36 protein-coding genes and 3 pseudogenes (1 of these 39 running past the window's edge) are annotated in these 49,709 nt (G+C 49.6%); 8 read left to right on the plus strand and 31 right to left on the minus strand.

Annotated features, from left to right (window positions below):
- The 20 genes from G462_RS0110395 to lpcA form a co-directional block, all read right to left on the minus strand.
- On the minus strand, positions 1–58 hold the beginning of the coding sequence (locus G462_RS0110395; protein WP_026958942.1) for a hypothetical protein. Its footprint begins 716 nt before the window's first position; only the first 58 of its 774 coding nucleotides appear in the window; it begins with the start codon at positions 56–58; its stop codon lies off the left edge, out of view.
- A 31-nt stretch (positions 59–89) separates the two neighbouring features.
- Positions 90–1,256 carry a nucleotide sugar dehydrogenase gene (locus G462_RS0110400; protein WP_026958943.1) on the minus strand — a complete coding sequence of 389 codons (1,167 nt, stop codon included), beginning with the start codon at positions 1,254–1,256 and terminating at the stop codon, positions 90–92.
- Positions 1,257–1,311: 55 nt separating this feature from the next.
- Complete coding sequence (locus G462_RS0110405) at positions 1,312–1,812, minus strand: GDP-mannose mannosyl hydrolase (protein WP_026958944.1); 501 nt, start codon at positions 1,810–1,812, stop codon at positions 1,312–1,314.
- Positions 1,809–2,768, minus strand: coding sequence for a GDP-L-fucose synthase (gene fcl, locus G462_RS0110410; protein WP_026958945.1), 960 nt, complete (start codon positions 2,766–2,768; stop codon positions 1,809–1,811). Before fcl ends, G462_RS0110405 begins: the two co-directional genes overlap by 4 nt.
- An 8-nt stretch (positions 2,769–2,776) precedes the next feature.
- On the minus strand, positions 2,777–3,904 hold the full coding sequence (gene gmd / locus G462_RS0110415) for a GDP-mannose 4,6-dehydratase (RefSeq protein WP_026958946.1): 1,128 nt from the start codon (positions 3,902–3,904) through the stop codon (positions 2,777–2,779).
- Positions 3,894–5,150: a glycosyltransferase WbuB gene (locus tag G462_RS0110420; protein ID WP_026958947.1), complete on the minus strand. Its 1,257-nt coding sequence runs from the start codon at positions 5,148–5,150 to the stop codon at positions 3,894–3,896. Before G462_RS0110420 ends, gmd begins: the two co-directional genes overlap by 11 nt.
- A gap of 215 nt (positions 5,151–5,365) precedes the next feature.
- Complete coding sequence (locus G462_RS22440) at positions 5,366–6,127, minus strand: glycosyltransferase family 2 protein (RefSeq protein ID WP_169720162.1); 762 nt, start codon at positions 6,125–6,127, stop codon at positions 5,366–5,368.
- Positions 6,072–6,629: an LbetaH domain-containing protein gene (locus G462_RS22445; RefSeq protein WP_035477465.1), complete on the minus strand. Its 558-nt coding sequence runs from the start codon at positions 6,627–6,629 to the stop codon at positions 6,072–6,074. The genes G462_RS22440 and G462_RS22445 overlap by 56 nt, the downstream gene beginning before the upstream one ends.
- Positions 6,630–6,631: 2 nt before the next feature.
- Positions 6,632–7,768 carry a glycosyltransferase gene (locus G462_RS0110435; RefSeq protein ID WP_026958948.1) on the minus strand — a complete coding sequence of 379 codons (1,137 nt, stop codon included), beginning with the start codon at positions 7,766–7,768 and terminating at the stop codon, positions 6,632–6,634.
- Between the two features lie 19 nt (positions 7,769–7,787).
- A complete protein-coding gene (locus tag G462_RS0110440; protein ID WP_169720163.1) occupies positions 7,788–9,224 on the minus strand; it encodes an oligosaccharide repeat unit polymerase in 1,437 nt (478 codons plus the stop codon).
- On the minus strand, positions 9,217–10,455 hold the full coding sequence (locus tag G462_RS0110445; protein WP_026958950.1) for a glycosyltransferase family 4 protein: 1,239 nt from the start codon (positions 10,453–10,455) through the stop codon (positions 9,217–9,219). The genes G462_RS0110440 and G462_RS0110445 overlap by 8 nt, the downstream gene beginning before the upstream one ends.
- A gap of 15 nt (positions 10,456–10,470) precedes the next feature.
- Positions 10,471–11,247: a sulfotransferase domain-containing protein gene (locus G462_RS0110450; protein ID WP_026958951.1), complete on the minus strand. Its 777-nt coding sequence runs from the start codon at positions 11,245–11,247 to the stop codon at positions 10,471–10,473.
- 3 nt (positions 11,248–11,250) lie between these two features.
- Positions 11,251–12,546, minus strand: coding sequence for a lipopolysaccharide biosynthesis protein (locus G462_RS0110455; protein ID WP_026958952.1), 1,296 nt, complete (start codon positions 12,544–12,546; stop codon positions 11,251–11,253).
- Positions 12,547–12,575: 29 nt separating this feature from the next.
- Positions 12,576–14,840, minus strand: coding sequence for a GumC family protein (locus tag G462_RS0110460; protein ID WP_051326674.1), 2,265 nt, complete (start codon positions 14,838–14,840; stop codon positions 12,576–12,578).
- 26 nt (positions 14,841–14,866) lie between these two features.
- Positions 14,867–15,397 (minus strand): polysaccharide biosynthesis/export family protein, encoded by a 531-nt coding sequence (locus G462_RS0110465; RefSeq protein WP_026958954.1) that lies wholly within the window; start codon positions 15,395–15,397, stop codon positions 14,867–14,869.
- Between the two features lies 1 nt (position 15,398).
- On the minus strand, positions 15,399–16,604 hold the full coding sequence (locus G462_RS22450) for an outer membrane beta-barrel protein (protein WP_051326675.1): 1,206 nt from the start codon (positions 16,602–16,604) through the stop codon (positions 15,399–15,401).
- Between the two features lie 20 nt (positions 16,605–16,624).
- A complete protein-coding gene (locus G462_RS0110475; protein ID WP_026958955.1) occupies positions 16,625–18,037 on the minus strand; it encodes an undecaprenyl-phosphate glucose phosphotransferase in 1,413 nt (470 codons plus the stop codon).
- 109 nt (positions 18,038–18,146) lie between these two features.
- Entirely contained in the window at positions 18,147–18,743 is a 597-nt protein-coding gene (locus G462_RS0110480; RefSeq protein WP_026958956.1) for a hypothetical protein, read from the minus strand.
- A 559-nt stretch (positions 18,744–19,302) separates the two neighbouring features.
- Positions 19,303–20,070, minus strand: a complete 768-nt coding sequence (locus G462_RS0110485) for a class II glutamine amidotransferase (RefSeq protein ID WP_026958957.1) — start codon at positions 20,068–20,070, stop codon at positions 19,303–19,305.
- Between the two features lie 19 nt (positions 20,071–20,089).
- Positions 20,090–20,665 carry a D-sedoheptulose 7-phosphate isomerase gene (lpcA, locus tag G462_RS0110490; protein ID WP_026958958.1) on the minus strand — a complete coding sequence of 192 codons (576 nt, stop codon included), beginning with the start codon at positions 20,663–20,665 and terminating at the stop codon, positions 20,090–20,092.
- A 222-nt stretch (positions 20,666–20,887) separates the two neighbouring features.
- Here lpcA and fadE point away from each other — a divergent pair, with 222 nt between their 5' ends.
- The 3 genes from fadE (at position 20,888) to fusA (ending at position 27,260) form a co-directional block, all read left to right on the plus strand.
- Positions 20,888–23,350, plus strand: coding sequence for an acyl-CoA dehydrogenase FadE (fadE, locus tag G462_RS0110495; protein ID WP_026958959.1), 2,463 nt, complete (start codon positions 20,888–20,890; stop codon positions 23,348–23,350).
- Between the two features lie 186 nt (positions 23,351–23,536).
- The gene (locus tag G462_RS22455) at positions 23,537–25,021 is read left to right on the plus strand and encodes a DUF3369 domain-containing protein (RefSeq protein WP_035477470.1); all 1,485 of its coding nucleotides are present in this window, start codon (positions 23,537–23,539) and stop codon (positions 25,019–25,021) included.
- Between the two features lie 154 nt (positions 25,022–25,175).
- On the plus strand, positions 25,176–27,260 hold the full coding sequence (gene fusA, locus G462_RS0110505) for an elongation factor G (RefSeq protein ID WP_026958960.1): 2,085 nt from the start codon (positions 25,176–25,178) through the stop codon (positions 27,258–27,260).
- 66 nt (positions 27,261–27,326) lie between these two features.
- Here the strand turns inward: fusA and G462_RS23940 are convergent, their stop codons facing one another.
- Both G462_RS23940 and G462_RS22460 read right to left on the minus strand, forming a co-directional pair.
- Positions 27,327–28,199, minus strand: a complete 873-nt coding sequence (locus G462_RS23940) for an aminoglycoside 6-adenylyltransferase (RefSeq protein ID WP_026958961.1) — start codon at positions 28,197–28,199, stop codon at positions 27,327–27,329.
- A 104-nt stretch (positions 28,200–28,303) separates the two neighbouring features.
- Positions 28,304–29,497, minus strand: a pseudogene (locus G462_RS22460) (ISL3 family transposase).
- Between the two features lie 114 nt (positions 29,498–29,611).
- On the opposite strand from G462_RS22460, the pseudogene G462_RS22465 reads away from it, so the two are divergent.
- Positions 29,612–30,820, plus strand: a pseudogene (locus tag G462_RS22465) (IS256 family transposase).
- Positions 30,821–31,106: 286 nt separating this feature from the next.
- Here G462_RS22465 and G462_RS22470 read toward each other — a convergent pair.
- The 7 genes from G462_RS22470 to G462_RS0110560 form a co-directional block, all read right to left on the minus strand.
- A complete protein-coding gene (locus tag G462_RS22470) occupies positions 31,107–32,264 on the minus strand; it encodes an IS4 family transposase (protein WP_211234212.1) in 1,158 nt (385 codons plus the stop codon).
- Positions 32,265–32,381: 117 nt separating this feature from the next.
- Positions 32,382–36,458 carry a pullulanase-type alpha-1,6-glucosidase gene (pulA, locus tag G462_RS0110530; protein WP_026958962.1) on the minus strand — a complete coding sequence of 1,359 codons (4,077 nt, stop codon included), beginning with the start codon at positions 36,456–36,458 and terminating at the stop codon, positions 32,382–32,384.
- A gap of 349 nt (positions 36,459–36,807) precedes the next feature.
- Complete coding sequence (gene dapB / locus G462_RS0110540) at positions 36,808–37,620, minus strand: 4-hydroxy-tetrahydrodipicolinate reductase (RefSeq protein WP_026958964.1); 813 nt, start codon at positions 37,618–37,620, stop codon at positions 36,808–36,810.
- A 115-nt stretch (positions 37,621–37,735) separates the two neighbouring features.
- The gene (locus G462_RS0110545; protein ID WP_026958965.1) at positions 37,736–38,584 is read right to left on the minus strand and encodes an ABC transporter ATP-binding protein; all 849 of its coding nucleotides are present in this window, start codon (positions 38,582–38,584) and stop codon (positions 37,736–37,738) included.
- A 13-nt stretch (positions 38,585–38,597) separates the two neighbouring features.
- Complete coding sequence (locus G462_RS0110550) at positions 38,598–39,620, minus strand: ABC transporter permease (RefSeq protein ID WP_026958966.1); 1,023 nt, start codon at positions 39,618–39,620, stop codon at positions 38,598–38,600.
- A 77-nt stretch (positions 39,621–39,697) separates the two neighbouring features.
- Entirely contained in the window at positions 39,698–41,017 is a 1,320-nt protein-coding gene (locus G462_RS0110555; RefSeq protein ID WP_245579552.1) for a CmpA/NrtA family ABC transporter substrate-binding protein, read from the minus strand.
- Between the two features lie 413 nt (positions 41,018–41,430).
- Positions 41,431–42,795, minus strand: coding sequence for an MATE family efflux transporter (locus tag G462_RS0110560; protein ID WP_026958968.1), 1,365 nt, complete (start codon positions 42,793–42,795; stop codon positions 41,431–41,433).
- A 99-nt stretch (positions 42,796–42,894) separates the two neighbouring features.
- Here G462_RS0110560 and G462_RS22475 point away from each other — a divergent pair, with 99 nt between their 5' ends.
- Positions 42,895–43,743 carry a helix-turn-helix transcriptional regulator gene (locus G462_RS22475; RefSeq protein WP_035477472.1) on the plus strand — a complete coding sequence of 283 codons (849 nt, stop codon included), beginning with the start codon at positions 42,895–42,897 and terminating at the stop codon, positions 43,741–43,743.
- Positions 43,744–43,815: 72 nt separating this feature from the next.
- Here G462_RS22475 and G462_RS0110570 read toward each other — a convergent pair whose 3' ends face one another.
- Positions 43,816–45,648, minus strand: a complete 1,833-nt coding sequence (locus tag G462_RS0110570) for an ABC transporter ATP-binding protein (RefSeq protein WP_026958969.1) — start codon at positions 45,646–45,648, stop codon at positions 43,816–43,818.
- 244 nt (positions 45,649–45,892) lie between these two features.
- Here G462_RS0110570 and G462_RS0110575 point away from each other — a divergent pair, with 244 nt between their 5' ends.
- Complete coding sequence (locus G462_RS0110575) at positions 45,893–46,270, plus strand: hypothetical protein (protein ID WP_026958970.1); 378 nt, start codon at positions 45,893–45,895, stop codon at positions 46,268–46,270.
- Between the two features lie 98 nt (positions 46,271–46,368).
- Here the strand turns inward: G462_RS0110575 and G462_RS0110580 are convergent, their stop codons facing one another.
- Positions 46,369–47,961 (minus strand): ABC-F family ATPase, encoded by a 1,593-nt coding sequence (locus G462_RS0110580; RefSeq protein WP_026958971.1) that lies wholly within the window; start codon positions 47,959–47,961, stop codon positions 46,369–46,371.
- Positions 47,962–48,275: 314 nt separating this feature from the next.
- On the opposite strand from G462_RS0110580, the gene G462_RS0110585 reads away from it, so the two are divergent.
- Together G462_RS0110585 and G462_RS0110590 are read left to right on the plus strand one after the other, a co-directional pair.
- Positions 48,276–49,367, plus strand: a complete 1,092-nt coding sequence (locus tag G462_RS0110585; RefSeq protein ID WP_026958972.1) for a hypothetical protein — start codon at positions 48,276–48,278, stop codon at positions 49,365–49,367.
- Positions 49,368–49,414: 47 nt separating this feature from the next.
- Positions 49,415–49,709: pseudogene (locus G462_RS0110590) on the plus strand (transposase); the annotation flags it as partial.

A 49,709-nucleotide genomic window follows, 5' to 3' on the forward strand; every position in this document is an offset into this window, starting at 1 on the left:
TGTCAGCTGAGCGGCTAGGTTGCGCCTCTGCGTGGGCTTGTTCAAAAGTAGCGTCCATTGCTTGACCTCCGTTTGGGGTTACCGGTTATTTAGTCGCGACTGTACAAGTCGCGGGTATATACCTTGTGTTCCACATCACTCAGCTCAGTTTCCATTCGATTGGAGACAATCACATCACAACTCGCCTTAAACTCGTCTAGGTCACGGATAACTGGTGAGTTGAAAAAATGCGACTCCTTAAGCACCGGCTCGTATACCACCACTTCAATGCCCTTGGCTTTAATTCTCTTCATCACCCCCTGTACCGACGACGCCCGAAAATTGTCGGAGCCCGCTTTCATCACCAAGCGGTAGATACCTACTCGCTTAGGTTCGCGGCGGATAATCGACTCGGCGACAAAATCTTTACGCGTATGGTTAGCATCGACAATGGCGCGGATTAAGTTGTTGGGCACACTATCGTAGTTAGCCAACAGTTGCCGGGTATCTTTAGGTAGACAGTAGCCACCATAACCAAAGGATGGATTGTTGTAGTGATTGCCGATCCGAGGGTCCAAACCCACACCCTCAATGATTTGCTTACTGTCTAAGCCATGCGCTTCGGCATAACTATCGAGCTCATTGAAGTAGGCAACGCGCATCGCCAAATAGGTGTTTGAAAACAGCTTAACCGCCTCAGCTTCGGTGGAGTTGGTGAAAAGAACGGCAATGTCGCTTTTCTCTGCGCCTTGTTGCAGGAGTTCAGCAAAACATTGTGCCCGTTCACTTTGCTCGCCCACAATAATGCGCGAAGGGTAAAGGTTGTCGTACAGTGCTCGTCCTTCGCGCAGAAACTCAGGCGAGAACATGATTTTGTCGTGACCAGTTTGCTGTTTGATTTGCTCGGTAAAGCCAACCGGAATGGTTGACTTGATGACTATGCTAGCCTTTGGGTTTAGCGCGATAACATCGCGAATAACAGACTCAACACTAGTGGTATTAAAATAGTTAGTTTCTGGGTCATAGTCAGTAGGGGTTGCAACAATGACAAACTCTGCATTGGCATAGGCTTCAAGCTTGTCGAGAGTGGCAATAAAATCAAGCGCCTTGTTGGCCACAAAGTCTTCCATTTCCTGGTCCACAATCGGCAGCTGCTTTCGGTTAATCTGCTCTACCTGCGCGGGGCTAATATCCAGCGCCACCACTTGATGGTGTTGTGCCAACAAAAAGGCATTCGAGAGGCCTACGTAGCCTGTTCCTACTACTGCTATTTTCATCAGTCTCTCCCTGAATCTGATGTACTTAAACTGTCTGTTCAAAGCCCGTGAGCTGTTACATGTCTGCGTTGGCGACTTCACCGCTTGGGTGTAAATACCACTGAGTATGCTGATGCACATCATCGCAGGCTAAGGCCTCATCAATGTCAAACCAGCAATAGTCACCATGCTGTTCAGCGGGTAGATCGGCGAGTGGCAAATCGAGCACATAGCGGTAAGCTAGCACTACATAATGGGTAGAAAACTGGTTTGCTGACTCCCCCTCATCAAAAAACACGTTATCGTGATAAAAATGCTCAAAGGTGCCTAAGAACTTACCCTCACTTAACTGCAAAGCAACGCCCAGCTCATCCCGAGTTAAACGCTGTAGGGCACTCGCCATAGTTTCATCTTTAACAATTCGTCCACCCGGAACAAACCAACAGCCTTGTGCGGGACGATTCAATCTACGCCCCAGCAATACTTGCCCTTGAGGGTTTTGCACCACCAAATCGATAGAGACCAGCGGGGTACTCGCTATCACCGCAGAAAACGTGGCTTTAGGTAAGTAGCTCATCCCCTAAAGGCCTCTTGATTTGCCAAAAACCATTGATAACTACTGCGCAGGCCGTCTTCCAAATCTATTTGATAGCGCCAGCCCAGATCGGCCAAGCGACTTACGTCCATGAGTTTGCGTGGGGTGCCATCAGGTTTAGTGGCATCAAAGCGAATTGCACCTTCAAAACCCACCACCTTTGCCACGGTTTCTACCAACTCGCGAATGGTGCAGTCGACCCCGGTGCCAACATTAATGTGGCTTAGCATGAGATCGGTACTCGCTTGATAGCTCGCGTTGTCTAGCTCCATGACGTGCACGCTGGCAGCGGCCATATCGTCTACATGGAGAAACTCACGCATTGGTTTGCCCGTACCCCACGCTACGACCTCAGCATCGCCGCTTAGCTTGGCCTCGTGAAAACGACGGATCAGCGCCGGAATCACATGGCTGTTTTCCGGGTGAAAATTATCATTAGGGCCATATAAGTTGGTGGGCATAACACTGCGATAATCACGCCCGTACTGGCGGTTATAACTTTCACACAATTTGATACCGGCAATTTTGGCAATGGCATAGGGCTCATTAGTCGGCTCTAGCTCACCGGTAAGTAAGGCGCTCTCGGCCATAGGTTGGGCAGCGAGTTTGGGGTATATACACGACGAGCCCAAAAACAGTAACTTACTCACTCCCGCTAAGTGCGCAGCGTGGATAATATTGCACTCGATCATCAGGTTCTGATAGATGAAGTCGGCGGGGTAGGAATTATTAGCCACAATGCCACCCACCTTCGCTGCCGCTAAATACACCTGATCGATCGCCTGCTCAGCAAAGAACGCCTGTACGGCTTGCTGGTCTAGCAAGTTCAACTCATCGCGGCTGCGCACCACCAGCTCTACATTGCCTCTTGCCTGTAGCTGGCGAACGATCGCAGAACCAACCATCCCACGATGGCCGGCAACAAAGACTCGCATCATGGCTTCTCCTAGTTTTCTACCGCCATACTGACATCAAATCCATGGGTTTTGAGCAAGGCATGGCGTTTGGCTTTATCTAAATCTCCGGCAACCATTTCACTACACATTTGCTCAACGGTAATCTCTGGGACCCAACCTAATTTAGCCTTGGCTTTAGCGGGATCACCCAATAAGGTTTCCACCTCTGCAGGTCGGAAGTAACGCGGGTCTACTTTTACAATGACATCGCCCACCTTTAGTGCTGGTGCATCGTTGCCATTAATCGCTGCAACAGTAGCAACCTCGTCGACGCCTTCGCCGGAGAAGGCTAACTCAATGCCTAACTCTTTAGCAGATAGCGTGACAAACTCACGTACCGAGATCTGCTTGCCTGTGGCGATAACGAAATCTTCGGCTTGATCTTGTTGCAGCATCATCCATTGCATCCGCACATAATCTTTGGCGTGGCCCCAATCACGCAGCGCATCCATATTCCCCAAATACAGGCAAGGCTCCAGCCCCTGGGCAATATTGGCCAAGCCTCGGGTAATTTTACGGGTAACAAAGGTTTCGCCACGGCGAGGAGACTCATGGTTAAACAAAATGCCATTACAGGCATACATGCCATAGGCTTCGCGATAGTTCACCGTAATCCAATAGGCATACATTTTGGCTACTGCATAGGGCGAGCGGGGGTGGAAGGGGGTAGTCTCTGTTTGTGGGATCTCTTGTACTAACCCATAGAGCTCCGAGGTGGAGGCTTGATAGAAACGCGTTTTCTTCTCTAGCCCCAAAAAGCGAATGGCTTCCAATAAGCGGAGCGTACCCATGGCATCGACATCGGCAGTATATTCAGGCGCTTCAAACGATACAGCCACATGGGATTGTGCACCAAGGTTGTACACCTCGTCTGGCACCACTTCACGCAAGATGCGAGTTAGGTTGGAGGTATCGGTGAGGTCGCCATAATGTAAGAAGAAACGTGGATTTTCTGCCTGCAAACGATCTTCATAGATATGATCAACCCGTTCTGTGTTAAACAGCGACGAACGGCGCTTAATACCATGAACTTCGTAGCCCTTCTCCAGCAAAAACTCTGCTAAGTAAGAACCATCTTGACCGGTGATACCGGTAATCAGTGCGACTTTATTGGTCATAGCTGTACTCCGTTACGTCGTTCTTTACTAAAGCCGAAAGATCATCAGCAAACCGCGCAATCACCTTAGCTTTGTTCAAGTTTTCTACCGCGTATTCCCGCGCGATAGTGTTGGTAGAAGTGGTGTCAGTAGCAAGGACCTGCTTTAAACCTTTTATAAACGCGTCAGTATTTTCAGGCTCAACGCAGGTATAAATGCCTGGATATTTTGTGGCGATTTTTCCTAGCTCCGTATCGGCTTCGGCTGTCACCAAAGCATGCCCGCCGGCTGAGAGAATATTAGTAAGCTTTGAGGGCAGAACCGCGTCGGCTGCGCCTTTCCTTTGCACCACCAAATGCACATCGGCCATGGCTAATATCTGTGGGACATCTTCCCAAGGCTGCAAAGGCATAAACTGCAGGTTAGATAAGCCCCGCTCATCAGCCAATTGCTCTAGTGTGTTGCGGTAGGCGCCTGAGCCAATAATCACAAACTTCACCTCTGAGTGTCCCGCTAGCGCCTCGGCGGCATCGAGTACCACCTCCAAGCCCTGCTTTTGGCCAATGTTGCCCGAGTAGAGCACCAACTTATCGGCCTCGTTAAAGCCCCACTCTTTACGCTTAGCCTTGCCACACACCTCAGGGGTAACAAAATCGGTGTCAGCCCAGTTAGGGAAGAACAATAACCGTTGCTTCGCTACACCTTTGGCGGCAGCGTTATCTAACATGCTATAGGAGATAGACGATACACAATCAAAGCGCTTGATTAGCCATGCCTCATAACCCTTAGCCAAACGAGCTAATAGCCCATGAGATGCCATGCCCAAGCCAAACATGGCATCGACCTCAAAGTCTTGAATATGCATCACCGACTTTGCGCCAGTTAGCTTGGCAAACAACAAGGCAGCAGGGGCACAAAAAAGGGTGGGTTGAACGCTTACTACTACGTCGGGTTTAGAACGCAATAGGCTAAATAAAGGAACCAATGAGCTGATAGCAAACGAGGCTAAATGCAACAATCGCTTGAGCGTACTGGGACTACGAGGCACATACAGCGGAGCTCGTTTTATCACCACACCATCAGCTACATTGGTGGACCAACGGTTTTTAAAGCCTTTATGTATTTGCCACTCAGGGTAGTAAGGCGGCGCAGTCACTACGTTAACGTGATGGTTTAATGCGACTAACTTACAAGCCATTTCACCGGAGTATTTGCCAATGCCGGTTAGCTCGGGAGCATAATTAATACCATATAGGACGATATTCAATCCTCTGCCCCCTGATTTGATAGCTGATAACCTGTTAATAACTCTAACTGTTTAACCTTGTCTTTGGGCAAGTCGTACTGCCCTAACACTTGTTCTGCTTCCATACACTTCAGATCAACCAGCGCTCGATACCAAAACCCTTGCATGAAATGGTAAGCAAAGCCCCTCGCACCATCCAAAAAACCTAACTGTATGAAGTAACGGTAAAGAAAATACTACAAAGGTCTTAAAAAATAAGGCAGTCGTTGATAAACCCGTTCTTTCAATAAGCGTTTTAGGCGGATCTTAAGCCCTGTATTCGGAGTCATTGTGGAATCGCTAGCGGAGTGTATTTTTCTTAACATTATGTCGATCATTTCACGAGTCGCATATTTATTGTGCTTATCAATAAACCAACTCACCGAATTAAGATTATCGTCATAAAATCCGCCCTTAAGTTCTACAGAATAACCGCTATCAAGTACAATATGCTCGTCCATCCACTTTTGCTCAATGTGCGCGGTTCCCTTACGAAACAAACGCAACATTGGCAGCGGGTAACGACCGCCAAAGCGCACCCATTTCCCTAGAAAAACATGTCGACGATTAAGAATAGCGCCATTACAATCCCCATCTGCGCTAGCCACAAAGTCAAGAATACTTCTCGTTAATTCGCCATCAATATACTCATCCGCATCAAGCCTCATAACCCATTCAGTCTGAATGTTACAGTTGTCCATAGCCCATTGGAACTGTTGGGCTTGGTTTACAAAAGCATTCTGATAAAAATCACCACCAAGGTTTGTTGACAGTTCTTTTGTCTTATCGGAAGAGTAAGAGTCGACTATAACGACTCTATCAACTATAGGAGCAATTGATTTGATACACCTTGATACGTGAACCTGTTCGTTATAGGTTAAAATCACAGCCGTTATTTTATTCCTAGAGGGCATTGCCACGATCCCTGGATTTAATTGGCTTGGCTGGATTTCCTCCATAAACAAGCCATGCATCTAAGTTTTTAAACACGGCTGAACGGGCGCCAACTACGGCACCTTCCCCTATATTTACACCGGGCCCTACAAATGCTTCAGCACAAATCCATGCTTCCTTTCCAATAACGACAGGCGACAACACCAACGGATGTAAAGAATCATTATAATTGTGCGTGCTCGCACAAAGGCTCACATTTTGACTTACTATCGCCCTCTCTCTAATTGTAATAAAGCCTTGATTATAAACACGAACCCCGGGGCCAATGGTAGCATTCGCTTCAACTTCTAGATTGGCAGGCAACCAGATATCTGCACTTGGGTAAATCCTCGCTAACTTATGCACACTGGCACCCATAACATTAAGAACCCAACACCTATAACGGAAAAGAGGAACTGGGCTAAACTTGAAAAAACAAAATTTCACGGACAACCAAAGAAAACGATAAAGCCTATCCTTTAGCGTAAAGACTGAATCATGTTGCGTTTTTTTCTCTAAAACCAGCATTTTTATCCCTCTAGTCTAGAGACAAAGTTAGGGCGTTCAGAATCACCATTCAACCATGAGTACAGCTTCAACAGTCTTTCTTTGACAATGCCCTTTTCGAACTCGCTAGAGATCAACTCCCTTGCCTTTAAATGCATTTCAATCTTTTCATCATAAGGTAATGAAAGATAATAAAGGATTCCGTTAGCTATAGAATCCTTAGTCGTCCCTATCTCAATGCTACATTTACCCTCGAAACCCTCATCAAGATTGCACGATTTAGTCATCAGAGTTGGCAACCCATAGCTCCAAGACTCTAGTATGGCCATGGGTAACCCCTCGCTAAAGGAAGGTAAAATAAAAAGATGGGAAGAAACGAAAGCTTCCTCTTTCTTGCGCCCGGTTACCTCGCCATGAAAGTTAACATTTGCACAAGACTCCACTACGTCTAAAAAGCTTTCGTAATATTCTCCCTTACCCCAGCCATATATATCCAACACTAACTTCGCTCCCGTTTCTGCCACCTGAGAAACTGCCTCAACAAGAGTTATCACATTTTTCTTTTTGTCGATCCTTCCGATATAAAGCAGTTTAAAAACCTGGCCTTCTATAACAGCAGTCGAAGTTGCTACAGGTAATTCAACCCCATTTGGTATTAACGCCACATCCCCTTGATAGCCAAACCTTTTCACATCCAAAATTTCTTTCCGAGTCAAAACCTGAAGCACATCTGCTTGTTGTATGTTTTCATTCTGAAATAACCAACGTAAAACTCTTTTTTGCCACGCTTTATTTTCAACAATCCATTTCTCTAACATACCATGAGGTGACACAACCAACTTGGCTCCTGTCAGCCTTTTTGCACTGGTTCCTACTACCGACAGGTAGTTCCATATGCCATGCTGATGTATTATTTCTGGGTGCCAGGCCTTTAACTGCTTCAGCATTTTCGGAAAGTAGGAAAACCTTCCCCTGAGAAACCCGGGAGAAAACGACAAGTTCACCTTTGAAACATCTACCACTTCGTTAAAGTTAGTTTCTTTAACTGAAAAAATAACACAGTCGACTTCACCACTAATACAACGAGCATGCTCTAGAACAACAACAGAAACTCCACCACCTGAACTAGTAACTGCATTAGCTATTATAGAAATTTTCATTTCGAGTAGACACCATTATTCAAGAACCCCTAACAAAACCGCTTCCAACATACCGTTTCAACTTGTATGCAACAAAAAATTTTATTACAAAAAAAGAAAGCCAAACGGCAAAAAAGTAATATGACCAAGATGTTAGCGCAAACACAGCCCTCGTTGCCATAAGCAAAAGTAGTGTTAAAACAAGGTACAGCACCGCATAATAAGGATTTCGTTTTGCATTAGAAAGATTATCGTCTAAAGAAGAAGCCACAAAAGCGTGCAACACAGAACCTATCAATATAGCAAAAACTCCTCCCACCCAATACAAATCACCAACGATAGATTCTGAAGTCCACGGTAACCTTTCCGGCCAAACATGTTCCATCTCATACTTAGGTTTTCCAGGCCATATAAACCTGGGTATCCAGTTCAAAAAAGCAACAGAAAGAAATGTCTTCAAATCAGTATAAGGAAACTTCTCAGGGACAAAATAAATAATATTGGTCAGCCAATAGAAGTTATCATCATGATGGAAGCCTACCGTTTCTCTACCTGTCTGGGACATTAAATCTGTTCCCATGTTTCCCCAACCGCTTACTCTTGCAAGAACCATCTGATCAAAGACAAACAACATGAAAACAATAAGCGTAGGGAAAACAAAAAAAGCGGCCACTTTACGCTTATCCAACAAAACCAAAACAGCCAACACTTGGCAAAATGAAAACAAAACCGGAGCCCTTGCTCCTTTTAAGGTATAAACCAAAATAACGAAGCAAATAAGCAATGCAAAAAACAACTTGGAAAAAATATTTCGAGACCAAGATGCTCGCAGCGTCAATAAACTAGGCAAAGCAAAAAAGCCTAACTCGCAAATCGTGTCAATCAAGCTTGCTATGTTTCCTCTCCCCTCTACAACATTTCTCAGAACTGTTGTAGAACGGCCTTTTGAAAGCTCAACAAAGACGTTCCAAAAGTCTAGATCAGTAAGATAAAGCCAACGTCCCCACTGAAGAACAACAAAAAACACTATCAAATAGGTTACAGGTTTTATTGGAATTGTAGAAGTTACCTTTACGTCGGACTCAGGAGCGGCTATCGACATCACTCGATGCAGCACTCCAAATCTCAAGTATCTATTAGCAAAGAAATATGCAACCTCAAACATCAGCACGTAAATATAAATCATTTTCAACGCAGAGAACAACATACTCCCCGAAAACTCATCAAGTCCATTTTGAACTAGAAGCGAATCTTGTAAGAGCAGAAAAACTAGCGATAACATTATTAAAGGCCTAGATTTAAGAAATGCTTTATCAGCCCCCCTAGCTAACTCTATGAAAAATACAGCAGAGATATAAGCTATCAGCAAAAAGGAAAACAAAGAAACAAGAAAATAGTTAGCAACACCTAGAGACTCTACAAGCCACATTAGCAAAAAGCATGCGGACAAAATCAAATACGCGATAACACTAGTCAAGCTGACCTCTTTTTTCATCAATAGACTTGTCAATTACATTCTTTATCGCTTTTGAATAGTTAGAGACGGAACACTTCTCACATGCGTCTATCGCATTTTGTGAGATCATCCCATACTCTGTCTCGTTAGCCATTAAGTTTGAGATAAATGCCTTAGCGCTATCGATATCTCTGTAATCACATATGTAGCCATCAAGTCCATGAGTCACTATGCTCCCTGAATTAGGAGAAGCAATCACTGGCACCCCCCTCGCCATTGCCTCGATAAGTGCTGATGGACACCCTTCGCAAGTGCTAGGAAAGTATACTGCATCAATACTATCTATGTAGCTAACCACCTTTTCACCGGGTACACTTCCTAGTAAATCCACATAACCTCTGAATTCTCGTTGGGCTATCTCACTGATGGCAACTGGTCCTAACATACTAAACTCACAGACGTCAGACATTTCCTTAGCTAGACTCAAGAAATAAGGAGCCCCTTTTCTTAGGGACACAGCACCTATAAAACCAACCCTAAAGACTCTATTTTTATTTAGTGTTCTCGCTCGACTACCAATCAATAAATCCTGACTAATAGGATAAGGTATAACCGTTACTTTTGAGCTATCCAGACCACTTTCTAACAGCTTTTCTTTTACAAAACTTGAAGCGCACGTGATGTGATCAAATAAAGGCCAAGATTCTTTTTCCACGCGGTCTATTATCTCCAAGTCCTTATTACCACAAGAGTCTTCCCAACCCGGCCATAGCTTTTGCTGTAACAAAGACTCTGAAATCTCAAACCATGCCGGCGCTATGATTTGATCTCCTATCAACACGTTTTTATCAGAAGCCTTTCTTAGCAACTTAGGGTGCACGTTTCTAATAAACACATGAAACACCGAATCTCGCGTCAAACTAGAACCAATTTTATCGCTGATTCTTTCGTTAACCCATGGGTATAGACTTTTATTGGAAAACTCAGTGTTATAAAGAGGTCTAAAAAGCGTATCCCTGACATAGCTAATTATTTTAACTTCATCTGTAAAAACCTCATACCTTTGCAACAATCTATCGCCCAACGCAGTATTAAAAACTCTAACAAGTCGAGCCAAAAAACTGTCTATACGCCCTGGGCTAGAAAACCACTCCACATGAATCTCTTTTAAATAGCCTATTTTGTCCAAGGCTTTTGGTATTTGATAACGAAGTCTGGAATGCCCTTGAATGAATATCACGCTACATTTCATCGAAGCCCCTCACTTTTACTGCAACTCATCAAACACACTGTTTAACTCCTTCAGCTTATTCATCTGTAACGTAGTGAAATCATGGTTAAATCCAGCCCCAACAAAAGGAATGTCGTTCACCTTATGGGCACTAATCTTGCGCGACTTTTCTTCCATGCCAACCATGTTAGACTTTGTGAACTTAAGTATAACCCGATCTACTTTTTCGTTTGAGACATTCAAATCCAAGAACGAGACTATCTCACCTAGCTTTTTCCTAGTGTCTATAACAAGGTCTTCATAAGAGACAAACAAAACATCGAATTTCTCTTTGTTTTGTCGATAAGATCTAACGTGCTGATCCCACCGCCCATAACCGTCAACCTGACCTTCAATGAAGGAGTCAAAAAAAGCCATGAAATCATTCTTGACTCTCCCCTCCCTGACATTGTGATTAAAGTAAGAAGCCACTACTTTTCTCACATCCCTGTAAACATATACGACCTTGCAATTTTTTTTAGGTAAAACATCACCATTTTCGTGAGTCTTAACAAGCATTCTTTTAAACTTTTTTCTAACTCTAAGTTGAGAAAGAAACTCTTCACTGCCAGGAGCAAAAACATCTACATTGTCGAAATCCACATTCAAGCCATACATCAACTCAACTAACATCAACTTTAGCCATGTGTTTCCAGATTTGGGGTAAGACGCCAAAATCACATCTTGTTCATTCACCAACTTCATATTCACAAAATTTCGAGCACTTCTTAAGAATTTGCTTTTTTGCAGTTTGTTCTTTATCAGTCTCAGCATTACTCACACCCTCTGGCAACTAACAACATACACTTTATTAATTTCCATCAAAAGAAACACACATACCCACCCGCCAAACACAGACGACCATATAGGAAAGGAATACACTCCCATTAAACCAGCACAAACAGCACTGACTACAACAGAAATAAAAGTCGTTGCAAAAAAAACAAACGAGTACCTCGTGTGTTTATTCACAGAAAGCAGAAACACTTCTAATATTTGCCAAACAGCCATAACCGCCGAATATATCAGCAAGAACCCAAACAATCGTTTATCAAACTCAAGGGAATCACCAACCCACAACTTAAATACCGACTCACCACAAAGCAATCCTAATAAGAAGTACAACAAGACAGCAAAGGGCATCACTCTTAAAACCTTGTTCAGCAACTCCCTAACTTTTAGCAAATCACCATTAGAGTTAAGTCTATTCACTTCGGACCACAGAGACCTTCCCAATATACTTACCAACTGCCCTCCACACCTAGTTAACAATCTAAGCGAGTTAAATACAGCAACTATTTGAGAACCAAACAACGCTCCAACAACAATCAGACTCCCTTGCAAGTAAATTGCATTTGAAATTGGCAGCAGCATAAATGCAATTGAACCAACCATGCTACTTCGAATATAAAACCAGCTAAAAGTCGTCTTCTTAGGGATTACGTGTCGAACGCTCCCCCTTATCAAAGCAAAAAGCACGAAGGCAACTAAAAGTAATGAAAACATCATTAAAAATGAAGACAGGACTGCCTTACCTCCAAGAACCGCTGAAATCAAAAGACTGAAAGTAAAGAAAAACCTGGCTACGGTTTGATAAATGATAGTTATATGATATCTACCAACACACCTAAAGCTAGAGGACGCGAAATTTATGATAAGGTTAAGGTACACTGCAACATACAAAAGTAAAAAGCTATAGAACGCCTCCGAATTAGATATATGGGAAAACGGATAATCGATAAAACTTGCAATAATCTTGGCAGATAAGGCGAGCAAGACAGCCACAAAAGCAAACACAAATGATATAAAAACAATGGTAGAGAAAAATACTTCTTTACACTTTTTGTACTCACGCCTTCTATAATGATTTTCGAGATCATTACTAGCAACGTTCACCAACCCTAAATCACTAAACATGAAAAAGGACGGTAGCGCAAACAAAACCAACCATTCACCATAATAAGGAGCCCCCCAATAACTAAGAAGAAGAGGGACAGAAACCAATTGAAGAATCATTGCAAGAGCGTTGCTCCCAGCCAGAGCAAGCATTGACTTAAAAACTCTACCAAACATTCTACGCAAAATCTCTGATGGCCTAACAATCAACCGTAAGTGTAAGAGTAATAACTGGAACTGGTTTTTCTCACTTTATTTAAAACCACACCCTCCATTAACACCCCATGATTTACTAAAAGAGAAACAGACTCTGAAACCTCGTTCTTTTTTGTCTTTCTAGAATTAATGACGAGTATTGAAGAGCCAACAACACCTCCTACGATCAATGCATCACTAACCGCTGACAACGGTGGCGTATCAAATAGTACTTTATCGTAATCCGCTAACAACCTATCTACTAGGGATTTAAATTCCACGCTTGACAAAAGCTCTTGTGGGTTAGGCGCTATCATCCCCGCGGTTAGTATGTCCAAGCCAGAATGCTTGTGGGTATGTATGCAATCTCTTAAGTCAGCCCCCATCATAAGATAATTCGTCAACCCGATACTCGAACGGCCTATACCAAACCGTTCACCTACTGAAGGCTTTCTCAAGTCACAATCCACTAGTATCGTTTTTTCCATTTTAGCTATAGAGAGTGACAGGCCTATCGCCATTGTTGTTTTACCCTCACCAGGAACTGATGAAGTTATAGAAACGAGCTTTCTGCTTAGCGGAGCCATCTTAAACAATATCGAAGTACGTATACCTCGTATTGCCTCATTTACTTCATTCCCCTTTTCACCAGTGACCAGGTTATCAGATACAACCCCATCACTCAGGCTAGTTCTTTTCAACAGTGGAACAACTCCTATAGGATCCAATCTCAAAAGTTCTCTCACGTCATTACTGGTATCTACAGTGTCCCTAATAGAGTCTTGCAACAGTGAAATCACACAGGTAATAAGTAATGCTAATGAGGCGACACCAATTACAATTACTTTTCTACGAGGGCTTGTTGAACTCAAAGGTACACTCGCTCTGTCTGTAAACCTGGCTACCGCGGTCTGGAAGTCATTGGTAGCTGCAGTCTCCTTCTGGCGATTAAGGAACAAGTCATAAAGCTTACGGTTACTATCTACTTCACGCTTTAATGCATCGTAGGTAGCCCGTTTAACCGCAATCCCCTGGAACTGACCCTTTTTGCTATCCAGCTCGGCTTGCAGGGCGTTCTCTTGTTTGCGGGCGCTACGCAGTTCCTTCTCGATGCCGGATGCCAGGTCACTCAGTAGTTCTGTGGCGCGCTGTTGTACTGTGGCCAACTGGGCACGAGCCTGAATCATCCGGTCGTGCTTGGGGCCGTAGCGCTTGCTAAGCTCGGATACCAAACGTTCCGCCTCGATCTCGGCCAAACGTACGTCGCGCAACTGGGGATGGTTAGAGATGGCGGGAACCGATGAGAGCTGGGCCAGCCCGGCGTTACGGTTATCCTGCAGCACAAAGTACAGCGATTCTGCAGCTACCCGGCGGTCGCGGGCATCACTCAGCCTGCGGCTTAGATCGCTTAGCTCGGTGGAGGCCAGGCTATCGATGCCCTCTACATCTACCAGCCCTTCCTGCTGCAAAAACGCAGTTAGGCGATCTTCAGAGGCAGTCACTGCTGCGCGCAGCTTGCCCAGGCGATCCTCCAGCCATGAAGTAGCCTCCTGGCTAGCCAGTAAGCGAGCTTCTCGGTTGTTCTCGATATAGGCCTCGCCCACAGCATTGGCCAGAGTCGCGGCAAGGTGACGGTCTTCCGAATCGAAGCTAATTTTCACCAGCTGGGTTTTTCGCACCGGACTGATAGTTAAACGGTCACTAAATGTACCCATCACATGTTGTTTGCGCGCTTCCTGTAGTTCTGCCTCGGTTGCCGGCTCTTGCTCCGGTAGCCAGCTTTGTAGCAGCGGTGAGTCGCTGGCGAATGTACGCAAGCTGCCTATGGGGTTTTTCACTTGATCCAGCCAAGTGGGCTCACGTTCGCCGTTAAACTCTGGTAACTCCTCAAGGCCGTAGCGGGCAATTACTTTCTCGGCAATGCTGCGCGATTTAAGCAGCTCAAACTGGGTTAGGTAGTATTCCTGTTTAGAGGTATCTACGCCGATGACCTGCTCGATGGATACCGCGCTACGCTGCTCGGCCTCGATCAGCAATACCGCAGTAGCGCGGTATACCGGGATAATCGAAAACGCCACCAAGGTCGCCAGCAGCGCGGCTAAAAAGGTAAAGCCCAGGATCATAGGCCAGCGTTTACCAATAGCACTAAGGTACTGGCGCAAGTCGATTAGCTCTTCCTGCGGCATAGCTGGCTGGGAAACTGCAGCAGCTGAATTGGTCAAAGAGGGGTTGCCACCGTCTACGGCATGTAAATTGACATTGGCTGAATTATTCACATTTAGTTCCTTTAAGACGCGGGCAATTAGAAGAAGCTGGCTTTAACTACAATGATGTCGCCAGGTTCCACCCTGGCACCCAGTGCCACTTTGGTTTCACCACTACTTCCATTGGCGGGGGTAATCGCAATATTGCTCTTGGAGGCGCGCTGGGTAAAGCCACCCGCTAAGGCGACGGCTTTCTCAATGGTTAGTCCCGGTTGATAGGCATAACCGCCGGGGTTTTGCACTTCGCCGTTAATAAAGATCTGTCGGTAGGAAACGATATTCACCGCGACTTTGGGATGGATAAGGTAGTCGCCGCGCAGGCCGTTCTCGATGGCGTCTTTGAGTTTTTGCGTGGTATTGCCGGTTACGGTTAACCGGCCTAGGTAGGGGTAATCGATTTTGCCGCTGTTGTTGATTAGCACTTCCATGCTGAGGTCTTCTTCACCGTATACATGGATGTTTATTACGTCGCCAGGGCCTAAACGGTATGAGTCGCCACTATCGGCCTGACTTAGTGGCGCTAACAACAAGCTTGCCAAGCTTAGCGCCAGTGTTACGAGGTATTTCATATTACAGCGTTCCCGTTAGAGTAAAGTAGTACACGTTTTGGTCGTAGCCGATGCCGCTAACGCTCGAGCTTTTCTCTTGCCACTCCCAGCCAGCACGAAACTCCAACCAACGGCGGAAGTCGTAGGCAAAGCTCAGCTCAAAGCGATCTGTCTCGTCGTCGCGGTCTATGCCTGTATAGGATTCGTCGGTGTAGGCGTACGCAGCACGAGAGGAGAAGCGTTCTAACCAGTAATGCTCCCACTCTAAGCGGTAAAGGGCTTCTTCGATGTAGTCGCCCAGTTGGTCAGGGTCTTTGGCAGCATTACTGGTGGTAAAGGTAAATTGCGAGTAATCGACAGGTAGGTAGGTAAGTGCCACTTCCCAACTAAAGCCGTCGAAGTCTTCGCGGCTGCTAGCATCATATTTTTTGGTCTCGTAACCCAGTTTGGCCTCACCGCTAGTTTTACCGGTGATATCCCAAAGCGCGCCCACGTAGTAAAACGTGTCATCGTTATCGCGTGTCGCTTCGCCGTCGGCGGTGACATCGTATTCACGCTCCAGGCGTTTGATCTCGAAAAAGGCTTCAGTCGCCGATGACACGCGATAAAACAGCTTGGCACCATAGCGCAGCTCGTCCCAGTTTCTGAACTGGGTGGTCTCTTCTAGCTCGGTGTACTCTTTGTCACCCCAGCCTAGAGATAGGTCGAACCGGCCTTGGGCGCCTTGCGCCCCAAACGAATAGACAGCTGCCAAGTCGTTGGTGCGGTAATACAGTAACTCTTCGAGCAAGCCGCCCAAGCCTTCCGAGATACCGCTACCGCGCCCTTCATGCTGATGTGCAAACTTGTAGTCGAAAGTAAGTCGGTGGCGGGTGGCTAAATCTAACTTGGCGTTTAGCCCTGCCAGGTGGTCAACGTAGTCGTCGATGCTGCTATCAAAATACTCGCCCACCTTCAGGTTGTAGTAGGCACTGTATTGGTTAAGGCCCCGTTCGGCCATTAGTGCAATGCCCGGCTCAAATACGAATATGCCCGAGGATTCGGTATCGGTATCAGTAAGTCCTAGGTTGTCATCGTAGCGGTAGCCCAGCCCGAGAGTAGGCACCACCGCTAAGCCCGAACCAGTAACATAGGGCTGGGGCTCTACCTTGGCATTGGCTGTTGAGCAAATGCCCAAAGCGGTCACCACTCCTAACAACGTTGGTAGACTTTTAGCGTGAATAGCCATTGCAACAACTCCCTTTTGTTTTAGTAGGCTTGGTCGCCAGTGAATCCCTTAAATACGGTTAGATAAACAATCTTGAGGTCCATCCATAAACTCCAGTTCTGGATGTACTCAAGGTCGTAGGCAACGCGACGTTCCATCTTATCCAAGGTGTCGGTCTCTCCCCGGCAGCCATTGATTTGCGCCCAACCGGTGATACCCGGCTTAACCTTGTGACGCAGCATGTAGCGGTCGACTAGCTGACGGAACTGCTCGTTATGCGCCACCGCATGAGGGCGCGGACCGACGATGGACATGGTGCCCATCAACACGTTAAAGAACTGTGGCAGCTCATCTAGTGAGGTACGACGTATAAAGCTACCGAAAGGGGTAATGCGCGGGTCATCGCGGGTGGCTTGAACCACCTTGCCGCCATTTTCCATGACTCGCATAGAACGGAATTTCCACACCCGAATGCGCTTACCATCAAGGCCGTAGCGATCTTGCTTAAACAACACCGGGCCGGGTGAGCTAAGCTTCACGCCCAATGCCACCGCTAACAAGATGGGGCTGATAAGTAAGATAATTGCACTGGCCAGCAGCACGTCTTGAATCCGTTTGACCCAAACACTGGCAGAGTTGCGAAAAGGAGTATCAAACACACTAATGGTTTGGATTTCGCCCAAACTCGCCCAGCGTGAGTGAATTAAATTGTAAGTAAAAAAGTCGGGCACAATGAAGGTGGTGCAGGTGGTGTCGGAGAGTAGCTTAAGGTAGCTGGTGATTCGGTCTTTGGCATGCATGGGTAAAGCAATATAGACATGGTTTAGCTCGCCGTTTTTTGCCATATCTAGCGCTTTGCTGACCGGCTGAACCTCGCCAAATTCTCCCAGCTCCTTATTGAGCCGGGTGCTCGCCCTGTCATCAAAGAAGCCCGCAAAGGTTAAGCCCAAATCGGGGTTAGAAATCAGCTCTCGGTGCAGGCGTAGCGCGTTTTCAGACACGCCAATAATTACAGCACGGCGGGTGTTATAACCGGAGCGACGCGCCAACGCGAGCAGTTCGCGAAATACCAAGCGCCAGGCAACCAGTACCAGCGGGGTGAGCAGTAGCCACCAGCCAACCACTAAGCGAGAATATACATCGGATATTTTAAGGAAGTAGTTAATCGCCAACACCAAGGCAACGGTGACCAACCATACGCTAAGCGTTGTGCTCGCCTGCTCTTTGACTGATGCAACCCGCCACGAACGATATAAACTAAACGACTCGGCAACCAACAGATAGGCCATGCCAAAGCCAATGGCCAGGAACTGGAAGCTTTGCTCAAACTCACCGGTGCGCCACCACACCAAACATGCTAGAACAGCAAAAATAGCGCTTAGATCAGCAATCCGATAGATCACTGCCAATTCGAACTCGTGGCTGCGCACCAGCCCCTTGCTAAAATCACTCATTGCGCGTCCTTACGATTTATTATGTAGCGATCCTGCTACATAAACTGCGTTAGTTAATCGAAAGCGTATTCCCTGCGACCTTGCATCATTGCATAGGCTCAATTGCGAGTTAAAAACTCAAATTGTTACTTCTCTTGTTAGATCTTTCAAGTGCTATAAACAGCAATATTAATAACATGATAAGTGTGACAGTTTTCGGTTCATCAACTGAAAAAACAGCTGCACCCAAGTACTGCTGCTCGGCCCATGCAAACAAGGTCCAGTCACCACCGATGAATAGAGCTTGATCCTCTTTAAGAGCGCTATCAGTCCATATGCTTAACATCTCGGTGCCAATTGCTTGCTGTTCCAAAACGTCATCCCAACTGTATGCGATGTAGTTAAAATACTGCTCTTCACCGCGACTCCACCAGGAAAAGGTAATGTCTAACAGGCCGTTATTGAAGGGGCCTAAGCCGTCATCAGTAAGCGGGTCAAACTCTTGCATATTGAAGCTAACGGCAGCACGCACATCATCGCCGGGCTTCACTACAGTTAACGGTTCGGGCGCATCAAAAATATTGGGGTCTTGATGGGGGGTGGGGAAATTTCCGGTGTATACCACCAGTCCTTCATCAACCTCAGGGTTTTGAGTAATGGCAAGAATAGATGCCTGACTCATCGCCGAGAACAGCATAATTAGCATGGCAAACACTGAACATTTCATTACCCAACTTCCTTATCGAATGCAAACACTGAATTGATTCACACCTAGATTAGCAATTTAGATGCCATTAGTAATGAATGGACCTTAGGTGCCCGCAAACTACTGATATTAAAATAAATTACTGCATTCTAAATTCAAAATAAGATCATGTAAATATTTTTTGGTGTAAATTTATCTGACACATTAAATATAGTTATATTAAATATCACCAATACCCCAGCGCTACAGTGTAAGTATCTACTATTCAAATAAATTAATTGCATTGCTTAGAGTAAATATTCAACCAAGATAGGTGGGAATAATATATTCAACTTGATGGATAGTTTCAGCAAATGCTATGCAATGTACTCGGCTCCTCTAGTATCAGGTCATGCAGCCCTTTGCTGGCCGAATCTATACCTAGTTTGAACACGCTAAGGAAGGTCGTTACTCAGGTGAGTGCACTAGTACAGGATCGTAAAAAAATTTGACACCTGTCACACAATGCTGGTGAACACATAACTATTGAATCACTAGGGGGATAGGTAAAGCTCCGGATATCCGGAGCTACATCAGATTGTTACGTGACAAGTCCACCATGCTTAAACAGCACGTAATCGCCGGGCTCTATCTTGTGCCACTGCTCGTTAGAGGTGAGCGGTTGAGTGGCGATCATGGTTACCACATCGTTGGGGGTGGTCTCTTTCTTAAAGTCGATGGTGACATCGGCATCCATCAGCTTCGCTTCGCCAAACGGCGCGCGACGGGTGATCCAGTGCAAGTTGGTAGAGCAAAACGCCATCACATACTCACCGTTACTCAGCAGCATGTTGAACACGCCCAACTCACGCAGTTGCCGCCCCAGGCTTGCAATAAACTTAAACGCCGCCGCCATGTTACCCGGCTTGCGTGGATACTTCTGCCGCAGCTGTTCGAGTATCCAGCAAAACGCCAGTTCGCTGTCGGTATCCCCCACCGGGCGATACCAGCCAGTATCGAGCTTCTTGTAGCCGCTTAGCTGCCCGTTGTGGGCATAGGTCCAGTTCTGTCCCCACAACTCACGGGTAAAGGGGTGGGTGTTCTCCAAAGATACTTGGCCGCGGTTGGCTTGGCGAATATGGCCAATCACCGCTTCACTTTTGATGGGAAAGGCCTTAACCAGCTCCGCCACCTTGGACTCACAACTAGGTTGTGGATCTTTAAAGCTGCGACAGCCGCGCCCTTCGTAAAAGGTAATCCCCCAGCCATCGACATGCGGGCCGGTTACCCCACCACGCTGCACCAGGCCGGTGAACGAGAAACAGATATCGGTAGGCACATTGGCGCTCATACCTAACAGCTCGCACATCGTTGTTCTCCGTCTCCCGCTAGGCTTCCATGTGTTTTTCGATAAGCTGGATCATGATGTGGATGCACTTGATATGCACTTCCTGGATGCGATCAGCAAAACCAAAATGGGGAACTCGGATCTCAACATCAGCCAGACCAGCCATCTGGCCACCGTCTTTGCCGCTGAGCACGATTACCTTCATGCCTTTCTGTTTCGCCACTTCGATAGCTTTTAAGATGTTACCTGAGTTACCGCTGGTGCTAATCCCCAGCAGTACGTCACCGGTTTGGCCTAAGCCTTCGATATAGCGGGAAAACACGTAGTCGTAGCCAAAGTCATTGCTCACGCAGCTAAGATGGCTAGGGTCAGAAATGGCAATCGCTGGCATCGCCGGGCGGTTTTCACGGTAACGTCCGGTCAGCTCTTCGGCGAAGTGCATCGCATCACAGTGGGAGCCACCGTTACCGCAAGCAATCACTTTTCCACCTTGTTTAAAGCGCTCAGCCAGCAGCTTGGCTGCGTTATCAACGGCCTCAATATTCGCGTTGTCGGCCAAGAAGTTATTCAGAACTTCTGCCGCTTCTTGTAGCTCGGCCACAATCAATTCTTTCATCGTTATTCTCACTTTCCTCTATGCGCTAACACTATAACCAAATTTACTTTGCGGCACATCAGCGAACGCTTCAGCGCTTTTAAGTATGTCAGGCCTTACAAGATCGATGTTGCATTTTTGTAACCCACACTTGACCTGCCGTTACATATCACTTACAAATACACCTCAGAGGTCAGACCTCTTACTAGTTGAGCTCTTAACGAGTTGATAAGGAGAATCATCATGCTGAGTACCCTAACGGCATTGTTTATCCCTACGCTCTTGGTAGCGATCGCTGCCCTAGCGTACTTTCGGTCCTCACTGCTAGCCTTTAGCTTGGTCACCACCGGACTGTTATTGGCATACTCATTGGTTGAGCCGCTGAGCCAGATTACTTGGGCGGTTTACGTTGCAATCGTTGCCTTGGTTAATATCGTGCCGCTGCGCAAAAAGCTGCTTTCAACACCGATGTACAAGGCCTTCAAGGGCGTAATGCCAGAGATGTCACAAACTGAGCGCGAGGCTATCGACGCCGGTACTACCTGGTGGGAAGGCGAGCTGTTCCGTGGCGCCCCTGATTGGAAGCAACTGCACAGCTATCCCAAACCTCGCCTAAGCGCCGAAGAGCAGGCCTTCCTCGATGGCCCGGTTGAACAAGTATTAAAGATGACCAAGGACTGGGAGATCACCCACGAGCTGGCTGACCTGCCGCCTGAGGTTTGGCAATACCTCAAAGACAACAAGTTCTTCGCCATGATCATCAAGAAGCAATACGGTGGTCTGGAGTTCTCGGCCTATGCCCAATCGCTGGTGCTACAAAAGTTAGCGGGTGTATCAGCAGTGCTCTCCTCTACGGTGGGCGTACCCAACTCGCTGGGCCCGGGTGAGCTGTTGCAACACTACGGCACCAAAGAGCAGCAAGACTATTACCTGCCACGCCTGGCCAACGGCCAAGAGATCCCCTGCTTTGCCCTAACCAGCCCAGAGGCGGGCTCCGATGCCGGCTCTATTCCCGATTTTGGTATCGTCTGCAAAGGCGAGTGGGAGGGTAAAGAAGTACTTGGCATGCGCCTGACCTGGAACAAGCGCTACATCACCCTAGCGCCAGTCGCCACGATATTAGGCCTGGCCTTTAAACTGCGTGACCCCGATGGCCTGCTAGGCGATAAAGAAGACTTGGGCATCACCTGCGCCTTGATCCCCACCGACTTGGAAGGTGTAGACGTTGGTCGTCGCCACTTCCCGCTCAACGTACCATTCATGAACGGCCCGACCCGCGGTAACGACCTGTTCGTACCCATGGACTTCATCATCGGCGGCGAGAAGATGGCCGGTGAAGGCTGGCGTATGCTGGTTGAATGTCTGTCGGTGGGCCGTGGTATTACCCTGCCCTCTTCTGCAACTGGCGGTATCAAGTCAGCGGCGCTGGCAACCGGTGCCTATGCGCGTATTCGTCGCCAGTTCAAACTGCCCATCGGCAAGATGGAAGGTATTGAAGAGCCTCTGGCACGTCTGGCGGGTAACGCCTACCTGATGGATGCAGCGAGCAGCCTAACGGTGACCGGTATCGACCAAGGCGAAAAGCCCTCGGTGATTTCTGCGATTGTGAAGTACCACCTCACCCACCGCGGCCAGCGCGCCTCGATTGACGCGATGGATATCGTTGGCGGTAAAGGGATCTGCTTAGGACCGAAGAACTTCCTCGGCCGTTCCTACCAAGGTGCGCCAATTGCGATTACCGTGGAAGGTGCCAACATTCTCACCCGCAGCATGATTATCTATGGCCAAGGGGCAATCCGCTGCCATCCTTATGTACTGAAAGAGATGGAAGCGGCCTACCACCCCGACTTTGAGCAAGGCCTGGAAGATTTTGACCGCGCGGTGTTCAGCCATATCGGCTTTGCCATCAGCAACTTCGTGCGCAGCTTCTGGTTTGGTATCAGTCGCCATCGCCTGATTAAGGCGCCGCATCAGGACAAAACCGCCAAGTACTACCGTCAGCTGACCCGCTTCTCCAGCAACTTGGCACTGCTGTCAGATATCTCGATGGCGACCCTGGGCGGTAACCTGAAGCGCAAAGAGCGTGTATCGGCGCGCTTGGGCGACTTGCTCAGCCAGCTTTACCTAAGCTCAGCGGTGCTCAAACGCTTTGACGATGAAGGCCGCCAGAAAGCGGATATGCCGCTGGTTGACTGGGCGATTCAAGACTCGATGTACCAGCTGCAAAGCGCATTGGACGAGCTACTGCGCAACTTCCCAGTGCCGGTTGTGGGCAAGCTGATGCGATTGGTGATATTCCCACTGGGTAAACCACTGCATGCGCCAAGCGATAGCCTCGACCACAAACTGGCGCGCATCCTCCAAAGCCCCAGCGAAACCCGCGACCGTATTGGCCAAGGCCGCTTTGACAGCCGAATAGAAGGCAACGTGTTTGGCGAGCTGGAGCAGACCCTCGACGATATCCTTGCCTGCGAGCCAGTATTCGACAAGATCTGCAAGGCGCTGGGCGAGAAGCGTCCATTTATCTACCTCGATAAACTGGCCGATGAAGCGCTGGCACGCGGCATCATCGAGCATGGCGAAGCCGAGCTGATGAAGCTCGCCGAGGCTGGCCGATTGAACGCAATCAACGTAGATGACTTTGACCACCAAGAGCTGGCGCATAGCAAGCAAAACGGCGCGGACGAGATGATCACCGCAGCCTAACCACCATAAACACCCTTTCCTTTTTTATGCGGGCTTCGGCCCGCTTTTTTATCAACATTGCTTTTTGAGGACGGCTCTTCTTAACTAACTACGATGAGTGCTTAACGGGATTCCTATGGACGACGACTTTATCTTGTTTGACGACAAGCCGGACAATACAACGCAAACCGCCCCCCCTGGAAACTGATGATTGTCGATGACGAGCCGGAGGTTCATGACATTACTCAGATGACGCTGCAGCGTTTTAGCTTTGACAACCGACAAATAGAGTTCATCCACGCCTACTCAGCCCAGCAGGCCCGTGAGTTACTTCCCCAGCATTGCGATGTCGCCCTGATCTTGCTCGATGTGGTGATGGAGACCGACGATGCGGGCCTCACCTTGGTCGAACATATCCGCAACCAGCTAAACAACCACTGCGTGCGCATCGTGCTAAGAACCGGTCAGCCCGGACAGGCACCGGAAGATAAAGTGGTCGAAGACTACGACATCAATGATTACAAAGATAAAACCGAGCTTACCTCGCAAAAGCTGCGTACCCTTATCCGTGCCAGCCTGCGCTCCTATCGCGATATCTGTGCCCTAGAGACCCACAAGCGCGGCTTAGAAAAGGTGGTAGAGAGCTCCAAGGGGATCTTTGAGCTCAGCGCACTGCACACCTTTGTCGAAGGCGCGCTGGATCAGCTATCGGCCATCATGCACCTCGACGATGGCTGCATCTATGCCTTAGAGAAACAGGCCTATGCCCACCATAGCTCGCACTTTCAGTTGCTCGCGCATCACGGGGAGGACAGCCAACATCAGCTCAATAAGATTCTGCCTTTGTCTCAGCTGCCGTCGCAGCAAGCCGCACTGTTTGACCAAGCCATTAACCAAAAGGGCAACATCTTTAAAGACAATGCGGTGGTGATCTATTGTCAGAACAAAGCCAGAGATCTGTTCTTCTATATAGTGCGCAATACACCGATTAATGAATCCGACCAACACTTTATTAAGCTGCTAAGCGACAATATCACCATCGCGCTGGAGAATATCCGGCTCAACGAGGTGATCGTCGAACATCAGCGCGAAACCATGTATCGCATCGGTGAAATTGTTGAGACCCGCTCCAAGGAGTCAGGCAAGCACGTCAAACGGGTTGCCCTCTACACCGCCAAGCTGGCAGAGCTTGCTGGTCTAGACGAGAAAACCATCGAACGGCTAAAGATGGCTTCCCCGCTACATGATGTGGGCAAGGTCGCCACTCCAGATGCGATCTTGCACAAGCCTGCCAAACTGGATGACCGCGAGTGGTCGATTATGCGCTCCCATGCCGAACAAGGAGAGATGATGTTGGCCGACTCGAGTATCCCTAGCCTATTACTGGCCTCTGAAATTGCTGGCAGCCACCACGAGCGTTGGGACGGCAAAGGCTACCCGCGAGGCTTAAAAGGCGAGGAGATCCCCATCAGTGGTCGCTTGACCGCCCTGGCCGATGTGTTCGATGCCCTCGGCAGTAGTCGCTGCTACAAGCTGCAATGGGCCGACGAGGAGATCGTCGAGTACATCTCAGAGCAAAGTGGGAAGCAGTTTGACCCTCACCTATCCTCACTGCTGCTAAGTAACTTGGATCAGTTTTACAGCATTCGCGAGCAATATCAGGATGAGATCAGCGCAAGTTCTCCCGAGTAAGCACCAATAAACTGCAAATAAAGCGCGATTTTACGGCTACTTAGCCATGCCTTAGAGACAATCTTTCGGCAGGTTTGATTGAAGGCTTCTAAAATGGTCTTGAAATGCTGTATACTTCGCGCAATTTTCCGCCCTGACATATAGAGAACGACTAATGGCAGATCTATCTCATTACAGAAACATCGGTATCTTCGCACACGTAGATGCTGGTAAAACCACCTCTACCGAGCGTATCCTTAAGCTCACCGGTAAAATTCACAAGACCGGCGAAGTACACGATGGCGCTGCAACCACTGACTTCATGGAGCAGGAAGCTGAGCGTGGTATTACCATTCAATCAGCAGCGACTACCTGTTTCTGGAAAGACCACCGCCTGAACATCATTGATACTCCTGGACACGTTGACTTCACCGTTGAAGTATACCGTTCTCTTAAAGTACTTGATGGTGGTATCGGTGTATTCTGTGGCTCTGGTGGTGTAGAACCTCAATCAGAGACCAACTGGCGTTACGCTAACGAATCTGAAGTTGCACGTTTGATCTTCGTGAACAAACTGGACCGTATGGGTGCTGACTTCTACCGCGTTGTTGACCAAGTTAAGAACGTACTGGCTGCTAACCCACTGGTTATGACCCTGCCTATCGGTATCGAAGACGACTTCACTGGTGTTGTAGATGTACTAAGCCAAAAAGCTTACATCTGGGACGATTCTGGCCTGCCAGAAAACTACGAAGTAACCGACATCCCAGAAGACATGGTTGAGAAAGCTGCTGAGTACCGCGAGCAACTGATCGAGTCTGCTGTTGAGATGGACGACGAGCTGATGATGGCTTACATGGAAGGTGAAGAGCCTTCTTTGGAAGACATCAAGCGTTGTATCCGTGAAGGTACTCGCACCATGGCCTTCTTCCCAACCTTCTGTGGTTCTGCATTTAAGAACAAAGGTATCCAGCTGGTACTAGACGCAGTAGTTGACTACCTGCCAAGCCCAACCGAAGTTGACGCTCAGCCTCTGACTGACGAAGAAACTGGTGAACCTACTGGCGAAGTTGCTACCGTATCTGCAGATGAGCCACTACGTGCTCTGGCGTTCAAAATTATGGACGACCGCTTCGGTGCCCTAACCTTTATCCGTATCTACTCAGGTAAGATGGAAAAAGGTATGACCATTCTGAACAGCGCAACCGGCAAGACTGAGCGTATCGGTCGTATGGTTGAGATGCACGCTGACGAGCGTAACGAGATTTCTTCTGCGCAAGCGGGTGACATCATCGCTGTTGTTGGTATGAAGAACGTACAAACTGGTCACACCCTGTGTGATCCTAAGCACCCTTGTACTCTTGAGCCAATGATCTTCCCAGAGCCAGTAATCTCTATCGCTGTAGCGCCTAAAGATAAAGGTTCTACCGAGAAGATGGGTATCGCTATCGGTAAGATGGTTGCAGAAGATCCTTCGTTCCAGGTTGAAACCGACGAAGATTCAGGTGAAACCATCCTTAAAGGTATGGGCGAACTGCACCTGGACATTAAAGTAGACATCCTGAAGCGTACCTACGGCGTTGAGCTAGTAGTAGGTCAACCTCAGGTTGCTTACCGCGAAACCATTACTCAAGAACTTGAAGACAGCTACACCCACAAGAAGCAGTCTGGTGGTTCTGGTCAGTTCGGTAAGATCGACTACCGCATCCGTCCTGGTGAGCCGGGTTCAGGCTTTACCTTCAGCTCTTCAGTAGTTGGTGGTAACGTACCTAAAGAATTCTGGCCTGCAGTTGAGAAAGGCTTCAAAGTAATGATGGAAGAAGGCCCACTGGCTGGCTTCCCAGTACTTGACCTTGAAGTAGAACTGTTCGACGGTGCTTTCCACGCAGTTGACTCGTCAGCTATCGCGTTCGAAATCGCTGCGAAAGGCGCATACCGTCAGTCTCTGCCAAAAGCTGGCCCACAACTTCTTGAGCCAATCATGAAAGTTGACGTGTTCACCCCAGAAGACAACGTGGGTGACGTAATCGGTGACTTGAACCGTCGTCGCGGCATGATTAAAGACCAAGAAGCTGGCGCTACCGGCGTACGCATTAAAGGTGAAGTACCACTGGCTGAAATGTTCGGCTACATTGGTCACCTGCGTACCATTACTTCTGGCCGTGGTCAGTTCTCTATGGAGTTCGCCCACTACATGCCTTGCCCACAAAACGTGGCTGAAGAAGTAATCGCTGCGGAAAAAGAGAAAAACGCTAAGTAAGCAACTCTTTTAAGCTGATTCAAAAAACCCCGGCACGCCGGGGTTTTTTTATGCCAGTAAGCCGCGCTAAGGGCTTTCGTTAAGTAGTTCACCGAGTTGCTTTCGGCAGTGCTCTAACGACGGTTTAAGCGCCGCCTCCGCTTCCCCCTCCCGCTCCAACACCTTAATACACAGCGCCAGTACCGCCAGTAAGGCAGCTTGCAAGCTCGCCTTATCAGCCCTTGCCCAGCTCAAGCTAAGCAGCTCCAGGTAAGGCTCTGGAAGCCACTGCTCGATAAACCGGCCATTGTGCCAAGTATCTATCACTTCTTGGTTCTGGGCCTGCAAATGCGCTACCCACTCCATCAGCCGCAACAAACGATGCTGCATATGACTATTGCAACATGCCAACGCCATCCAACGCTCACCTCGCTGCCACTTCTTAGCAGTCCACAGCACATGGTAGGCAATGTCCTGAATCAGCTCTGTGACTTCTTCAGCATGGTCTTTAGGTGCAGGTAAAGGCAAGGCTGCCACCTCAGCAAAGATACTGGCAAAGTTCTCTTTATCAAGCAGACACAGATAGCCACGCTTAAACACCGCGATCATCTCAGGGCTAAGCTGAGCACTATCGCGCGCCCTGACAAAATCGGCAGGCAACAGCGGAAAGTCCACATCCAAACAGGGCTGATACAACACCCTTAGCTCAGGTACCGCATCCACCGGGCTAAATTCACTAAAGCACAACACCACCTCACCCAATGCTTCAGTCCAGTTTCGCTCCTGCATTAAACAGGCAGGGTCTTCAACTACCAGCAAGATATCGATATCAGACCATCTATCGACGGGTAGCATCTCTCGGGCCTGAGAGCCCACCACGAAGGCAGCCCGGATGTCTTCTCTGGTATTCGCAAAGGATACAAGCCTATCGACCAAGGCCTGATATTGAGGGTGAATCATCGGCACGTTCCTCTTAGTGACCTCTCAATGCTGCCAGAGCAGCGGGAAAAAGCTTTGCTTAGATTGCGGCTGTATCAAGCAAGTAAAACAGGCATAAAAAAGGTTCATCGCGGATCTCCGGGGAATGCCGCTTTTATCTTCAAAAAGAAATACTCGGTATCTCGATAGCCGTAGGCCATTCGCTTCATCAGTTTGATCTTGTTGTTCATCCCCTCTAGTCGACAAGTGTGGAGGGGATGGGTCGCTGATGCGACGATGCCGGGGAGGTATGGCTCTAACTTGTTGGCAAAGCGCATTAATGGCTCGACTCCACTTTCTTGCACCTGTTGCCACCATACATTCCATAAGCCTCGCGCTGTTTCTTCGTCTTTGCAGTACCAAAGCTCTTTGAGTTGTTCTTTGAGCAGATAAACCACCATCAATGAGCGATTGGCATCGAGCAGTTCATCCAGGTAGCTTTGTTGCTTGTCGCTCATGTTGGTTCTGTTTTTCAGCAGCACCCAACGACTGCGCTTTACTCGCTGCCGAGCCTTCTTATCGCCCTTGAGTTCATTGGCACAGTCAACGCGCACACGGTCGATTACCTCTCGTCCATACTTGGCGATGACATGGAATAGGTCGTACACGACTTGGGCATTTGGGCAGTATTCCTGCACCTCCAAGTCGAACGCTGTATTCATGTCCATAGCTACAGCTTCGATGTTCTCACAGTGCTCACCCAACATGTCGAAAAAGGGTCGGATTGCTGCCCGGCTTCGGCCCTCGCCAATCCAGAGCACCTGGTGCGTATCGGCATCGGCGATGACCGTTGCATAGCGATGCCCCTTAAACAGCGCGAATTCATCCATCACTAAGCGTCGTACCTGCCCTCATTTAGGCTCAAGGACTTCCCGTCTGAGTCGAGCTTTATCCAACTCTTTGACGGTGTGCCAATGCAGTCCGACCAACTGAGCTAAGTGCTTAATCGGCAGAAGCGGGCACAACGATTGAACGAAATTAGCGAGGCGCTCAGTGATACGGGAAAAGGGCTTTAACCATGAAATATGTTCAGTGCGCGTACCGCACTGATGGCAGAGCAGACGTCGTACAGGAACCATTAGGGTGACCGGGTAATCCAGGATGGTGCGTTCAGATATACGCCGGATGGAGGTGTCGTGAATGCGCTGAGCTTCGGCTCCACATTGACACAGCGGACGAGAGGTTGGGGTTAGGTGGATCGTGAGGGAGCGGTCGTGTTGCTCAATATGGGATGGCTTAAAGCCTTCCCACAGCTCGATTGGAAAGGTAAGATTCGACATCGAAAACGGCTGGTTGGTTACGGGGTTTGTTTGGCGACATCACTTTAACGAGACTGTAGATAAAACTGTGTAACTGCCTATCATTGCAGCCAGTAATGGCTAAGGATAGGCAACATGAATAAAGAACAACTCGAAGCCTTCGCTCGCGAAGCCGCCAAAGCGATCAAATCTGAGGGCGACCTCAACGACTTTCGACAGATGCTCACCAAGGTTACTGTCGAGGCAGCCCTTAATGCTGAGCTGGATGACCACCTAGGTTATGACAAGCACCAGCCTTCGGAGTCGAGTAATAGCCGCAATGGCTATACCAGCAAGACCTTGCGTACCGAAGATGGCTCCGTGGATATCAACACCCCACGCGACCGTGATGGCAGCTTTGCGCCCCAACTGGTCAAGAAACAGCAGACCCGCTTCACATCTATGGATGACAAGATCCTCAGCCTGTATGCCAAAGGCATGACCACCCGCGAAATCGTCTCTACCTTCAAAGAGATGTACGATGCAGATGTATCAGCTAGCCTGATTTCCAAAGTCACCAATGCGGTAATCGAGCAGGTTGTTGAATGGCAATCCCGCCCGTTAGACGCAATTTACCCCATTGTTTATCTGGACTGTATCGTCATCAAAATTAGGCAAGATAAGCGGGTTATCAACAAAGCGGTTTATCTGGCTCTGGGGATCAATCTCGATGGTTAGAAAGAATTGCTGGGCATGTGGCTATCTGAAAACGAAGGGGCTAAGTTCTGGCTTAATGTGCTTACCGAGCTTCAAAATCGCGGTATAAACGATATTCTGATTGCCTGTGTGGATGGCTTAAAAGGCTTTCCAGACGCCATCAATGCGGTCTTCCCTGAAACACAAATTCAGTTGTGTATCGTCCACATGGTACGCAATTCGATGAAGTACGTGCCTTGGAAAGACTACAAGGCGGTGACGGCGGATCTCAAACAGATTTATCGCTCATCCACAGAAGAGGAAGCCCTGGTGGCACTCGACCAGTTCAGCGGGCGCTGGGACGATAAATACCCACAAATCAGCCGCAGCTGGCGTGCCCATTGGAACAACCTCAATACACTGTTCAGTTACCCTGATGACATACGCAAAGCGATCTACACCACTAATGCCATTGAATCCCTCAATAGCGTGATCCGCAAAGCCATCAAGAAGCGCAAGCTGTTTCCCTCAGATGACTCAGCCATGAAAGTTATCTATTTAGCTATTATGGACGCTTCAAAGAAATGGACGATGCCGATAAGGAATTGGAAAGCGGCCATGAACCGATTTATGATTGAGTTCGAAGACCGCTTGAAAGATTTCGTTTAACTCCGGCAGTTACACAGAGTTATTTACAGGGTCACTTTAACCTATCCAGTCGTTTTCGTATCTATTACCCGCTAATCTGCGAAGAACCATAAAAAAAGCCACTCCGAGGAGTAATGCCGCTCGTTTAAGGACGAGTGGCATTTTTGTTGGGGTACTTTGCTGCTTTTTTCAAGACAGCCCTTGGATAAGCCGGTCTTTTACGCTTTTTCGGTAAGATAAGCCTTTTGCCATTATCTCTCAGGTTTTTGAGGTTCTTCGGTATGGCCCCCGGGCTTCGCCCATCACTTCATATGAACTCGTCCATTATCATGAACAGTGCATTAATGAAGCTAATCCTCAGAGGCTCAACCTTGTGCTGCTCCGCCATAAGCGCCATTTCTAACCTGACAATGTTGTAGCTAGTAAGAATCCCCCACACCTCCTGGTAGACACCTTCCTCTTTCTTGCTTCTCAGGGTGGGCTTATTTTGAAGCTGATACTGCTTGAGTTCCCCATATCCTCGCTCAATCTCCCAGCGCTGCCAATATACGCCAACTAAGTCCTCAAACGGATAGGATTTAGGACACAGGCAGGAAGTGATAAAGCCTTTGATTTCACCTTTGGGTGATGGAATAAGGATGAGCCGGGCTTGCCAAGTATCACCCAGATAAGGCGCTTGTTTTTTGGCTTGCGGGGACACCGGTAACGTGATGATGTGGTCATAGTCTGAGAAGGTTTCCACTACCTCGTAGCGCATTTTTGATTTAATGGGTGTCAACCAGTGTGTGTTTTCCCCTGCTCCCTGCCAACTGCTAAACAGCTCTGCGGAGAAGAAGCCTCTATCGAATAATGTCAGGGAGTTCTCAGGGGCTGAGCCGACAAGTTGCTGAGCATAAGAAATCTCACTGTGAGAGACCGGGCCGAATGCTGCATCAGACAAGATATGACTGCGTGTAGACATAAGAGTGACGGCTAAGACAGAGGGAAATGACGCTGATTTTTGTGCAAAACCAAATGCTTGGTTCTCTTGTGTGTTGTGAGTTTTGAAATGGGTGCCATCAACACTAAGTAGTTTCAATCCGCAGGCATAGTCAAACTCGTGGAGCTTCTCCCAATGAGCGGCGGTGGTTTTAAAGAGGTAGCGCATTGGGTCAGCCCCCAGGCGCTCTTTACCGGCAATGATACTACTTGTTGCTAACGGGGCGGTTTGACCATCAGCATCAGGAAATGCCAGTTCGAGTTTGTCACACACATCCTGAATGGAGCGGTTTCGCTGCAAGCCTATCCCAAGTACCAGCCATACCGCTTGCTCGGCGGGAAACCGCCGGTTTCTGAGCGAGGCCCGCCCGGTTTGCTGGACTGCTTCGCTGACCCATTCACAGGGAATATGTTTAGCGAACGCATCGATGTGACGTTCTTGGCAGAACTCTGCGGTAACGTGTAACTCTTTGGAAAATTCAGACATAAAAAATCGGCCGCAACACAGGTTGCGACCGATTATGAAGCCCTTAAAAGATCGTTCAACTAACTTAAACGATCGGCATTACTCCGAGGAGTGGCTTAGATTTATCAAGTTAGTCGATTATTGCGAACACTCTTGAACGATGAAATCGCCAACCAAACCGCTTTCCAGGCTTGGGTCGATGGTCATCTTGAATGACCAAGTACCAGAGCCCAACGAAATCGTGTTGTTAGACTGGCCACCATCGCCGCGAGTCACCTGGTATGGAAGCTCTGCTTCGATGCCCATTGGGCTGCCATCGCTGTTGGCTACGAAGAATTGGCTACCCCAGTTGTCGCTACCATCGGCAATCTTGAACTGAATGCTACCACTGTAATCGAACACTGCTTGGTAGATTTCCATACCATCAGCATCATCGCCTTTGTAGAGCATTTGATAGGTGTCATTTGGCCCCCAATCGCTCAAGTCACCTCGTACATAGTGAGGGTCCAGAGAACCGCCGGTTGCTGGAGGTAGGTTCTCACATGATGCCGCACCCTCTTCGAAGGTCACGCTTACAACAGGGTTGTCGGTGTTGCTCGCGTCGAATACGAAGTGGTAAATACCGGCTTCTGTGAAGTTCGCTGCAAAGTTGCTGGTGCCGCCCACTTCAGAATTACAAGTGGTTACGCCGCTTTCCAAGGTCAACTCCGCATCGCCATCACAGCCTTCAAACTTGGTTTCCCAACCTTCGGTCGCAACGACTACACCATACTCAGCAAACAGACCATTACCGTCGTAGTTAAAGGTGACCTTGTACTTGCCATTCGAGTCGAAAGTCAGTGGTAGTTGGTTATCCCACATGCCTTGAACACCGCGCAAGTAGAACGGGGTGTTACCAAATGGCGGGATCTCCGAGAGGTCTTTGTTGCTCATATCCACTGGCAAACCAGCACTGCGAGCACCGTCGCGAGGCATAACAAATACCGCACTGGTCAAGGCAGGAACACTGAAGGTCTCGCTAGCGAAGCTGGCACCTTGTACCACGCTGTCAGCAGAGATCTGCTGTACTTCATGCAGCTCAAAGCCAGTTGCACCTTCAATCTCGAAGTCTTGGGTTTGCGCAGTTGCGTTGATAACCACCACGATGGCATCGACGTTTTCATCCAGATCTTCACCGGCACCAGTACCGTTGTCGATAGACATTACGATAAGGTTGGCAACCTGATCTTGGCCCACGTTGCGGAAGTCAACGCGTGCTTTAACCTCAGCTTCGGTTTGCAAGCGGAACAGCTTGCTGCTGTTACGAATAGCCAGCATCTCGATGAACTGCTCTTTGGTCAGCTCGATATCTCGGGTCGCAGGCTCGTTGGTTGCATCAGCAATGATCCGCTTGATCAGATCCCAGTTTTCACCGTCTTTATCTTCACGAGGCAGACCAACGTTCCAGTTGTTGTCGCTGTAGTCGAAGCGTACTCGGTTGAACCAGTCACCTGAGTCATAAGAATCACGCTGCATTGACTTAGAACGCAGGATCTCAGAGCCCATGTGGATAAATGGAATGCCTTGACCATACATCACGGTAGACAGTGCCACGCTTTGCATACGTGCACGATCAGCCGGTGAGGTGTTCGCCGCGGCTTTATACGCATTGTTGTCCCAAAGGGTCTGGTTATCGTGCTTAGACACGTACGAGATATTCTCTGAAGGATTCAGCGTGTAACCCGCAGGCGCGCCATTGTAATCCACGTCTTGACCACGTTTGGTTCTGCCCAGTGAATCCAGCAAGATGAACTCACGCAAGTTACCGGCCATACCTACACGGATAAGGTCTTGGCCATGCAGCAGACCTGCGTTGAACTTGTCTAAGTCGTCACCGGCCAAGTCTTCGTTAAGCTCGTTCAAGGTCGAAGCGTTGGCAAAGCCCTGAGTCTGACGAATGCCGTCTTGGCTATCAAACGGGCTACCACCGCGAACCGCGTCACGCAAACGGTCAGAGAAGGTGCCGATCTCGGTGCCAGCCATCTCCCACTGGGTCGCTTGGGTAAAGCGCGCGTTGTTGGATACTTCACCAAAGTCCCAGCCTTCGCCGTAGAACAAGGTGTCCTCATCGATGTCACGAACTGCAACCAGTGCGTCAACCATCAGGTCTTTAGGTTGGTGACCCATCAAGTCGAAACGGTAGCCGTCGACATTGTAGTGCTCAGACCAGGTAACCAGAGAGTCGATCATGAGTTTACCCATCATCAGATTCTCGGTTGCGGTGTTGTCACAACAGGTCGAGGTTTCTACACCACCGGTGTTTACGTTTAGGCGGTGGTAGTATCCGGGGACAATCTTATCCAGTACTGATTTGTCGTTCACACCTGATGCATTGGTGTGGTTGTAGACCACGTCCATTACCAGCTTCAGGCCCATATCATGAGTGGCTTGCACCATTTCACGGAATTCCAGGATACGGGTAGTACCGTGTGCATTGGTGGCATAGCTACCTTCTGGCACGGTGTAGTGGAACGGATCGTAACCCCAGTTGAAGCTATCTAGATCGCGGATGTCGTTCATCAGCGCTTGGGCATCGCCAGTGCTAGGATCGTAGCCGTAGAGGATGTCTTCGATAACGTCGCCATCACTGGCTGAGCCACAAATGCTCGCGCTAGGCTTGATACCACACAGCTTACCGACGGTATCGGTAATATCGACCTGCATATCCGGGTCTTCGTTTACCGTGGCGATATCGAAGGCAGGCAGGATGTGTAAGGTGGTTAGACCCGCATCCTTAAGCTCTTGCAGGTGAGTCACCGACTCACGCTCACTTTCGGTCAGCGCTAGATACTTACCGTTGTAGGAGACCGAACCCAGGCTATCGCTGACACTGAAATCGCGCAGGTGCGATTCATACAGAACATGGTCAACATCATGCTCCAGAGTTGGGCGGTTTTCACCCCAACCTGCTGGGTAAAGTGCAGGGTCTTCTAAGTCAACCACTTGCGAGTGCGTTGAGTTCTCCGACAGACTCAGTGAGTAAGGGTCAGTCACCATCACCGTTTCAACACGCTTGGTGGTGGGGTGATAAACCGTCACTTCGTACTTGTAGAACTTGCCAACCACGCCGTCTTGAGTCACCGACCAGATGCCGTTAGCATCTTCTTCCATTTGCAGAGATGGCGCAGTACTGTATGCACTCAGGTCATCGTCGTACAGGAATACACGCACGTTCTGCGCGGTAGGTGCCCACAGCTTGAAGGTCACTTCGCTGCCGTTAAGAACAGCGCCCAGCTCTTCGTTGATCGCACCGCCTTTGCCTTCGCCATCGGCTTCAACATAGGCAACGTCAATCACACCCGGTTTTTGAACCTGAGTGGCTGCAATCACTTCGCCATCGGCGTTGTAGGCGAATACTACGATCTGGCTCTTAAGGATTTGCTTAAGTACCGCATCATCAACCTCAATGCTGGCCGCCGGCATATCTTTTAAGTGGGGGAAGCGGGCTTTAGCCGCATCAGAGATAGCACCTTCGCTCAAGCTAACAACGGTACCACCAGTGACTTCTTTGGTTTCAGAGTTCAGCGCAATGCCGTTTTCAGGGTCGTAGCGCAGCTCATAACTGGCGGCGTTGGCTACATCCATCCAGGCGATGGTGCCCTTGTCCAGCCAGTGGGCTTTTTGGCCATCGATGGCCACTGGGCGCTCTTCAATCGGGAAGTAGTAAAGCTCGCTGCTGCCATGGAAGCCAAACAAGCCTTTACTTTCATCCATTTCATCAAGCAAGAAGCTCATGTCGCCGCCGCCAAACGGACGGTCGTCGCCTTTGTGCATGATGAAGTTAATACAGTTGTGTGGCGGTGCCGGCTCGTACTTGATGACGTAGTAAGCACCGTAGGTTTCACTGAAGCCGGTCGCTTGTGCAGGTTCATCCCATGCCGTGCCACCATCGGGCAAGCCCATCGCAGCCAGATCGGTGCTTTCACAGCCATTACCGTTCCACAGGTGCAGACCGTAGCCTTCATAGGCATCGGTATCTACTGCACGAGAGTGAGCTTCATCGCGCTTGTAGTAGATAACAACTTCGTTTTCAGCAGCCTCATAGAGTCCTTCGATGGTGTCACCACCGCCACCACCGCTGCCACCACTGCCACCACTGCCACCACAGGCAGCAATCAGCGCAGAAGCTAGCACCGGAGCGGTAAGCTTGAACAGCTTACTAATTTGCATTTCCATTATTAGCCTTTCCTTTCATTAATGAATCAGAGACGTGTGATCCGCTCTTACTTTCCATTCCTGCCTGATTTTTATGTGCAGGATGCTCAATAACTTAGGGAATCTGGGACTTGCTAACCGTGATCAACGTAGTTGTTTGTCAGGCAAAGATATTTGTGCTGTTACTTTTCGATTACTTTGTGAAGGCATTCAAGAATAATATCCTTGAAAGCATTTTCAAAAGCTTCCATGAAAGGCTTTTCAAAGTCGCTTGCAGAATTTTATGCTGGATGTTGCAAGTAGAGGGCTTAAAATGAAAAAAGCACGCTACATGCGTGCTTGTCGGGTAAAAAGAGAGTAAAAACAGCGGCTAGTCGTTAAGGCCAAGTACGTCGCGCATGTTAAACAAACCGTGCGGTTTGTCTTGCAGCCACACCGCTGCGCGCACCGCGCCATTGGCAAAGGTCATGCGGCTGGAGGCCTTGTGGGTGATCTCTACACGCTCACCGATGTCGGCAAACATCGCGGTGTGCTCGCCCACTAAATCACCGGCGCGGATAGTAGCAAAGCCGATGGTTTCACGGTCACGCTCACCGGTAATGCCCTCACGGCCATATACCGCGACTTTGGACAGGTCGCGCCCCAGGGTATCGGCAATCACCTCACCCATGCCGAGCGCGGTGCCTGATGGCGCATCTACTTTATGGCGGTGGTGGCCTTCGATGATCTCGATGTCGGTGTAATCACCCATCACCTTGGCGGCGGTTTCTAGCAGTTTGAATACCAAGTTCACCCCTACGCTCATGTTCGGTGCAAACATGATGGCAATGTCTTCGGCTGCATCAGCCAGCTGGGCTTTTTGCTCTTCGGTGAAGCCGGTAGTACCAATGACCATCTTCACTTGATTGGCACGCGCCCATTTCACATGGGCCAGGGTGACCTGCGGGCTGGTAAAATCGATGATCACATCGATATCACCTTGAATGCTGTCCACACTGTCGGCCACCTGCACATCCAGCTTGCCCAAGCCAGCCAGCTCGCCCACGTCGGTGCCAATAAGGCTTGAGCCAGGGCGTTCGGTAGCACCTGCAATCACCGCTTGCTCATGGTTGCTGACCGCTTCCAACAAGTTTTTCCCCATACGGCCGTTACAGCCAACGACTGCAACCCTAGTCTGCGCCATGCTACATCCTCTTGTAGTGAATCATTGATAAGCGCTGACTATAACAAAGCGCCCAATAGAAAACGAGCCAGCAAGCGCTGACTCGTTGAACCGACTCAGTGTGGAAAGCTAGGCGCTAAGCCGCTTCGCCCTTACCCACCAGACGAGGCTTAACTGACTTCTTCTTGCCTTCGGTCTGCGCCGGATTGCGCTGGCGTTCATACAAGAACTTAAGCACCTGCGATCGGTAGTGGTTGTACTCGGCGTTATCGGCCAGCTCAACCCGATTGCGCGGGCGCTCCAGCTCAACCTTGAGGATCTCGCCGATAGTAGCTGCCGGGCCATTGGTCATCATCACGATGCGATCGGAGAGCAGTACGGCTTCGTCTACATCGTGAGTAATCATAATCACCGTGTTGTTCAGCTCTTGTTGGATCTCCATTAGCGAGTCTTGTAAGTGCGCACGGGTCAATGCATCCAAGGCGCCAAAGGGTTCGTCCATCAGCAGCACCTTGGGTTGCATGGCCAGTGCCCGAGCGATCCCCACCCGCTGCTTCATCCCGCCGGAGATCTCATCCGGGCGTTTGTGCATGGCGTGGCTCATATGCACTAGCTCGAGGTTATGCTCGATCCACTCATGCATCTCACTGCGGTTAAGCTTGCCTTTGAAGACCTCTTTAACCGCCAGCTCGACGTTTTGATAGGCGGTTAACCATGGCAGCAGGCTGTGGTTTTGGAACACCACCGCGCGATCTGGGCCCGGCTCACTGACCTCTTTGCTCTCCAATACCACACCGCCTTCTGTTGCCCCATAAAGGCCGGCTACAATGTTCAGCACGGTGGACTTACCGCAGCCAGAGTGACCAATCAGCGAGATAAACTCCCCCTTGGCAATCTTTAAATCAACCCCTTGCAAGGCACGGAATGGACCATTCTTGGTGGGAAATTCAATCCCCACATGGTCAATATCTAGATAATGCGACATGCCAAAACTCCTATTAGCGGGCGCCTTCAGGCGTTGAATGAGAAATTACTTTTTGCAGGCTAAGCATCAGCCAATCGAGGATGTAGCCGATGATGCCGATAACAATCACCGCCACCATGATTCGCCCCAGTGAGTTGGAGCTACCGTTTTGGAACTCGTCCCATACGAACTTACCAAGTCCGGGGTTCTGCGCCAGCATCTCGGCGGCAATCAATACCATCCAGCCAATACCCAGTGAGATCCGCAGACCGGTGAAAATCATCGGCAAGGAAGCCGGAATCGCAATCTTGGTCACTTGCTTGGTCCAGTGCAGACGAATCACTCGACCAACGTTCAGCCAATCTTTGTCGATAGACGCCACCCCAATGGCGGTGTTAATCAAGGTGGGCCACATGGAACACAGGGTCACGGTGATCGCCGAGGTCACGAAAGATTTAGAGAACATAGGGTCTGAGCTGACATACACCGCACTGACCACCATGGTAACAATCGGCAGCCACGCCAGTGGCGAGACGGGTTTTAGCACCTGAATAAGTGGGCTGACTGCAGAATACAGCCGCTTGTTTAGGCCACAGGCAACACCTAAGGGGATGGCAATCAGGCTGCCCAGAACAAAGCCAGTAAATACGGTGTACAGGCTGGTAAATATTTGATTAAAGAAGGTGGGTTTGCCGGTATAGGGGCGGATCTTCACCACCGCATCGGGGTTGGCGGCCAGCTTCTTGGCGTTACGCGCTTCTTGGCGCTCGTAGAAGGCGACCTCTTTCTCCCGCTCCTCTTTGTGCTCTGCCACCAAGCCATGGTACTGCTCTAGCACCTGCGATGGCCCGGGCAACTGGCCCAAGCTGGTTTGCACATTGGCAGCAGACACGCTCCACAACAGCAAAAACGCCACAATGGCGATAAGCGGCAGGCCGAGCTTTTCAAACAAGTCCTGAAACTGTTGTTTGGGGTTCTCACCTGATGCAAGGCGAACTATCGGTACCATCGGGGTAAGCCCAAAGGTTTCCAGTGAGTGAATTAACTTATCTTTCATCTCGACAACTCCTTATATAGCAGGCCGCAGGTGCGGCCTGCCGATTCTCCAATGCGCTCTCAAACGACAAGGGCATGTTAGATTTGTTGTTCGCCTTTCAAACCAATTGAGAACTTCTCGAGATACTCGTTTGGCTTGCTGCCATCGTAGGTCACACCATCGATAAACTCGGTTTGCGGTGGTTTAAAGCCGCTTTCGCTATCGAAATCAGGGAAGTCTTTAGCATCCATCACCCCTTCGGCGATCAGCTCTTTCGCTGCCTCGGCGTAGATGTCTGGGCGGTATACCTTCTTGGCGATATCCATGTACCAGGAATCAGGCTTGTGCTCAGAGATCTGGCCCCAACGGCGCATCTGGGTTAGGTACCAAATCGCATCGCTGTAGTAGGGGTAGGTTGCGTTATAACGGAAGAACACGTTGAAATCGGGGATCTCACGCTTATCGCCCTTCTCGTACTCAAAAGTGCCGGTCATAGAGTTGGCGATAACATCGTAGTCAGCACCTACGTATTGGCTCTTCGACAGGATGCGTACGGCTTCTGGGCGGTTTTTGTTGTTCTCTTCATCCAGCCATTTGGCTGCACGGATCATCGCTTTCACGACCCGAATGTGGGTTTTAGGATACTCATCAGCCCACTGCTTGCTCACGCCGAAGACTTTCTCAGGGTTGTCTTTCCAGATCTCGTAGTCGGTAATCACTGGCACACCGATGCCTTTAAACACCGCTTGTTGGTTCCACGGTTCGCCCACGCAGTAGCCGTAGATGGTGCCAGCTTCCAAGGTGGCCGGCATCTGCGGTGGTGGTGTTACCGACAGCAGCGCATCGGCATCGATTTGGCCCGAGGTATCACCCTTGTGCGGCGCGTAGTAGCCCGGGTGAATACCACCAGCGGCTAGCCAGTAACGTAGCTCGTAGTTGTGGGTTGATACTGGGAACACCATGCCCATGTTGAATGGCTTACCTTGGTCTTGGTAAGACTCTACAACCGGCTTGAGGTAGTCGGCTTTAATCGGGTGGACGGGCTTGCCGTCTTCGTGAGGGATATTGGGCTTCATCTGTTCCCAAATCTCATTGGACACTGTGATGCCGTTACCATTAAGGTCCATGCTGAAGGCAGTAACAATGTGCGCTTGGGTACCAAAACCAATGGTTGCACCCAGCGGTTGACCCGCTAGCATGTGCGCGCCATCCAGCTCACCGGTGATTACCCGGTCCAGCAGAACCTTCCAGTTGGCCTGCGCTTCTAGCTGTACGTATAGCCCTTCATCTTCGAAGTAGCCTTTTTCATAGGCAATGGCCAGTGGGGCCATGTCGGTCAGTTTGATAAAGCCAAACTTCAGGTCTTCCTTTTCCGGCTCACCGAGTTCGGCATAAGCTGCACCGCTTACTGCCAGCATTACGCCGCAGGCTAGCGCACTACGTTTCAGGCTTGTTCCGAGCTTTTTGATTGAGTCGTTTTGCATTCCGTGCTCCTGATCTTGGTCACTTGGACGATGATTGATATCTCGAATGGAGTAGTGCCAAGCTTGTGCCAAGATCGGGATCACATTTTTTTAAAACGCGGAATCAGACACTTAGGAAATTTATTACCTCCAAAGTGGTAACAATATTTTTTCAATAAATTCACTATGTTAGAACACACATGCACCTCTTTGGCGCACTTAATTGGAGATGAATTACCCCCTTCTATTGCAAAAACTGATACCTCAAGCATCCAAAGCAAATGCGTAGAACCCAGCATTTTGTTTAGCGCAGCGCAGCAGATACAAAAAGGGCGTGCTAAGCACGCCCTTTCACACCATCATCAGCACTAGGCCGGATGGAGAGTCAGGTTGTTACACCAACCGCGGCGCAGATAGTGACGCGCAGCAAGCGTTAACTTAGTCAGTTCATCACTGAACAGCGCCAGGTAGCACAGGTAGAACGGCCACTCACCGATAAACGCGCCGTACGCAGTAACTGGAATACCCACCAACCACATACCGATAAAGTCGGTACGCAGGCAGAACAGGTTCTCACCGCCCGCCCGCAGGATGCCGTGAATCAGCATCATATTGAGCATGCGTACCCACAGACCCATCGCCAAGATCAGCATCACCGGCCGTGCCATCGGTAACATCTCGGGGCTATCTAAGTGCAACCAGCCGAGCAGTACGTCCAAGTTAAAGAACACCACCAAGCCCACCACCAAGCTGCCAATAAAGGCCGACAGTAGGAACTGGCCAGAGATGTGCTCAGCGCGCTCAAACTCACTGCGCCCCAGCGATTGACCAATCAGCACCGCACAGGCGGTCGCCAAGCCAAAGAACAGCGAGTAACACAGGCCTTCGAACGGCGCCAACATGCTGAAGATGGCCAGCTCAGTGGTACCCATGCGACCAAAGATGATCTGCAACATCAGGGTACCCATGCCCCAGCCCAGCAAGTTGATCACTTGTGGCACCGCCAAACGGCGGTATTTGCTATGCAAAAGCTTAGGCTCGCTATCTTCTTTAGCAGTAACCAACCAGTGTTGCACCCGACGCACATACACCCAGTAGATCGCAACGTTCACCACGCGGGCAATCACGGTGGCCAACGCGGCACCTTTCACACCCATCGCGGGCACACCGAACAAGCCGTTAATCAGCACGTAGTTCAGCGAGATGTTCAGCACGATCACAAAGCTGGACACCCCCAGTGGCAACCAGCTTTGGCCAGTTGAACGCAATGCCGCTTCTTGGTTGATGATCACGTGGGTCAACAACAGGATCGGCAAACTGGTGATCAGGTAATCGCGACCAAAGGCAATTACCTGCGCATCGGTGGTTTGCGCGTTCATCATTAACTCAGCACCCAAGCCTACCAACAGGGTGATCGGCACAAACAGCCAGATACCCACTTTAAGTGCCAGTTTACTTACCGCCTTTGCATCACCAGCGCTGCCTTTCCCCCAATACTGGGCGATCAAGGTACCGCTGGCGTTGGCCAATCCTGCCATAATCATAATCATTACAAAGTGCCAGCGGCTGGCAGCGCCCACCGCAGCAGTGGCCGCCTCACCAAGACCGGCCACCATGATTACGTCTGCCATTCCTAGGCAAGCAACTAATGCGTTATGAATTGCCACTGGCAGGGCAATCTTAACGATGTTTGACAAAAAGCTTGTCTGATTTATAGCTACAGAATGTGACATGGCTCACTCCTCAATTCATGCCGCTAATGTACGTTTTGCGGCAAAATACAACATGTCAAAACAGCGCATAAAGATGTTAAAAACGATCATTGGTTAAAAATGGACAGACAACTTCAAGAACTTGTATACCTCTCGCCCCAGTGTAAAGAACGTTTTATTACCCAAGAAGGGGTACCTGAGTTTTCGCGCCAAGGCATTCATATGGCAGGTATCGCCGAGCTGTTTGACGAGTACTATGTGGAACGTAGCAAGCCAGAGCACCACACCCTTATCTTCACCCTAACCGGTCAAGGCCAGCTGCGAGGGATGGAGGTGGAGGAAGTGATAAGCGCGCAAACCCTCACTGTACTTCCAGCTGGGCAAGGTTTTCGCTTCGATCTGGACCAATATCAGGAACAGCCCCAGTGGCAGATAGCCTGGCTGTTGATCGACCCGCTCACCAGCAAGCTGCCCATCGCCAAGTTCAACCAGCAGGTCCAGCACTACCCGTTAAGCGAGCAGATCTGGGCACTACTCAGCATGCTGTTCCACGATATGCAGCATCGCCCGAAGCAGCGCAGCAAGTGGGTCAATGAGCTCAACGGCTTTTTGCAACGGGCGCTGGTATCGAACACCGAGGATCATGGCTCGAAAGAGCGGGTGATGGAGGTATTTAGTCAGGTGGAGGCGCAGCTACACCAAGATTGGAGCGTGGCCCGTATTGCCGCGCTCAGTTACCTTAGTGAGGTGCAGCTGACCCGGCTATGTCACCAGCTCTATCAGCGCTCGCCCCGGCAAAGGCTGATCCAGCTGCGTATGGAGAAGGCTGCTGAACTGCTGCGTTATAGCCAGTGGAATATCGGCTATATCGCCAGCCTGCTTGGCTATAGCGACCCCTACAACTTCTCGCACCGCTTTCGTCGCTACCATGGGGTATCGCCCCGTCAGTTTCGGCAGGCGCAAGAATAACAGCTGCGGGCTGCGGGCTGCGGGCTGCGGGCTGCGGGCTGCGGGCACATAATAGTATGTGCCCGCTATCACTTAGCAATCTTCTGCTAGGAAGCCGCCAGTTTGGTGAGCCCATAACTGGGAGTAGATCCCGCCGCTTTCAACCAACTGCGAATGGGTGCCCTGCTCGACAATCGCGCCTTTGTCCAACACGATAAGTCGGTCCATCGCCGCAATCGTTGATAGTCGGTGGGCAATCGCAATCACCGTTTTACCTTCCATCAATTGATTCAGGCTGCTTTGAATGGCGGCTTCTACTTCCGAGTCCAGCGCAGAGGTGGCTTCATCCAGCACCAAAATGGGTGCGTTCTTTAATAGCACCCGGGTAATCGCAATCCGCTGCCGTTGCCCGCCAGAGAGCTTCACACCACGCTCGCCCACATGGGCATCGTAGCCTGTGCGGCCCTGCTGATCGCGCAGCCCCATAATAAACTCATGGGCTTCGGCCTGTTTGGCGGCGGCAATCATCTGCTCTTCAGTTGCACCGGGGCGACCGTAGAGGATGTTGTCGCGCACCGAGCGGTGTAGCAGCGAGGTATCTTGGGTCACCATACCGATTTGGGCGCGCAGGCTATCTTGGGTCACCTCGGAGATGTTCTGGTCATCAATCAAGATGCTGCCGCTTTCCACATCGTGAAAACGTAGCAGCAGGTTCACCAAGGTGGTTTTGCCTGCCCCCGAGCGCCCTACCAAGCCAATCTTCTCACCCGGCTTAATCTTAAGATCGAGATGGTCAATCACTCCCGACGCTTCACCATAGTGAAAGCCGATATCTTGGTAGTGGATGCCCGCGGTGCTTACCTTCAGGTCTTTGGCGTTGTCGACATCGACGATATCTTGCGGGCGCGACAAGGTCTCCATGCCATCGGCCACCGAGCCAATGTTTTCAAACAGCGCGCCAATCTCCCACATGATCCACTGGGCCATACCGTTGAGACGCAGACACAACGCGATGGCAATCGCGATCGCCCCCACCGAGATGGCGCCATGCATCCACAGGTAGATAGAGAGCGTGGCAATACCGAAGGTCAGCAGATAGTTTGCCATCTGCACCGCCATATTCAGCCCAGTTACCAAGCGCATCTGCCGATACACCGTATCGAGAAACTCGTCCATCCCGGCTTGGGCATAATCGGCCTCGCGGGATGAATGGGCGAACAGCTTCACCGTGGCGATATTGGTGTAGCTGTCCACTACCCGGCCAGTCATCAGCGAGCGAGCGTCCGCCTGCTCCTCGGCCACTTTCTTCAGGCGCGGTACAAAGTAGAACTGGGCAGCGAGGTACACCGCCAGCCAAATCAACAGTGGCCACACCAAACGAGCATCGGCCTGCGCCACCAACACCAGCATCGAGCCAAAGTAGACCAGCACATAGACCAGCACATCCAGCAGCTTCATCACCGCCTCACGCACCGATAGCGCTGTCTGCATCATCTTGGTGGCGATGCGCCCGGCAAAATCATTGGCAAAGAAGCCGACGCTTTGGCGCAGCAGGTAACGGTGCGCCGACCAACGGATCGCCATCGGGTAGTTGCCCAGCAGCGATTGATGGATCAGCAGTGAGCCCAACAAGGTCAGCAGCGGTAAACCCACTACCAGAATTCCCCCCATCAGCCAGAGGGTGTTGGCTTCTTCAGCCAGGAAGGTGCTCGGGTCTTTATCGCCCAGCCAATCCACCAGTTGGCCCATAAAGCCAAACAGCGCTACCTCAAAGATTGCAATCAAGGCAGTGGTAAACGACATCAGCAGCAGCGGTTTCTCCATCCCGCGGCTGTAGTAACGACAAAACTGATACAAGCCCTTGGGAGGCTGGGTCGGGGCGTCGCCGGGATAAGGCTCAGTTATCCGCTCAAAAAAACCTAACATGAGAGAATCCTCATTGGATAAAAGAAACTGGACAAAAAGAGAGCAATAGGAAGAACTGCTACTTTACCCCATCAGGCCCAGTGCTGACTACGTTTGTGGCAAAAATGGCGAGGATTATCTGGTCTTCCCTTCTGCCGACGTCATCTAACCAAGTGTGAGATATATCGCATTTTTAGGGGCTTCCGCGTATTATTCCCCGACCCCGCCGCCACGAGTGGGGAAAGAACAATATTTGGGAAAGAAAATGAAATTGAAAATCACCGCAGCCATGTTGGCTGGTGCCGCCTTACTGAGCGGTTGTGCCAACACCCAAGCACCCGCCATGGGCGAAGCCGAATTCTGTCAAGCCACTCTGGCAATGGCCTTTAACCGCGATGCCGCCGCGATCAGCGTAGAGCAGCTAGAAGAGTACTGGCGCGTTGACTACCAGCGTCCAAACGGCAAGCTCAGCCAGCACCGCTGTAAAGTCGAAGGCGAGCAAGTAATCTGGGGCAACTACCCAGACGGCCGCTGGCGCGACATGGAGTTTGACGCCAACTACAGCTACGCCATCGAAGGCAATGAGCTGGTCATCACCGAACAAGGCCGCAGCGGCGAGAAGCAGCAACGCTTCAGCTTCTAAACGTTAGCACTTCTAAGTTAGCCACTAACTTGCAACAACGCCGCAATAAAAAACGCCGCTAATCAGCGGCGTTTTGTGTATTTAAATGCAGCGAACGCTTACTCTTCCACGCCCTTGCTCTTCAGGAACTCTTCATAGGTCCCTTGGAAGTCATTGATACCCTCTGGGGTGATCTCCAGAATGCGGGTCGCCAAGGATGAAACAAACTGACGGTCGTGGCTCACGAACAACAGCGTACCTTCGTATTGCTCCAATGCCATGTTCAGCGATTCAATCGATTCCATATCCATGTGGTTGGTTGGCTCATCCATCAGCAGGATGTTGGGCTGTTGCAAGATAAGCTTACCGAACAGCATGCGCCCTTGTTCACCACCGGAGATAACCTTCACCGACTTCTTGATCTCGTTTTGCGAGAACAACATACGGCCGAGGGTACCGCGAATAACCTGTTCGTCATCGCCTTCTTTGGCCCACTGCTGCATCCAATCGAACAGGTTCATATCCTTATCGAAGTCGTCAGCATGGTCTTGGGCGTAATAACCGATGTTATTATTCTCAGACCACTTAAACTCACCCTGCTTCTGCTCGAGCCTGCCCGCCAAGGTGTGCAATAGCGTCGATTTGCCCACACCGTTCTGGCCGATAATCGCGACACGCTCGCCCACTTCAATCAGCAGGTTCAGCTCTTTAAACAGCAGCTCATCATAGCCTTGTGCCAGTTGGTTCACTTCCAGCGCGTTACGGAACAGCTTCTTGCTTTGGTCAAAACGGATGAATGGGTTCTGACGGCTCGAGGCTTTTACTTCGTTCAGCTGGATCTTATCGATCTGCTTGGCGCGCGAGGTAGCCTGCTTGGCCTTCGATGCGTTGGCCGAGAAACGCGCCACAAACTGCTGCAGCTCGGCGATCTGCGCCTTCTTCTTAGCGTTGTCGGCCAGCATACGAGCACGGGCGGCGGTCGCTGCAGCCATATACTCATCATAGTTACCCGGGTAAACGCTTAGCTCGCCGTAGTCCAAGTCAGCCATATGGGTACACACCGAGTTAAGGAAGTGGCGGTCGTGCGAGATGATTACCATGGTGCAGTTACGCTCGTTCAGCACCTCTTCCAACCAGCGGATGGTATCGATATCCAAGTTGTTGGTCGGTTCGTCGAGCAGCATTACATCGGGGTCAGCAAACAGTACCTGCGCCAATAGCACACGCAGTTTCCAACCGGGCGCGACTTCACTCATCAGGCCGTAGTGCTGCTCCAGTGGAATACCCACACCCAGCAGCAACTCACCAGCTCGCGCTTCCGCCGAGTAGCCGTCCATCTCGGCAAACTGGGTTTCCAAGTCGGCCACACGCATGCCGTCTTCTTCGCTCATTTCCGCCATGGCGTAGATGCGGTCACGCTCAGCTTTAATCTCCCACAGCTCACTGTGACCCATGATCACGGTATCCACCACCGAGAACTCTTCGTAGGCAAACTGATCCTGATTCAGCTTAGCCATACGCTCGTTCGGGTCGAGCTTCACGGTGCCAGCGCTTTGCTCCAGCTCGCCGCTCAAGATCTTCATAAAGGTCGACTTACCGCAGCCATTGGCGCCAATCAAACCATAGCGATTTCCCTCGCCAAACTTAACCGAGATATTTTCAAATAAGGGTTTCTCACCAAATTGCATGGTGATATTCGCTGTCTGGATGATAAGCCTTCTCCCGCTGTAGTAACTAAAAGGCGCTATTGTCAGCACCTTGCCTTTGTCGACACCAAAAAAGTGCGCGCGGAGTATAGCAGGAAATGTGAGCAGCATCACGCTTCACTTCTGCAGGGCAAAACAGCCAATACAGGAAGCCTTTGCCTAAAACACCGTCAATTTGCGCAAACTTTAACTTTTCTGTTACCTGAGTTAGAATGCTGCTCAAATATCGCGGCCAACGACCTAAATATGGTTCAACCGCGAACACTTTAAGCCTCAGGAAGAGCTTCCAACTACGGAAGCTCTTTTTTTTGGAGTAAATTATGGCACAAACACTAACAACCAACCTCCGCCTAACCTTAGCTGTAGGGTTAAGTGCTCTCCTCGCTGCATGTAACTCTTCAGAGACAGTCAATGAAAATCCACAGCTACGTTTTGTTGCCGAGCAAAGTGATTTAAGCGGCTACTGCGAACTACCCGATTTAGAGATCTTGGTTCACACACCCGAAGGCGAATATCACAACACTCTGCGCACAAACAACAGCGGGCTCGTGTCACTAACGGATATCCCTCAGCAACATCTTGCTACCGTTGCGCCACACCTCACCAATCACACCGAAGGTGTAATGGAGTTTATTTCCGAACAACAGGAAGCACTGATTAAACTCAGCGCAAGTGGTGGCGACTACTCCATTGGCACCTATGTTGAAAACTACCCTGGCGAACTGGGTAACTGTTATGACTACCCCAAGCTAACCGTTCAAGTGGAAAACCCGGACAACCTTCTCACTGACCCTCAAATTAGGAATGGCTACATCGAGTTAGCTCAAGATGTGCCCGGCATTGTGGTCTATGAGCAATACGATGATAACACCGGTATGTTCTCAGCTAGTGGCTATGTCTCCCGAGATCAGCTAAGTCAGGATGAAGTGTTGGTGTTAAGTGACATTCCTTTAGTCACAAGAGAACCGTTTAACCTTACCCTTGAGGCTGAACTATCGTTTATCGCGCAAGGACCATTTACCAACGGCTATCAGTTTTCGCAAAAGTTTGCTGACTTTTTGCAAGCTGGTGCCCATCAACTTTCGACGTTCACTGATCCATTGCAAAGCCACCTAGCTGCAGTGCAGTTCGAAGATGATGATGGGCAAAACATCACTCACGTTAAAAATTGGCTTAACACAGACCAAGACGTAAATGTGCCAGACTTAAGCACGCCTGAGTTTCAGCTGATTGATGTCAGCCCTGATGCTATTACCTACCAGCTCGATGGCTTAGAGCCAGAGCTAGTCGTTGCAGGCCTGCACTTTAAAGCAACTAACGAAAATGGTGAGGAAGCGTCTTACTATCAATACGTACTGCTGCTAAGTAATAGTGGAACTATCGTACTACCCAAGGTTGATCCGCTCCGGTAGTTTTGGACACCACGCTAAGCGAGTAAAATCGTTTAACGAGGTGAACAATGACATCAAAAACCAAACGCCAAACCTATACAGCTGAGTACAAAGCTGAAGCCCTTAAACTGGCAAAAATCAAAGGGGTAAGCGCCGCCGCTAAAGAGCTCGGAATATACGAATCTCAACTCTACAACTGGCGTAGCGCTGCTGAGAAGAAAACGAACACCACCCAGCGCGAAGCTGAGCTCGCGGCTGAAGTGGCGCGACTCAAACGCCAACTCGCAGAGCAAACAGAGGACCTCGCCATTCTAAAAAAGGCGGCTACCTACTTCGCGAAAAATCAAAAGTGAGCCGCTTTGA

Source organism: Aliagarivorans taiwanensis DSM 22990, assembly GCF_000429505.1.
Lineage (GTDB): Bacteria > Pseudomonadota > Gammaproteobacteria > Enterobacterales > Celerinatantimonadaceae > Aliagarivorans > Aliagarivorans taiwanensis.

Bases quoted from the DNA above. Each gene is read 5' to 3' on its own strand.
- G462_RS0110400 (WP_026958943.1), bottom strand. From the start codon at position 1,256: ATGAAAATAGCAGTAGTAGGAACAGGCTACGTAGGCCTCTCGAATGCC.
- G462_RS0110550 (WP_026958966.1), bottom strand. From the start codon at position 39,620: ATGAAAGATAAGTTAATTCACTCACTGGAAACCTTTGGGCTTACCCCG.
- G462_RS0110560 (WP_026958968.1), bottom strand. From the start codon at position 42,795: ATGTCACATTCTGTAGCTATAAATCAGACAAGCTTTTTGTCAAACATC.
- G462_RS22450 (WP_051326675.1), bottom strand. From the start codon at position 16,604: ATGGCTATTCACGCTAAAAGTCTACCAACGTTGTTAGGAGTGGTGACC.
- G462_RS0110555 (WP_245579552.1), bottom strand. From the start codon at position 41,017: ATGCTGGCAGTAAGCGGTGCAGCTTATGCCGAACTCGGTGAGCCGGAA.
- G462_RS0110435 (WP_026958948.1), bottom strand. From the start codon at position 7,768: ATGAAAATTTCTATAATAGCTAATGCAGTTACTAGTTCAGGTGGTGGA.
- fusA (WP_026958960.1), top strand. From the start codon at position 25,176: ATGGCAGATCTATCTCATTACAGAAACATCGGTATCTTCGCACACGTA.
- G462_RS0110475 (WP_026958955.1), bottom strand. From the start codon at position 18,037: ATGAGTGATTTTAGCAAGGGGCTGGTGCGCAGCCACGAGTTCGAATTG.
- G462_RS0110480 (WP_026958956.1), bottom strand. From the start codon at position 18,743: ATGAAATGTTCAGTGTTTGCCATGCTAATTATGCTGTTCTCGGCGATG.
- G462_RS0110575 (WP_026958970.1), top strand. From the start codon at position 45,893: ATGAAATTGAAAATCACCGCAGCCATGTTGGCTGGTGCCGCCTTACTG.
- G462_RS0110485 (WP_026958957.1), bottom strand. From the start codon at position 20,070: ATGTGCGAGCTGTTAGGTATGAGCGCCAATGTGCCTACCGATATCTGT.
- G462_RS0110585 (WP_026958972.1), top strand. From the start codon at position 48,276: ATGGCACAAACACTAACAACCAACCTCCGCCTAACCTTAGCTGTAGGG.
- G462_RS22475 (WP_035477472.1), top strand. From the start codon at position 42,895: ATGGACAGACAACTTCAAGAACTTGTATACCTCTCGCCCCAGTGTAAA.
- gmd (WP_026958946.1), bottom strand. From the start codon at position 3,904: ATGACCAATAAAGTCGCACTGATTACCGGTATCACCGGTCAAGATGGT.
- G462_RS22455 (WP_035477470.1), top strand. From the start codon at position 23,537: ATGATTGTCGATGACGAGCCGGAGGTTCATGACATTACTCAGATGACG.
- lpcA (WP_026958958.1), bottom strand. From the start codon at position 20,665: ATGAAAGAATTGATTGTGGCCGAGCTACAAGAAGCGGCAGAAGTTCTG.
- G462_RS0110570 (WP_026958969.1), bottom strand. From the start codon at position 45,648: ATGTTAGGTTTTTTTGAGCGGATAACTGAGCCTTATCCCGGCGACGCC.
- dapB (WP_026958964.1), bottom strand. From the start codon at position 37,620: ATGGCGCAGACTAGGGTTGCAGTCGTTGGCTGTAACGGCCGTATGGGG.
- G462_RS22445 (WP_035477465.1), bottom strand. From the start codon at position 6,629: ATGCTGGTTTTAGAGAAAAAAACGCAACATGATTCAGTCTTTACGCTA.
- G462_RS0110450 (WP_026958951.1), bottom strand. From the start codon at position 11,247: ATGCTGAGACTGATAAAGAACAAACTGCAAAAAAGCAAATTCTTAAGA.
- G462_RS22440 (WP_169720162.1), bottom strand. From the start codon at position 6,127: ATGGAGGAAATCCAGCCAAGCCAATTAAATCCAGGGATCGTGGCAATG.
- fcl (WP_026958945.1), bottom strand. From the start codon at position 2,768: ATGATGCGAGTCTTTGTTGCCGGCCATCGTGGGATGGTTGGTTCTGCG.
- G462_RS0110405 (WP_026958944.1), bottom strand. From the start codon at position 1,812: ATGAGCTACTTACCTAAAGCCACGTTTTCTGCGGTGATAGCGAGTACC.
- G462_RS0110545 (WP_026958965.1), bottom strand. From the start codon at position 38,584: ATGTCGCATTATCTAGATATTGACCATGTGGGGATTGAATTTCCCACC.
- G462_RS0110455 (WP_026958952.1), bottom strand. From the start codon at position 12,546: ATGTTTGGTAGAGTTTTTAAGTCAATGCTTGCTCTGGCTGGGAGCAAC.
- G462_RS0110445 (WP_026958950.1), bottom strand. From the start codon at position 10,455: ATGAAATGTAGCGTGATATTCATTCAAGGGCATTCCAGACTTCGTTAT.
- G462_RS0110465 (WP_026958954.1), bottom strand. From the start codon at position 15,397: ATGAAATACCTCGTAACACTGGCGCTAAGCTTGGCAAGCTTGTTGTTA.
- G462_RS23940 (WP_026958961.1), bottom strand. From the start codon at position 28,199: ATGATTCACCCTCAATATCAGGCCTTGGTCGATAGGCTTGTATCCTTT.
- fadE (WP_026958959.1), top strand. From the start codon at position 20,888: ATGCTGAGTACCCTAACGGCATTGTTTATCCCTACGCTCTTGGTAGCG.
- pulA (WP_026958962.1), bottom strand. From the start codon at position 36,458: ATGGAAATGCAAATTAGTAAGCTGTTCAAGCTTACCGCTCCGGTGCTA.
- G462_RS22470 (WP_211234212.1), bottom strand. From the start codon at position 32,264: ATGTCTGAATTTTCCAAAGAGTTACACGTTACCGCAGAGTTCTGCCAA.